The following is a 57,671-nucleotide window of genomic DNA, read 5'->3' as shown; positions in this document are numbered from 1 at the left end:
CGTCCTCTTTCTCGATGACTGGCATCTGATCACCAACGAAGCCGTCCACAGCGCGCTCGACCTGCTGATAACGCGCAGTTCGCCCAACGTGCATATCGTCGTCATCAGCCGGACCCGGCTCAACCTGCCCTCGACCCGTCTGCGCGTGCAAGGCGAGCTCGTCGAAATCGATACCTCCCTGTTGCGATTCGACCTGGAGGAATCCAAGGCGTATCTGACCGTCGCCAAGGGCCTCAAATTGCGCGACGACGATTTGAGGGCGCTCTGGCAAAGCACCGAAGGCTGGGCCGCGGCGTTGCAGTTGACCTCGCTGTCGCTGCTCGGCTCGAGCCTGCAGGACCGGATCGTCAGCTGGACCTCCGGGTCGGCGACCGACATCGGCGAGTACCTCTCCGAGAACGTCGTGAGCAAACTGCCTGCCGACCAGGTCGACTTCATGGTCAAGACATCGATCCTCGAACGGCTTTCCGACGAATTGTGCGAGGCCGTCACCGGCCGCAAGAACAGCGCCGCGATGCTCGATGCGCTGGAGCATCAGGAATTGTTCCTGCTGCCGCTGGACGAGGACCGCCAGTGGTTCCGCTACCACCACATGTTCGCGCGATTCCTGCAACGCCGCCTGCGCCAGTTCCACGGGGATTCGATCCACGATCTGCACGTGAAAGCCTCGGAATGGTTCGGCGCGCACGGGCAGACGCTGGAAGCGGTCGAGCACGCCCTGCTCGCCGACGACACGAAGCGCGCCGCCGACCTGGTCGAACGCGATGCCATGCCGCTGGTCGAGCACAGCTACATGTCGTCCCTGCTCAACCTCGTCGGCAAATTGCCGCGCACGATATTGTTCGACCGGCCGCGCCTGCAGATGGCGATCGCCTGGGCGAATTGCCTGACGCACCGGCCGCAGGAGGCTTCCGAAGCGCTATGGCACGTCGAGCGCGTGGCGGCGACGATGGAGGAGCTGGAACGCAACGAGTTGCTCGGTGAAGCCGACGTGGTCCGCGCCTGCACCGCGGTCTATGCCGACCAGATCGAAACGGTCGAAAAGCTCGTGACGCCGTGTCTGGGCAATGTCGCGGACTATCAGCCCTGGTCGGTCGGCGTCGCGGCGAACATCCTCGCCTACCGCTACATCCACACTTGCCAGTTCTCCAAGGTGGCAAGCCTGCTGCAATGGGCACGCAACTACCAGGACAGCGCGCACGGGCTTTTCAGCGGCGTTTACGGACGCTGTTTCCAGGGTATCGCCCATTACCGGTCGGGGGATTTCGACCTTGCCAAGCATCAGTTCGCCGATGCCCTGAAGGTGGCCGAGGACACGGCCGGCCGCCAGTCCAACGCAGCCAAACTGGCCTCCGCCCTGCTCGGCCAGCTGTATTACGACGAGAACAATCTGGTCGACGCCGAACGTCTGCTCAACGAGAGCCGATTTCTCGGATTCGAAGGCGGCGTGGTGGATTTCTATCTCGCCACCTACCTGTCCAGCTGCCGTCTGATGCTGCAGAAAGGCCGGGACGCGGAAGCCCTGGCGCTGCTGGAGGAAGGCGAAGAGACTGCGCAGGCCCTGTCGCTCGACAGGCTCACCGTCGCCGTCGTCTGCGAACGCGTTCGAGTCAAGCTCCTCGACGGCGACATCCGCGGCGCCGAACAGATGCTCGGCGAAGTCGAGGCGCGCTGCGCTCCTCCCGACGGCTCGCCCGGCACGAGCGACGAAATCCAGGCGTACATCCGCTTCGCCAAGGCCCGCCTGCTGTGCGCGAGAGGCAGTCCGGCGCTGGCCATCCGCATCCTGCGCGAGCAAATCGCCATCTGCAGCCAGTCGGGCTGGCGGCAACAACAGTGGCTGGCGCAGATCCTCCTGGCGATCACATTGGACCAGCACCGCCAGGCCTTCGATGCGGAGCAGCTCCTTCTTTCCACGCTGACCGAAGCGGTGCCGCGCGGCATGGTGCGGCCGTTCCTGGACGAAGGCTATCGCCTGATCGCAATTCTGGACCGTGTCCGCGACAAGGCGCGGCGGAAAATCGAAGGCGACGTCGGCCAGCTGAGATTCAATACCGTCGCGCAAAAGCTGTTGACCATCAGCCGGCATCCGGAGTTGGGCATACCGGGCAGGGAACGGCGTCACGCGCACGCCATGGAACTCACCACGCGCGAGACGGAGGTGCTGAGACTCGTGGACCAGGGACGCGCGAACAAGGAAATCGCGCGCGTGATGTCGATCAGTCTGGATACGGTGAAATGGTATCTCAAGAATATTTTCGTCAAGCTCGGCGTATCCACGCGCACCCAGGCGATCAACGAAGCGCGCCGCATGAACCTGTTCGGGATGCCGAAGTCGGGGACGCACGACTGAATGCCCGAACTTGAAGTCGGCCTCGATGCTGCCGCGCGAAGCGAGAAACGGCTGCGGGCGGCGAGCCCGGCTCATTTTGTCTTCTTCTTCAGCTCCGCGATTTCCGCCTGCAGGGCCGCGATCTTGCGGTCCTTCGGATTGGAGATCATCACCCCGCGGCACTCCTCGCCTTTCAGCTTGATCCGCGTGCCGCCCGGCGGCGTGGCATAGAGTTCCTCGTCGTCGTCCCAGCTGCCGAAGTAGGGAAGATCGGCGGGCGGTTCCTTCGTCACCCATTGGGCGACGAATTCGTCGTACGGGATGCCACGCGCCTTTCTCGCGGCTTTTTCCGCGGCCCTGGCCTTGCGGGTGGCTTCCATATCGATGCCGAACGTGCGCGCATCGAGAATGACCTTGTAGATGCGCTCGGCACACTCGATCGACACGAGGTTGGACTGCACGTCCTTGACCACTAGCGCCGGATCGCGGTCGAGCACGTCGCCATAGCCGCCGCCGGCGCCCTGGCAGATCATGTAGACCTCGCCCTCCAGGCACTGTTCGAAGTTCATGCCGCCGTCCTGCATGATGTACGTCGCACCCGGAATTGCCTGCTCGTTCATCAGCTCGACCATGCCGAACTTGACCTTCGCGGGGTCGTTCTTGAGCGTGTCGAACACGTTGATGTTCTTGATCTTGCCGAGTGGGTAGGCCGGGCAGGCGTAGCCGCCGAACAGTCCCAGGGCCGAGTTGTGCTTGCCGCCGCACTGGCCGGTCATGAAGCCGAAGAAGTCCGTGCCGCGTACGGTCATGATCTGTTCGTAGCCCATGCCGCCGCGGTACTTGCCCCAGCCGCAGCGATCCTTCGCGAACTGCTGCGCGACGAGGCGGACGTAAGGCAGCTCTTCCTCGGCGATCTCGAATTCGCCCGTATCGGAGAAATAGCCGAATACCGGCGAAAGCGAGTGTTCGCCGTCCATGTTCTCGCGCGCGCCGCCGCCGTTGCCGTTGATGTCGGCGCAGAAGTTGCCGGTGACTTCCAGGTGCTGGGTCATGCCGCCGTAGACGAACGTGGCGGGCTGGTTGTAGTGCGCCGCGACGATCGCCGTGTAGCGCTTGGGCAGACAGTAGGAGAACTTGGCCATGACGAGGTTCGGCACCGACAAGGCGCGGAAGATCGGGATCAGGCTCATCGCGTTGGGCGCATCGAGCGAGCTGTCGCTCAGGGTGTTGCGGTGGGTCAGGATGTCGACCGGATCGAGTATCGCCTGGTTGGCCGGCAGGTCGGGCCACACGTAGAGCACCAGATTCGACAGCATGCAGGACTTCTGCGAAGCCAGGGCGGAGTTGATCGAACGATTGAGCAGCTCCGGGCTGGTGCCGCGAAGGTCCCAGGTCATCTTGTCGCCCTTGATGATGACCTTGAGCGGGTACTTGCACAGCACGTGCTCGCGCAGGTCGCCGTCGATGAACGTGTTGATGCGGCAGATGCCGTCCGGCAATTCTTCGATGCGGCGCCGCACCTCGGCCGAGGTGTCCTCGAGCGTCTTGCGCAGCGTGGCGATGAGGTATTCCTTGCCGAACTCCTCGATGATCGCGATCATGCGTTCGCGCAGGCGGATGACCGCATGCAGCTTGACCTTCATGTCCGCCAGCTGCAGCTTCGGATCGCGCACCGAATTCTGCAGGAAGTTGACGAGGTCGCGCTTGAGCTCGTTGTTCTCGACGACCTTGAACGGGCACATCTTGAGCCCTTCGTCGAACTTGCTCTCCGCGATCGACGGCATGCCGCCCGGTTCGATGGCGCCGTTCTCGCCTTCGTGAATCGTCGAGCCGATCCAGCAGACCAGTTCGCCCTTGTAGTACAGGGGCATGATCATGCTCTGGTCGGTGTTGTGGATGTTGCCGTAGCGCGAATCGTTGTGGATGAAGCCGTCGCCGTCGCGCACGCCGACGCTCTTGTCCTTCATCCAGTACTTGCGGATGAACTTCACCGGATACTGGCACACCGATGCGAACGGCGCGATGCCGTAGGGGCCGATCTGCGACAGGTCGCCGTTCTCGGTGAAGACCGCGGAGACGAGGTCGCCCCATTTGGCGCCGGGCGCGACGCCCATCTGCTCCACCATGTTGAAGCTCTCCTGCAGCGCGGAACCCAGACGGTCGCGCACGAGGGCGATCTTGTTCGAATCGAGGTCGGACCTGCTCAGCACTTCCTCCTCGGCCTTCGAACGCGGCGCGAGCTTGTGATCGCGCATGATCTCCTCGTCCGGGGCGTAGAAGAGCTGGTTTTCGATGAGAAACTGGTCGATCAGCTTCTGGTCTTCGGCAGACAAGGGAACTCCCAGGCCCGTAGTCATATCGTTCATAGCGGTTTCCTTTTCGGGATTTCAGGCGTAAGGGTCACTGGGCATCGGTGCGCGTGAACCAGACCGCGCCATAGTTGGACGCATGGAACGTCCAGTTCGGCTCGACCAGGTAGGTCGTCGCGCGCGTGGTCACCACCGCCGGCCCCTCGATGAACGATCCCGGCTTCAGAGCAGCTTCGTCATAGATCTTGGTAGCGAGCGGTCCCGCCTGGCCGACGAAATGGCACTTGCGCTCGCCGACAGGCTCGACCGGCAACCGCTTCGACAACGGCTTGATGCCGTGGAACTTGACCTTTTCCAGCTTGACGTAGCTGGTCACGCGGATCGTGTTGATGCGCACGCCCGACTCGGTGGCCTGGCTGCCTTCGCCGAAACGCTCGCCGTAGCGCTGATGGAATTCGCGGATCAAGGTCAGCACGTCCTGCGGCGAATTGATGCGCGCCAAGTTCGTGGCGACGGCCGTTTCCACGCGCTGGTTGCCGTAGCGCATGTCGAATTCCAGACGATGCGCCACGTGTTCGGGCGCGACGCCCTGACGGATCAGGTCCTGCTTGCCGCGGCGCTCCAGTTCCTCGATCGTCTCGTTGAGACGCTGGTAGTCGGTCAGCAGCTTCTTCAGGCCGGTATGGAAGAGCACCGTGTAGGTGGACGATTCGTGGATGTGCAACTGGTCGACGTTGCCGGCGCCGAGCGCGGAGAACACCGAACTGAACGGCGGCGCGAGAATGCGCGGCACGCCCAGGGCATTGGCGATGCCGCAGGAATGCAGCGGGCCGTTGCCGCCGTAGGCGAGAATGGTGAATTGTTCGGGCGCGTAGCCGCGGGAGCGCAGTTCGGTGGCGATGCCGTTGGCCATGTTGTGGTCGACGGTCTGCTTGATCACCTTGCAGATCTCGATCACCTCCAAGTCGAGATCGTCGGCCAGATGCTCCTCGATCGCCATCTTCGAACGGGCCGGATTGAGCTTGATGCGGCCGTTCGCGTAATTCTTCGGATCGAGATAGCCGAGCAGGAGATCGGCATCGGTGACGGTGGGCTTGAGGCCGCCCTGGTCGTAGCAAGCCGGCCCCGGATCGGAACCCGCGCTCTGCGGACCGATCTTGACCGAGTTGTACAGGCGGTCGAACGAGGCGATCGAGCCGCCGCCGGCGCCGAGCGTGACCAGATGCACCATCGGCACGCTGACCAGCCAGCGGTCGATGACGGGATGGAAGTCGTAGTGCTTCTCGCCGCCCGCGGTCACGATGCCGATGTCGAAGCTCGTGCCGCCCATGTCGGTGGCGACCACGTTGCCGAGACCGCCCTCCTCGGAAAGCAGCTCCGAAGCGGCGATGCCCGCCACCGGGCCGGAGTGCACCGTCTGCAACGCATCCGTCGAGTTGAGCTGGGCCAGGCCGCCCGAATTGTGGTTGATCAGCATCGGTTTGTGGTAGCCGTTGGCGCGCAGGTTCAATTCCAGCGTCGACAGGCCGTGGTACATGACGTTGTGCAGGTAGCCGTCGATGATCGTCGAGGTCGCGCGCGTGTATTCGCCCTTGCGGCCGGCCACCTGATGCGAGAGCAGCATCGGGATGGCGCCGAGCATGTAGTCCGGGTATTCGCTGCGGAACACCGCCTGCACCGCGAATTCGTGCGCGGGATTGACCACGCTGTTGGTCAGCATGACGACGATGGTTTCCGCGCCCTCGTCGACGAGCTCGCGCAGGGCCTCGCGCACGCCCTCCTCGTCCAGTTCGAGCAGGACTTCGCCCGCATAGCCGACGCGTTCGCGGATGGTGCGGATCATCGGAATAGGGACGAGCGGCTCCGGCCGCTTGGCGCGAGGCAGATCGCGTTGCCGTTCGTAGGCAAGTCCTTCGCCGTAGCCGCGCGCACGCGAGATCGGCACGACGCTGCCGTAGCCGGCGGTGCAGATGAGGCCGATGCGCGGACCCTTGCGCTCGATCAGCGCGTTGGTGCCGAGCGTGGTGGAATAGCGCACCGACTCCGCCGACCGCAACAGGTCGGACACATTGATGCTCAGGTCCGTGCACGCCACGTCCAGGGCCTCGTTGAAACCGAGCGCAAGGTTGTGGTGCGTGGTCAGCGCCTTGGCCTGGACGTACTTTCCTTCATGTGAAACGAAGCAGTCGGTGAACGTGCCGCCGATGTCGACAGAAATTCGATTAGCACTCATTGCAGAGTCTCCACGTTTGCACGTTCTTCAGTGCTTGTGTTTGTGGTCATGCCCGGGGATGTGCGACGGGTGGGCATGCTTGGGCGGATGAGTCGGGATGGCCTTCCGGCTGGCGTCCGGCGCGCCCCAGCTTTCCGCCTTCTTGCGCAACGAATCGATGTCGAGTTCGATGTCGTGCACCGGCGGATGACCGGGGATGGTGTATTCCGTCTCGACCATGGTTCCGCAATGCGGGCAGTAGAACTCGAGGAGAGCGGTATAGGCCGGATCGGGCGAGAAGGTATATTCGTACTTGTCGGCGTCGATGAGCGGCGGATGCACTTCGCGCGGATCGCGGTCGTGGACTAGCAGGCCGCGCTTGTAGTTGTCCCGCGCGGAAATGAGCTGGTTGTCGCACGAGCGGCAGAACCACATTTCGTCGTCGAGGTCGATGCCCAGGTATTCGGTGATGTGCACTTTCATTTTTATGTCTCCTCCCTATCCGATCCGGGTCAGCAGGATGTCGTCGCCTGCGGTGATCTCGAACGACCACCCTGCGTCCACCTTTCCGGTGAAATACGCTTCTTCGATGATGGCCGGCCCTTCCGCGGCGGCTCCCGGCGGCAGCGCCTCGACCTTGTAGACGGGCACGTCGACGCGCTTGCCGTTCGCCATGAGGACGTTGCGGACGCCGCTGCTCTTCGCCTTCTGTTTCTTCGCGGACGCCGCGGAATGGATCCTGGCGCAGCGCACCGGCTTGACCGTGCGTACCTGCAGGCTGACCACGTCGCCGTTCTTCACGTCGCACGGCAGCGCGAACGTCTTCGCGTCAAGCGCGAACTCTTCCGCGTTGCCGTCGCGTTCGCGCACCAGGGCCGCGGTCGTCTGGCAGTCCTCGAGCAGCGCCTTTTCCGCGTACATGTCGCGGCGCGCGCGCACCAGCACGTCGCCGTAGGCTTTCTTGATCGCATCCGCGGTCGCGGCGGGCAGCGCCACGCGGTATTCCTGCGACACGTTGGAGAAATTGATTCCGTAGGCGCTGAACACCGCGGCCAGCCGCGGAATGAGAACCCGCTTTGCGCCGACGCTGTCCGCGATCGCCGTGGCCGCCAGGGCGCCGGCGCCGCCGAACCCGGCCAGCACCGCATCGCCGCAATTGCCGGCGAAGTCCGTTATCGAATGGGCGATCTTGCCCACCCAGGCGGCTTCCATGTCGCGCAGCGCGTCATCCAGCGAGCGCTTGAGCGGACCGCATATCTTGGCCTCGATGCACGCCTTGGAACGGCTTTCGTCGAGGACGAAATCACCGCCGAAGAAGCTGTTCTTGTCCAACAGTCCCTCTAGCAGGAAGACGTCGGTGATCGTGGCTTCCTCACCGCCGCGACCGAAACAGGCCGGCCCCGGCAGCGCACCGACCGACTTCGGCCCGACCGTGATCTTGCCGTCCGCGACACCGATGATCGAGCTGCCGCCCACGCCCGAGCTGATCACGTCGGCGAGCGGGAAGGCCACTTCGACGCCTTCGCATTTGCCGTTGCGCGACGCGCGGATGACGCCGTTCTCCACGATGCCGATATCGGTGGTCGTGCCGCCGACGTCGTAGGAAACGATCTTCGGTAAGTTGTAGTGGGCGGCCAGCGCCCGCGTGCCCTCCATGCCGCCGCGCGGACCGGAGCTGTAGGTCTTCACCGCCGTCGTCTTGGCCACGCGTGCCGAGCCGCCGTCGTTGCGGAAGATCAGCAGCGGGTTCGCCGTGTTCTGCTGCTTGAGGCGATAGTCGGCCGAATAAAGGAACCGCTCCATCGCCGGATGCAGGAACGAGTTGAGGATCGCGGTCCAGGTACGGCGGCCGAACTGCGGATCGTCCGTCAGGTCGCCGGCGCTGAGCATCGGCAGCGCGCCGAGCAGATGCGAAGGGAACTTGCGCTGGACGATGTCCTTGATGCGCGCTTCCGTCGACTTGAAGTCCGCGCCGTCGACCGCGATCACCAGTCGGGCGGCGCCGATGTTGGCGAGTTCGTTGACCGCCTTGATGACGGCGGTCTCGAACGCGGTGGCGTCGGTCGTCGCGGAATCGACCGAGCGCACGCGCTCGCCGACCAGGCCTTCGAACAAGGAAGCCAGGTGCTCCTTGTCGGTCAGGCGCGACACGTCGGTCTTCGTCGTGGTGAGGACTCCGATGCGCGGACCCTTGCGCTCGACCAGGGCATTCGTGCCGACGGTCGTCGAATACCGTATGTACTCGGCGTCGGCAAGCAGGCGCCCCACGTCGGGCTTGCCGTAGACGACGCCGGAAACCTTCTGCAGGCCTTCGAAGAAGCACTTGCTCAAGTCGTAAGGAGTGGTCAGCGTTTTTGCGTGATGCACCGCGTCATCGGTGACGACGCAGAAATCCGTCAATGTTCCGCCGTTGTCGACGCTAACTAGCATCCCCATGGGGGCCTCCTCCCGTTTCCAATTGAAGTTCTTGGCTTTGCGTATTCCGGCCGTAGCGCACAGGACGTCGGCGGCAAGATCGAACACGGTCTCTGGAGGTTAGAGAAGGTGTCCATGACCGGAACCTCCCCTGAAGGGTGGAGGCATCCCACGCCGATGGGTAGGTATCGACCCGAAGGCGAATACGCCAGAATGTGCGATAAGCGGAGAAGACTCGTGATCGCCATTTACACGAGCGAGCCCCGAAACGGATTACCACGACCGTTTCCCTGTTCGAACTGGCGCAACGGTTACCGCAGGAACCATGCGACGAGCGCCGGTTCGTTCAAGATTCCGATCAAGTCCTTCAATACGCATCCACAGCCGGCTGCATAGGCTGCCTCACACAGGAACTGGAACTCGAGAATCGCCATGAGCTATCGCGCCCCCGTCAAAGAGCTGCTTTTCTGCATGCGCCACCATGCCGGCCTCGAGGAGGTCGTCGCATTGCCCGGCTTCGAGCATGCCGACGCCGACATGGCGCAGGCCGTCGTCGAGGAGGCCGCGCGTTTTTCCGAATCGGTGCTCGCACCGATGAACCAGCCGGGCGACGTCGCCGCCGCGAGCTGGCACGACCACGCCGTCACCACGGCGCCCGGCTTCAAGGACGCCTACCGCCAGTACGTCGAGGGCGGCTGGCAGGGATTGCAGCATCCGGTCGACCACGGCGGGCAGGGATTGCCCAAGACCTTCTTCGCCGCCGCGCTCGAAATCGTCAACAGCGCGAATCTTTCGTTCGCGCTCTGCCCCCTGCTGACCGACGGCGCGATCGAGGCGCTGCTGACCGCCGGCAGCGACGACCTCAAAGCAACCTGGCTGCCGAAGATGATCGAAGGCACCTGGACCGGCACGATGAACCTGACCGAGCCGCAGGCCGGCTCCGATCTCGCCCTCGTGCGTTCGCGCGCCGAGCCGCAGGGCGACGGCACCTACAAGGTCTTCGGCACCAAGATCTTCATCACCTACGGCGAGCACGACCTGGCCGAGAACATCGTCCATCTCGTGCTCGCGCGCGTTGCGGGCGCGCCCGAAGGCGTGAAGGGGATTTCGCTGTTCGTCGTGCCGAAGTTCCTGCTCGACGCCGACGGCAGCCTCGGCGCGCGCAACGACGTCTACTGCACGAGCATCGAACACAAGCTCGGCATCAAGGCCAGTCCGACCGCGGTGCTGCAGTTCGGCGACCACGGCGGCGCGGTCGGCTACCTCGTCGGCGAGGAGAACCGCGGCCTCGAATACATGTTCGTCATGATGAACGCGGCGCGCTACGCGGTCGGCATGCAGGGCATCGCCGTGGCGGAGCGCGCCTACCAGAAGGCCGTCGCCTACGCGCGCGAGCGCGTGCAATCGCGGCCGGTCGACGGTTCCGCGCCGAACAGCGTCACGATCGTACACCACCCCGACGTGCGCCGCATGCTGATGACGATGCGCGCCCACATCGAAGGCGCTCGCTCGCTCGGTTACCTCACCGCGGGCGCGCACGACCGCGCGCATGCGCATCCCGACGCGGCCGTGCGCCAGCAGAACCAGGCGCTCTACGAATTCCTCGTGCCGCTGTTCAAGGGCTACGCCACGGAAATGAGCCTGCTCGCCACGAGCCTCGGCGTGCAGGTGCACGGCGGCATGGGCTTCATCGAGGAGACCGGTGCAGCGCAGCACTATCGCGACTCGCGCATCCTCACGATCTACGAAGGCACGACCGCGATCCAGGCCAACGACCTCGTCGGCCGCAAGACGCTGCGCGACGGCGGCCGCACGGCCAAGGCCATCGCGGCGCAGATCGCGGCGACCGAAGCCGAGCTTGGCAAATCCGGCAGCGCCGAGGCGAAAGCCGTGCTCAAGTATCTCAAGCCTGCGCGTGAAGCATTCGAGCAGGTCGTCGACTACGTGGTCGCCCACGCGAAGCCGCAGGTCAACGCCGTGTTCGCCGGTTCCGTGCCCTATCTGATGCTGGCCGCGACGACCGTGGCCGGCTGGCAGCTCGCGCGCGCGCTGCTCGTCGCCCAAGGTTCGTCCGGCGACGCCACGTTCGACGCGGCCAAGATCGCCACGGCGCGGTTCCACGCCGAACATCTGCTCAGCCAGGTGCCGGCCCAGCGCGACGTGATCGTCGACGGCGGCGGCAGCGTGCTCGCGATGCCGATCGAGGCGTTCTGATCCGCGGCCCGCGCGACGATTCCCGGATCACGTTCGAATGCAAAGCCACGCTCGGCTGGACATGATTCAAGCGCACGCTGCTGGCCGCCCCCTCTCCCCCACTCCGTCTTCGATTCGAGGTCATTCATGGATAACTTTCCCCTCCGCATCCGCCAAGTGGCCGTGCTCGGTGCCGGCGTGATGGGTGCGCAGATTGCCGCGCACCTGGTCAATGCCGGGGTCGACACGCTGCTGTTCGACCTGCCGGCGAAGGACGGCAATCCCAATGGCGTCGTGCTCAAGGCGATCGAGAACCTCAAGAAAATCTCGCCCGCCCCGCTCGCCGACGCCTCGCGTGCGGGCGCGATCGTGCCGGCCAACTACGACCAGCACCTGGCGTTGCTGCGCGGCTGCGACCTGATCATCGAGGCGATCGCCGAAAAGCTCGACTGGAAGCGCGACCTCTACGCCAAGATCGCTCCTTTCGTGAGCGAGAACGCCATTCTCGCCAGCAATACATCCGGCTTGAGTATCAATAGCTTGGCCGATGTTCTTAGCGCTCACTTGCATGAGCGTTTCTGCGGCGTGCATTTCTTCAATCCGCCGCGCTACATGCACTTGGCCGAGCTGATTCCCTGCGCGAAGACGATGCCCGAAGTGCTCGCCGGTCTCGAAACCTTCCTGACCACGACACTCGGCAAGGGCGTGGTCTACGCCAAGGACACGCCGAACTTCATCGGCAACCGCATCGGCGTGTTCTCGATCCTCTCGACGATCCATCACACCGAGCAGTTCAAGCTGAGTTACGACGTGGTCGACGCGCTGACCGGCCCGGCGATCGGCCATCCCAAGAGCGCCACCTACCGCACCGCCGACGTGGTCGGCCTCGACACGATGGGCCATGTCATCCAGACGATGGAGGACACGCTGCCGAACGATCCGTGGCACGGCTATTTCGGCATGCCGCCCGTGCTCGCCGCGCTCGTCGCGAAGGGTGCGCTCGGCCAGAAAAGCGGCGCGGGATTCTTCCGCAAGGTCGGCAAGGACATTCTCGTGCTCGACCCGGCCAAGGGCGACTACGTGGCGCAGACCGGCCAGGTCAGCGACGAGGTCGCCGCGATCCTCAAGATCAAGAATCCGGCGGAGCAGTTCGCCAAGCTGCGCGCGTCCAGCGACCCGCAGGCGCAGTTCCTCTGGGCGGTCCACCGCGACCTGTTCCACTACGCCGCCTATCACCTGGCCGCCATCGCCGACAGCGCGCGCGACGTCGACTTCGCGATGCGCTGGGGCTACGGCTGGAAGCTCGGCCCGTTCGAGACCTGGCAGGCCGCCGGCTGGGCGCAGGTGGCGCAGTGGATCAGCGAGGACATCGCCGCCGGCAAGACGATGAGCAACGTGCCGCTGCCGGCCTGGGCGCTGGATCCCAGCCGCATCGGCGTGCACCAGCCGGACGGCAGCTCGTGGAGCGCCGCGCAGAACACGGTCCTGCCGCGCTCGAACGCCCCGGTGTACGCGCGCCAGTTGTTCCCGCAGACGACGATCGGCGCCCAGGTCGACCGCGGCACGACCGTTTTCGAAACCGACGAGGCGCGCCTGTGGACGCTCGGCGGCGACGACATCGCCATCCTTTCGTTCAAGACCAAGATGCACACGCTCGGTGCCGGCGTGATCGATGCGGTCCATCGCGCGATCGACGAGGCCGAGAGGAACTTCCAGGGCCTGGTGATCTGGCAGGACGCCGAGCCGTTCAGCGCCGGCGCCGATCTCGCCGGCGCGGGCGCCCTGCTGCAGGCCGGCAAGGTCGCCGAGTTCGAGGCGTTCGTGAACCGCTTCCAGCAGACCAGCCTGCGCATCAAGCACGCGCTCGTGCCCGTGGTCGCCGCGGTGCGCGGCATGGCGCTCGGCGGCGGTTGCGAATTCCAGATGCACTGCGCGCGCACGGTCGCCGCGCTGGAAAGCTACATCGGCCTCGTCGAAGCCGGCGTCGGCCTGCTGCCGGCCGGCGGTGGTCTCAAGGAACTCGCGCTGCGCGCCTCCGCGCGCGCGATCGAAGGCGACGTGTTCACGCAGTTGAAGAGCACCTTCCAGACCGTGGCGATGGCGAAGGTGTCCGGTTCCGCGCTCGAAGCGAAGGAACTCGGCCTGCTGCGTCAAAGCGACGTCGTGGTCTTCCACGCCGAGGAGTTGCTGTACGTCGCCAAGAACGAAGCGCGCGCGCTGTACGAATCGGGTTATCGACCGCCCCTGTACGACCGCCAGATCACCGTCGCCGGCGACGTCGGCACGGCCACGTTCAAGGCCTCCCTGGTCAACCTGCTCGAAGGCCGCTTCCTCTCCGAACACGACTTCGACATCGCCAGCCGCATCGCCGACACCTTGTGCGGCGGCCCGATCGAACGCGGCTCGCCGGTCGACGAGCAATGGCTGCTCGACCTCGAACGCCGGCACTTCGTCGCCCTCGCGCAGACGCCGAAGACCCAGGAGCGCATCGTGCATACGCTCAAGACCGGCAAGCCGCTGCGCAACTAGTCATGCGACAGATTGGGCATCCTGCCGCAACTGTCGCGAACACGGCGCGGGCCAAGCGCGCGCACGTGTTCCGTCGCCGGATACAGCCTCCGGCGACGACGACGCATCCGTGCGTCGCATGCACATTATTTTCTTCGGAGATACCGAAATGACCAAACAAATCCAAGACGCCTACCTCGTCGCCGCCCAGCGCACCCCGGTCGGCAAGGCCCCGCGCGGCGTGTTCCGCCACACGCGCCCGGACGACCTGCTCGCCTTCGCGATCAACGCGACGCTGGCCAAGTTTCCGCAGATCGACAAGTCGCGCATCGACGATGCGATCATCGGCTGCGCCATGCCCGAGGCCGAGCAGGGCATGAACGTCGCCCGCATCGGCGTGCTGCTCGCCGGCCTGCCGAACGTCGTCTCCGCCGTCACTGTCAACCGCTTCTGCTCCTCCGGTCTGCAGGCCGTGGCGATGGCCGCCGACCGCATCCGCACGGGCGAGGCCGACCTGATGCTCGCCGGCGGCACCGAGTCGATGAGCATGGTGCCGATGATGGGCTACCACCCGGTGTTCAACCCGGGCATCTTCTCGAACGAGCACATCGGCATCGCCTACGGCATGGGCCTCACGGCCGAGAAGGTCGCCGAACAGTGGAAAGTCACGCGCGAGGAACAGGACGCGTTCGCCGCCGCCAGCCACGCCAAGGCGCTCGCGGCCCAGGCCGCAGGCGAGTTCAACGACGAGATCGCGCCGTTTACCCTCGCCGACCATTACCCCGATTTATCCGCGCGAGTTACCACCGACGACACGCGCACGATCCAGAACGACGAAGGCCCGCGCCCCGGCACCACGGTCGACGTGCTCGCCAAGCTCAAGACCGTGTTCCGCGCCAATGGCAGCGTCACCGCGGGCAATGCCTCGCAGATGTCCGACGGCGCCGGCGCCGTGCTGCTCGCCAGCGAACAGGCGATCAAGGACTATGCCCTCATCCCGCTCGCCCGCTTCGTCGGCTTCGCCGTCGCCGGCGTGCCACCCGAGGTCATGGGCATCGGCCCGAAGGCGGCGATTCCGAAAGTGCTCAAGCAGGCCGGCATCAAGCAGGACGACCTCGACTGGATCGAACTCAACGAAGCCTTCGCCGCGCAGGCGCTCGCGGTGACGAAAGACCTCGGCCTCAATCCCGACAGGATCAACCCGCTCGGCGGCGCCATCGCCCTGGGCCATCCGCTCGGCGCCACCGGCGCGATCCGCGTCGCCACCCTCCTCCACGGCCTCAAGCGCCGCAAACAAAAATACGGCATGGTGACGATGTGCATCGGCACCGGCATGGGCGCCGCGGGGGTTTTCGAGGCCTTGTAGCGAAAGACGAACGCTATTGGTTCTTGTGACGAACGATTTACCGAGAGGACGCTTGCGATCGGCACCTCCTTTCATCGGCGTCAATCCTCGTCTCCGCGAAACGGAATTCAGGGAGCATCTCGCGTTGTTCACATGGATTTCCTCTCCGTTTCCGGCAGATCGGAGCGGCATGCGAAACGAGCTCCTGCCGCCGCCGTTGGCATGCTGCACCGCACATTGCTTGCGGAGACGGCGCGGGCCAGACTTGCGTAATCTTTCATCGCGAAGGACCGGTGCAGCGCGATATGGTCGATCTGGTCACCCCGGAACAAGTCCCTACCTACGTCCCAGGCGAAATCCTTCTCGATAGCGAAGCGGTGGGCTGGAACGACGGCATGACGGCGCGCGCTTATCGCTATGGCGCCTCCGAGGTGACGGCGCCTCCGCTGCGCGATTTCCTGGTCATCGCCTACCGCCAGGGCTTCACCCGGATGCGCCGGCGCATCGATGGCGGCCCGTGGCGCCTGGAACGCATGGCGCCCGGCAAAATCTCCATTCTTACGCGCGCCGAGCCGTCCTGCTGGTACTGGGATGCGCCGATCGATGTGATCCACGTCTATCTGACCAGGAATCAACTCGCCAAGATCTCCGCGGAGACGTTCGACCGCGACATCGCCGACGTCCACTTGAACGACGTGCTCAGCGCGCAGGACGACGTCGTCAGCCACGGTCTGAACGCCATCGCCAACGAAGTGCAGACGAGCAACATCGGCGGCAAGCTTTACGCCGATGCCGTCGCCACCCAGCTCAGCGTGCATCTGCTGCGCCATTACGCGAACGTTTCGCTGTGCGAACCGCGATCGGTGCACGGCCTGTCGCACGTGCAGGCCCGCATTCTCGACTCCTACATCGAATCCAATTTCGACCGCCAGCTCTCGCTCGAGGAACTGGCCTCGGTGACGCGCACCAGCGCTTCGCACTTCCTGCGCCAGTTCAAGACGCGCTACGGCATGCCTCCGCACGCCTACGTGCTGAAGAGGCGGCTGGAGCATGCGCAGAACCTGCTTCGGCGCACGCGGTTGCCGATCAAGGACATCTCCGCACGCGCGGGTTTCTCCGACCAAAGCCACATGACGCGCGTATTCCAGCGCTTTCTCGGCACGACGCCGCACCAATACCGCCAGACGACCACGCGCGCCTGAGCGAGGAGGAAGCCGGCGGCCGGCCGCATTCGCAGGAATCGATGGCATCGGCTGCTTGCCCAGGCCGCCTACGCGGCGCTGAACGCATTCACTTTCAACTCCGGCCGGCCGACGAGACCGAAGCTTTGCAGCACGCCGAGCAGTTCGCGGTGACCGAATGCCTGGCAGGCGGAAACGAAGCCATGGCGCCGCGGCGATGCCTGCAGCAGATGGTAGGCGGAATACGCCTGCAGCAGGCCGGTCTGCTTGTAGTTGCAATTGCCGTGGATCACGCAGTGCGCGCGGCCGAGCGGGCCGCTCGCGTGCACCGAATCGACCGAGACGTTGATGCGCGGGTTCTCGCGCGGCGGCATGCCACCCTGCACGCTTGCGGCCAGCTTGGAGAGCTCCTCCTGCTGCTGCGCGGGCGGCAGCGGCTTGATCTTCTCGTCGATCACCTGATCGAGCGCGACCACGTTGTCCATCACCGCGCGTTCGAACACGCCGCCCATGACCTTGCAGTTGGCCACGCGCGGATCGTTCTTGAACCAGACCGGATGCGCGGTGCCGCCCCACGGCAGCGCGAGCGCGGTCCGATGCTGCCCCGGCACGACGACTTCGCACCGAGCGCCGGGCGCCCACTTCACGTACTCGTTCTGTTCGAGGTAGTAGAAGTCCGCGGTCAGGATGCTGAAGATCGTCTGCGTCGACGCGTAGGTCGGGAAGCCCTTCCACAGAACCAGGATGTCGAGCGTGTCGAGTCCCGGCGTCTCCAGGCAGAGGTTCGCCGCGATCTCGCCGGTCGTATACATTTGCGCGACGCCCGGCGCGAGCGCGAGATTGCGTGCGGCGAAGGCATCGCCCCAGCGCGCCTGCGCGGCCAGCATCCAGTTCTGCTCGCCGTTCGTGTCGGTGTAATGCGCGCCGGCGGCGAGGCAGGCCTCGACGACCTCGGCGCCGTATTTCATGAACGGCCCGACCATGTTGCAGACCACCTTGGCGCCCTTGAACAGCGCGGTCAGCGCCGGCGTGTCGTGCGCGACTTCGGCGATTTCGCAGTCGGCGTTCTCGATGCCGGGCACCTTGTCGAGCACTTCGCGGATGCGCTTGCCGTCGCGGCCCGCGGCGACGAACGGAACCTGGTATTCGCGCAGGTATTCGGCGACGAGGCGGCCGGTATAACCGGTGACGCCGTAGACGACGACGGGTTTCTTGCCGGTCATGACTGCCTCGCCTCCCATTCGCCCGTCTGGATTCCGGGCGGCGATCCGCAACGCCTGCCGGATTCGTCCCGGCCGCCGCCCGCGCCTAGCGGGTTTTCTTCGCGGCTTTCTTCGCGACGGTCTTCTTCGCCGCCGAGCGCGAGGGTTTTTGCAGCGCGGCGACCTGCGCCTCGAGTTCGGCGATGCGCAAGTCCTTCGGATTCAGCATGAACGCGCCCTGCAGCGCGTCGGCAGGCATCGTGACACGCTGGCCGTAGGTCGTCGCGTAGATCACTTTCGGGTCGTCCCAGGAACCGAAGTAGGGAATGTTCTTCGGCGGCTCGGGCGTGATCCACTTCCTGCAGAATTCGTCGAACGGCTTGCCGCGCTTGATGCGCTCCTGGCGCGCCTTGGCGCGCAGCGCCTGCGTCGCGGCCTCGTCGACGACCAGGGTCTTTTCGTCGTAGACGACCTTGTAGATGTCGCGCGCGTTCTCGTGCGACATCAGGTCTTCAGCGAGATCCTTCATTACCAATTTCGGATCGCGCTCGAGCACGTCGCCGTAGCCGCCGCCCGAACCCTGGCAGATCATGTAGATCTCGCCGTCGTTGCAGACCTCGAAGGTCATGCCCATGTCGTTGCTCGAGTACTTGCCGCCCTTGATCGGCTGCTTGTTCATCAGTTCGACGATGTCAAACACCTCGACTACCTTCGGGTTCTTCTCGAGTTCCTCGAAGATGTTGATGCCCTTGATCTTCATGAGCTGGTACGACGGGCACGAATAGCCGCCGAACAGGCCCTGCGCCGATGGGAATTTGGAGCCCTCGCAGCCGGTCATGAAACCCCACATCGGCGTGCCGCGCGCGGTGGCGATCTGCTCGTAGCCCATGCCGGCGCGGTACTTGCCCCAGCCGATGCGGTCCTTGGCCAGGCGCTGCGCGCCGAGGCGGATGATCGGTGTGTCCTCCTCGTTGATTTCGTGCTCGCCCGAGTCGGCCATGAAGCCGAACACCGGCGAGATGCTGTGCTCGCCGTCGGCGTGCGAGCGCGCGCCCTGGCCGTTGCCGTTGATGTCGGCGCAGAAGTTGCCGGTGATCTCGCCGTGCTGGGTCAGGCCGCCGTAGATGAACGTGGCGGCCTGGTCGTACTGCGAGGCGACGATGGCGGAATAGCGGTGCGGCAGGCTGTAGTTGAACTTGGCCATCGGGATCGTCCACACCACGCAGCCTTTGAACAACGGCATCAGACTCATCGCCTGCGGCATCTCGCCCTCGGCGTCGAGGATCGAGTTGCGGTCGGTGAGGATCTCGATCGGCGACAGCACCGCCATCGTGTGCGGCAGGTCGGGCCAGATGTTCTGCAACAGGCCCGTGCACAGCGCGGCCTTGAAGCTGGCGATGTTGGTGTTGACGCTGCGATTGAGGAACTGCGGCGCGCTGCCGCGGAAGTCGAGCGTCATCCGGTCGCCCTTGACCGTGATCGCGCACGCGATCTTCTGCATTGCGTTCTCGCGCAGGCTCGAATCCATGAACTGCAGCACGCGCGTCGTGCCGTCGGGCAGCTCGCGGATGCGCCGGCGCATCTCGGCTTCGGTGTCCTCGAGATGCTGGCGCAGCGTGCCGACCACGAGATCGCGGCCGAACTGGTCGAGGATCGCGAGCATGCGCTCGCGCAGGCGCATGACCGCGTGCAGCTTGACCTTCATGTCTTCGAGTTGCAGTTTCGGATCGCGCACCGAGTTCTGCAGGAAGGTGACGAGGTCGCGCTTGAGCTCGAAGTTCTCCACGACCTTGAACGGCGACATCTTGATGCCTTCGTCGTACTTGCTCTCGGCCGCCGCCGGCAGGCCGCCCGGCTCGCAGGCGCCGTTCTCGCCCTCGTGGATCGTCGACGACAGCCAGCACACGAGCTCGCCCTGGTAGTACAGCGGCATCATCATCGACTGGTCGGTGTTGTGGATGCCGCCGTAGCGCGCGTCGTTGTGGATGAAGCCGTCGCCGTCCCTCACGCCGACGCTCTTGTCGTGGGTGAAATACTTGATGATGAAACGGATCGGATAGAAGCAGCACGCGGCGAACGCGATGATGCCGTAGGGCGCGATCATCGCGAGGTCGCCCTGCGCGGTGTAGACGCCGGTGACGAGGTCGCCCCACTTCGCGCCCGGCGCCGCGCCCATCTGGTTGACCATCTCATAGGCTTCCGACAACGCCGAGTTGATCAGTCCGCGCACGTGGTGAATCTGGTGCGGATCCAGGCCCTTGGCGATCGCCGCGTCTTCCATCGCCGAACGCGGCGACAGGCCGTGATTGCGCATGATTTCGGGATCGGGCCCGAGGAACAGCGTGTTGTCGGCGAGGAATTTCTCGCGCAGCGCGCGTTCTTCGTCTTTGCTGTGCACGTTCATGCCTTGCCTCCCGCGTCTTTGATGAACCACACGCCGCCCTGCGGCACGGAGTGATACGTCCAGCCCGGCTCGACCAGATACGTCGTCGCGCGCGTGACGACGATGGCCGGCCCCACGATCTTCGTGCCCGGCTCGCGCGCCGCCTCGTCGTAGACCGGCGTGTCGAACGGCGTGTCGTGGCCGACGAAATGCACCTTGCGCGTGCTGGCCGGCGCGGGCGCCGGTTTCTCGTTGCCGTCGAGCTTGAGCTTGGCGAACTTCACCGTCGGCTGCTCGACGTAGGAACAGACGCGGATCGTGTTGATGCGCACGCCGGTTTCCGGCGACTGGCTGCCACGGCCGAAACGTGCGCCGTAGCTCTCGTGGAACTGGTCCATCAGCGCAAGCACGTCGCGCTGCGAGTTCAGCCGCGAGAGGTTGCTCACCACCGCGGTCTGCACGCGCTGGTTGCCGTAGCGCATGTCGAGCTCGAGGCGGTACCTGATGTCTTTTTCCGCCATGCCCTGGCGCGTCAGGTCCTCGCGGCCGCGCCGCTCGAGATCCTCGACGCTGCGGTTGAACTTGTCGTAGTCGGAGAAGAACGACTTCGTCGACGGATTGAACAGCACCGTCCACGTGCTCATCTCGTGGATGTGCATCTGGTTGACGTTGCCCGCGCCGCAGGCCGAGAACGTCGACGAGAACGGCGGCGCGAGGATCTGCCTGACGCCGAGCGCGTTGGCGATGCCGCACGCATGCAGCGGGCCGTTGCCGCCGTAGGCGAGGATCGTGAAGTCCTTCGGCTCGTAGCCGCGCGTGCGCAGTTCGGTCGCGATGCCGTTGGCCATCTGCGAATCGACGGTCTTTTTCATCAGCTTCGCCGTCGCCACGACGTCGAGATCGAGTTCGTCGCAGAGCACGTCCTCGATCGCCTGGCGCGCGCGCTTCGGATTGAGCGGGATGCGGCCGTTGGCGTAGTTGGCCGGATCGAGATAGCCGAGGATCAGGTCGGCGTCGGTCACGGTCGGCTTGCTGCCGCCGCGGTCGTAGCACGCCGGGCCCGGATCGGAGCCGGCCGACTGCGGGCCGAGCTCGATCGTGTTGAACAGGCGCTCGTAGCGCGCGATCGAACCGCCGCCGGCGCCGAGCGTGACCAGATGCACCATCGGCACCGACACGAGCCAGCGGTCGATCACCGGATTGAAGTCGTAGTGCTTGACGCCGCCCTGGTCGACGATGCCGATGTCGAAGCTCGTGCCGCCCATGTCGGTGGCGACGACGTTGCCGAGTTCCGCGGCGGCGGCGAGGCATTCGCTCGCGGCGATGCCGGACACCGGGCCGGAGTGCACGGTCTGCAACGCGTCGGTCGAGTTGAGCTGCGCCATGCCGCCCGAGTTGTGGCTGACCAGCATCGGCTTCTTGTAGCCCTGCGCGCGCAGATTCAGTTCAAGCGTGCCGAGGCCGTGGTACATGGTCTGGTGCAGGAACGCATCCATGATCGTCGAGGTACCGCGCGCGTACTCTCCCTTTCTTCCTGCCACTTGATGCGACAACAAAATCGGAATCGCGCCGAGCAGGTGCGCCGGAAATTCGTCGCGGAAGATCTCGCGCACGCGCAGCTCGTGCGCGGGATTGATGACACTGTTGGTGAACAGCACGACGAGCGCCTCGGCGCCGGCGTCGACGAGTTCGCGGATGCGCAGACGCACGTCGTCCTCGTCGAGCTTCCAGAACACGTTGCCGGCGTAGTCGACGCGCTCGCGCACCTCGCGGATCATCGGGATCGGCACGATCGGCGGCGGCCGCTGCGCGTTCGGGATGTCCATCTGCTCGGGTTCGGTCAGGCCCTCGCCGTAGCCGCGCGCACGCGACAGCGGGATCGTGCTCTTGAAACCGGTCGTGACCAGCGCGCCGATGCGCGGTCCCTTGCGCTCGATCAGCGCGTTGGTGCCGAGCGTGGTCGCGTAGCGCACCGAATCGACCTCGGACAGCAGGGTCGTCGGCTCCACCTCGAGCTGCTTGCACGCGTCGGCCAGCGCTTCGTTGAAGCCGAGCGCGAGGTTGTGGTGCGTGGTCAGCGCCTTGGCTTCGATATAGGTGTGGTTCCAGACCACGAAACAGTCGGTGAAGGTGCCGCCGATATCGACAGAGACGCGCTTCATGATGGACTCCGCGAAGGGTTGGGGGCAATGAACGAAGAATGGGAGGCGAAGGCCCCCTTCCGGCTGTCGCCACCTTCCCCCGCTGCGCGGAGGAAGGATTCCCTCACGAAGGGTCGTCGCTTTTCCCCTCCCCTGCGCAGCGGGGGAAGGTGCCCGAAGGGCGGAAGGAGGCGCTTTTCGTTCTCCGCAGAAGAATCAATGCGCATGCCCGTGCTCCTTGTGCAACGCACGCTGCTTCTTGACCTTTTCCAGCGCCAGGTCGGGGCCCGGCTCGGGCTCGGCGACTTGCTTGCGGTCCTTCCATTGCAGCTTGAGCGCATCGATGTCGAACTCGATGTCGTGCAGCGGCGGATGGCCCGGCGGCAGGTATTCGGCCTCGACCAGCGTGCCGCATTGCGGACAGTAGTATTCGAGGATGCGGCACCAGGTCGGATCGGGCGAATAGGTGCGCTCGTATTTTTGCGGATCGAGCAACGGCTTGTGGATTTCGCGCGGATCGCGGTCGTGGACGAGCAGGCCGTGTTTGTAGTTGTCGCGCGCGCTGCCATGGACATGGCCGCAGCGCCGGCACTCCCACTTCTCGGTATCGAGATTGATGCGCAGGTATTCGGTAACGAGGACTTTCATGTCATGCCACCTCGCGGCTCAGGAGAATGTCGCCGGCTTCGTTGATCTCGAAGCGCCACCCGGCATCGATGCGCGCCGTGAAGAACGCTTCTTCGAGCACGGCCGGCCCCGCCGCGCCGGCACCGGCCTTCTGCTCCTCGACGCGGTACAGCGGAACGTCCACCGGCTTGCCGGCGATGTGCAACTGGCGCTTCGCGTTCGACTTCGCCGCCGTCGCCTTCGCGCCGAACTTGCCCGACATCGATGCGTGCTGGATCGGCTTGACCGCATGCAGCACCAGGATCGCGTCCTTGCCGACCCCCTTCGGCAGCTTCGTGTCATTGGCGCCGAGCGGCACTTCGCTGCCGTCCGCGCCCTGAACGGCCCAGCGCAGCTTGCAGGTCTTGATATCGACGCCTTCGGCGAACATGCCGTTCTTGGCGCGCTCCGCCAGATGCGCGCGCGCCTTGGCGAGATCGCCCGCGCCCGACAGCGGCAGCGCGTATTCGTGGCCGATGTCGGAGAAGCCGATGCCGAACGCGGAGAAGACCGCGGCCAGGCCCGGGATCAGCACGCGCCCGACGCCGACCGCATCTGCCACCTTGCACGCGACGAACGGCCCCGCGCCGCCGAACGCGGTCAGCGTGGTCTTCGCGTCGATCTTCGTATAGCCCTTGAGCGCGATCGCGATCTTGTCGACCCAGGCCTTTTCCATCGCCTGCGCCGCATCCGTGACCGACAGGCCGAGCGGCCTGGCCACGCGCTCCTCGATCGCGGCGCGCGCGCGCGCCGCGTCGATCTTCAGTTCGCCGCCGAAATACGAGGCCGGATCGAGCAGGCCCTGGATGAGGAAGGCGTCCGTGATCGTCGCCTCCTTGCCGCCGAAACCGAAGCAGGCCGGGCCGGGCGCGCTGCCGACGCTTTCGGGGCCGACCCGAATCTTCTTTCCCTCGGCGCGGATGATCGACGAACCGCCGACGCCGTGGCTTTGCACGTCGCACAACGCGAACGACGTCTCGACGTTCTCGACCTTGCCGTAGCGGTGCGCGCGCACTTCGTTGTTGCGCACCTCGCCGATGTCCGTCGTCGTGCCGCCGACGTCGAACATGACCAGATGCGGGAACCTGTAGTGCTTCGCCAGCGCCTTCGTGCCCTCGGCGCCGCCGCGCGGGCCGGAGCTGTAGGTCTTCACCGCGATCGTCTTGGCGATGCGCGCCGAATGGCCGTCGTTGCGGAAGATCAGCAGCGGATTGCGCGTCTTGTGCTCGCGCAGCCGGTGCTCGGCGTTGTAGAGAAAGCGCTCCATCGCCGGATGCAGGAACGCGTTGAACAAGGCCGTCCACGTGCGCCGCGCATCGTCGGCGTCCTCGACGACTTCGTGCGTGTAGAGCAACGGCACCGCGCCGAGCAGGTGCTGCGGAAACTTGTTGAGCAGGATCGTGCGGATGCGGCGCTCGACGTCGATGCGCCCCGGGCCGCCGATCGCGACGACGATGCGGTTCGCACCGCCCGAGGCGAGCCGGGTGACCGCGCGCGTCGCCGCCTGCTCGAACTCGGCGTCGCCGAGCGCGAGGTCGAGCCGCGCATGGCGGTCGCCGACGAGTCCGGCGAACAGCGACTTCGCATGCGCGCCGCCCTGCAGGTCGGCCGGCTTCAGCGTGCCGCCGTGGATCAGGCCGAGTTGCGGCCCCTTGCGCTCGACCAGCGCGTTGGTGCCCTGCGTCGTCGAGTAGCGGATGTAGTCGGTCGCCAGCAGCAGGCGCTGCAGGTCTTCCGCGCCGTAAAGCTCGCGCGAAGCCTTCTTCAACCCCTCGAAAAGGCATTTCGAGAGATCGTACGGCGTAGTCACCGTCTTAGTGCGATGCACGCGTACGCCATCGATGACGCAGATGTCGGTCAGCGTGCCGCCATTGTCGATATTGATCAGCATCTCTCGTCAGCTCCCTCCCGCTTCTTGTTCCGATCATGCATTCTTGTGCCGTGTGTGTTCTTGTATTTCTCCACCATCCGTTTTGCACAATCTCCGTGATGCGTGCACACGGCACGCGATGCCATTCACGTATTGCCCAGATGGATCCTCGATTTCTCCGCGCTGCTGCCGGCACCGTTCGCGATACAAGTCCTCGCCGATCTGGCGCCAAGGTGCTGCGCATCGAAGCGCCAGGCCACCCGTACTTGGAGCGCTCGATGACGCCGCAGATCGGTGCCGATTCGGCCACGCATGCCATTCTTCATCGCGGCAAGAGTTCATTCGCTCTCGACCTGAAGCGGCCAGAGTCGATTGCGATCGTGCGTCGATTGCTGCGTTCGGGTCGAATCAGAAGAACTGCCTCCTGGACGATCTAACGTATTTTTATGTTTACGTTAGATTTCGGATTCCGAAGCTGCTCTTGACCACCATCTGCACAAGGCGAACTGGCTGCGCATCGGTTGCGTCGATTGCCCGTCGACCGGCGGCCGACCGCCGCATGACGAAGCAATGTACGGCTATTTCAGGTAGTCGCATCCTGGCTGGCCGGGTAGCCGCCGCGACCCGCCCGGCGCTTCGATCGAGACAGGGCGAGATCGACGAGGTGACGCAGTAGTCTCTTGGCGCAGACAATGGCCGGCAATGGGTCGCGCAGGTCCAGATAAGCCCAGCTCCGGCAACGCAAGGTGGAAACGATCCACTGCCGGAAGCCCAATCGCCCCGCCTCGCGGAGCTGGCGAAAAGTCTGCAAGTCGCGATAGATGTCGATCCACCACAAGTGCCGCAACGGTGGACGCAACGGCAAACCGGGCGGCAAGCAGCCGGCGAGTTCCCGGTACGCCAGCGCGGGCAGGTTGAGGCCGCAATCGACGAGGTGCCCCACGCTCGAGAACGGCCTGGCGTTGAAGTCGATCAGATAGAAACGGCCGGTATCGCGTTCCAGCAGCCATTCGACGCCGAAGATCCCGTGATAGCGCAAGCCGCCGAGCAGTGTCTGCGTTTGCGTGATCAGAAGGTCGTCCCGTTCCGGTGGCAAACCCGAGGGGATTTCCCCGAACGAAGTCGCGCCGCAGTCCGGCTCGTTTTGCCGCCAACGTCGATGCGTCGCCATCTGGACCACGTGCCCTGCGGAATCACAAAGGCCATAGCAGTCGAAGACATAGCCGTCGCCGCCGTTTATCCAACGCTGCACGATCACCGCTTGCGCACCATTGCGATGCACATAATCGAGCAGCGCTTCGCGCGTGTCGAAATACTGGTTCTTTTGCTGCAACGAGGATCGCGGCACGCCGACGTAGAACGGCTTGAGCAGATACGGGGCCGCATGCACCGCGGACCACGCCTGAAGCTGTTCCGGCGTAGGCTCGACTATACCCGGCACGGTCGGCAATCCCAGACCTTCGGCGATCGCATACAGATGCTCTTTCGATACGATATGCGACAGGTCCGCGAAGCGGTTGTTCCAGATGCGAAAATGCGGGTCGAGCGTGGCCGCGAACTCGGACAGCAGCAACGCGTGCTCATCGCTGGTCGGAACCAGCATGGGCCGGTCGCCGTCGGCGCGCGGCGCGAGTCGCAGCAGGAATTCGATCAACGCCTCGCCATGCCGCGCCTCGGGAGGCACTTCCACGATCCGCGCGAGCCGCGTGTAGCGGACCAGATCGCGATCGGCCAACACGAGGGCCTGAACCGACAACCCGACACGGCGCAGTGCGCGCACCGTCGCCAAGCCGGTCAGCGTTCGGCAAAGTACGATAGCGTGGGGAATGGGTGAAATGGGGGAATTCCGATTTGCGAATGCCATTGCGTTACGATCCGACCCGGCCGCGGAGACCGCCACTTGCGCGACGGCAAACGGCGCGCCACAACGCCCTGACCCGGCGGGGTCAAACCAGAACATCACGCTCAAGCTCCCCAGCTTTTTCAGCGCACCCCCATACGACCAGCGACTGAATTGCGTCTTCGAGTTTGCCCGACTATAGCATTGCCGTTCACGCAAACACCACCAGCGCCGCTCGACCGGGCTCCTGCGCACGGCGAACGTGCCGGTCCGGAACTATCCGCCTACCGCCGAGTCTGTCGACGGAATACGCAAGGAGTCTTCGCATGAAACTGCCACGCCGCCTGCTCGCCGAGATCGCCGCGAACAAATCCCTGCTGCTGTTCCTCGCGCTGATGCTGATGTTCCGCTCCGCGGTCGCGGACTGGATGGTCGTACCGACAGGCTCGATGAATCCGACCATCGTCGAAGGCGATCGCATCCTCGTCGACAAGGCGGCTTACGGCCTGCGCGTGCCGTTCACGAACGTGCGCCTGACCCACGGCGGCGATCCGCAGCGCGGCGACATCGTGATCTTCCCTTCGCCGAAGGACGGCATCTCCCTGGTGAAGCGCGTGGTCGGCCTGCCAGGCGACACGATCGCGATGCGCGGCGAGCGTTTGTACATCAACGGCTTGCCGCTCGATTACGCGCCGACGCAGGAGGTTGCCGCCGACGGCGAACTGCCGGTCGCCACCCGCGGCCAGCAACGCGAATATTTCAGCGAAGTCCTCGGCGATGCGACGCATCCGATCATGTTGCTGCCGCAGCGTGACGCGATGCGTTCGTTCGGCCCGCTCACCGTGCCACAGGGGCACTACTTCATGATGGGCGACAGCCGCGACAACAGCGAGGATTCGCGCTACTTCGGCTCCGTGCCGCGCGACACCATCGTCGGCCGCGCGTATCGCGTGGCCTATTCGCTCGACGCGGACCGTGGGTACCGGCCACGCGGCGATCGCTTCTTCAGTCCGTTGAACTGAAGCGCCGCCCCAACCGGCAACGGTCAGACGATGCTGATTTTGACGTCGATGTTGCCGCGCGTCGCGTTCGAGTACGGGCACACCTCGTTGTGCGCGCGTTCGACCAGCTTCTGCGCGATTGCGCGGTCGACGCCGGGCATGGAGATTTTCAATTCCACCGCAATGCCGAAACCTTTCGGGATCGGACCGATGCTGACCGCGCTTTCGATCGTCGTGTCGGCCGGCACCTGCACCTTCTCCTGGCCGGCGACGAATTTCACCGCGCCGATGAAGCAGGCGGCATAACCCACCGCGAACAATTGCTCGGGATTGACGCCCTCGCCCGTGCCGCCCATTTCCTTCGGCGGCTTGAGCACGACATCGATGCATCCGTCGGACGAACGGCCGTGGCCATCGCGTCCGCCGGTCGCGGTGGCATGGGCGGTGTAGACGACTTTTTCGAGTTGGGTGGTCATGTGCGATCTCCTGCGGAATACGAATTGCCTGTTTTACCTTCGCCCGCCGGGAGAAGGTGGCGCGAAGCGCCGGATGAGGGAAGAGCGCTCAAAACTTGCGGACGTAGGGCGTAGAACATTATTGCAAGGCTTTTCCCTCATCCGCCCCTGCGAGGCACCTTCTCCCGAGGGGAGAAGGCAAGAAAAACTACTGCACCACGTCGACGCGCAGCTTCCGCGAATCGGCGCGGCCGCGGTCGTCGACCGCACGCAGAGTGTACTCGCCTGCCGCTGCGGGTTGCCAGAACAGCGTCTCGCCGGGTTTCGCCGCGCCGACGAAATCCTCGTCGACGAACCAATACAGTTCGCGCACACCCGCATCGACCGTCGCGTTGAAGGCGATGCGCTCCTCGCCTTCGCGGCTCGCGCGGCGCGTATACGTCGCGCCGCGCACTGGCGAGGTGATCTGCGGCGCCTGGCCGTCGTCGGCCGCGGCGGTGCAGTCGGGAATCGCCGGCGGCGCGCGCCGCGGCACGCCGGCTTGGCGGAACACCTTCGCGAGATCGGTCGACCAGAACTCGAACACTTCGGTCCGCGTTTTCGCGGGATCGTAAGGCGGACACGCGGCCTGGCCGGTCGCCGTGTCGATCACGACCGGCCGGTGCACCGTGCTGACCCGGATCGGCGACTTGCCCGGGATGAACCACGTCATGCCGCGCTGCGGGCACCAGGCATTCGGCAGGTCGCCGCTGGCCAGGCAGATTTCCACGCGCTTGAGGTTCTTCGGCATCGCATGCGCCGGCTCGCGCATCTGCGCATCGCGCGCGCGCAGGGCGTCGACGATGTGGAAGAACAGCGGCGCCGCGGTCTCGACGCCGACGAAGGCCGGATTGCCGCTGCCGTCGAAGTTGCCGACCCAGACGACGAGCACGTAGGGCCCGACGATGCCCGCAGTCCAAGCGTCGCGGAAACCCCAGGACGTGCCCGTCTTCCAATACACCGGCAATCCGCCGGGCTGCGAGATCAGCGTGTCGTCGGGACGCGGATTCTGGCGCAGCATGTCGAGGACCATGAAGCTGGCTTCTTCGCTCAGCATGCGCGCGCCCTGCGCGCGCGGTTCGTCGCCGCGGCGGCGCAGCGGCTGCAGGGAACCGCGGTTGGCGAGCATCGCGTAGAGCCGCGCGAGTTCCTCCATCGTCACCTCGCCGCCGCCGAGCACGAGCGCGAGACCATAGAAATCCTCGTTCGCCATGCGGCTGATGCCGGCGTCCTTTAGGAACTGGTAGAAATCGGGATTCTTCAATTTCGACGCAATGTATACCGCCGGGATGTTGCGGCTGCGCACGAGCGCCTCGGTTGCCGTGACCGGCCCGAGGAAGCGCCCATCGAAATTCTCCGGCGCGAACGGGCCGAACGCGGTCGGTACGTCGCGCAGCACGGTCTGCGGGTGCAGCACGCCCTGGTCGAAGCCGAGCGCGTAGATGAACGGTTTGAGCGCGGAGCCCGGCGAACGCTTGGCCAGCGCGCCATCGACCTGGCCCGCGATCGCGTCGTCAAAATAATTCGCCGATCCGACCAGCGCCTTGATGCCGAGATCGCGCGTGTCGACGAGCAGCGCGACCGCATTGCGCACACCTCGCGCGTCGTTCTGAACGACGTGATTTTTCACCTGGCGTTCGAGCACGCGCTGCAGGTCGAGGTCGAGCGTGGTGTTCAGAACGGGCGTCGTCCTGCCGTTGAGCCGCGCATCGGCCAGCGCTTCCTCGACGAAGTGCGGCGCGAGGAACGGCAGGTTGGCCGGCGCGCGCAGGCGCAGCGGCAGCTGCATCAGCGCTGCGGCATCTTTGTCTTCCGGATGCTTTGCGAGCCAGCGCTTGAACAGGCGCGCACGGGCGGCGAACAGGCGCGAGTTGATGACGTCCGGTTCGCCGTTGCTCTTTTGCTCGTCGCCCGCTGCCCGTCGATTCGGCTCCTGCGGAATCACCGCGAGCGTCAGCGCCTCCGGCAACGTCAGCGCGGACACCGGCTTGTCGAAATAGATCAAACTCGCCGCGCCCGCGCCTTCGATATTGCGTCCGTACGGCGCATAGTTGAGATACGCCTCGAGGATCGCGTCCTTCGAATAGCACAGTTCCATCTCGACCGCGCGCAGCACCTGGCGCAGCTTGCCGCCCGGCGTGCGCGTATTGAGCCGGTAGACGAGCCGCGCGAGCTGCATCGTCAGCGTCGAGCCGCCCTGGCGATTGCCGCCGCGCACGTAGCTCACCCACGCGCCACGCGCGAGGCTGAGCGGATTGAAGCCCGGATGCCAGCGGAACCACGCGTCCTCGTGCAGCATCACGCCCTGCACGAGCGCGGCCGGCATCTGCGCGAGCGGCACCCACTGCCGGTAGTGATCGTCGCTGGCCAGGGTCAGGCGCAGCAGACGGCCGTGGTCGTCGTACACGGCCGTCGAACCCGGCGCGAGCTGCGACAGCGGCGCGTGCGGCCAGAGACGGATGCCGGCCAGCGCGAGCGCGATCAGCAGTGCGGCCATCAGCCAGTTTTGCCGGCGCTGGACGAAATGGATTGCAATCTTCCACATGCGTCTTTCCGACATGAAATGGCAGTCTATTTCTTCTTCACCTCGATCTTTGCTCCCAGCGAACGTGCCTGCACCGTGTGGTCGTACATGGCTTCGCCGTAAGCGGGCGGTACGACGAAGCTGCCGGCGTTGGTCGCGCGGATGCGATAGACGAATTCGTTGACCGAGCGCGAGGCGGTGCCGTAGAGAACGACGCGGTCTTCGCGCACGTCGGCGTATTCGAGCGACCAATTCGATCCGCTCACGCCGATCGGCGAATGCCACGCAGGCTGCTGTGCGGCGGCGTTGTCGGCGTTCGCGCCGCCGGCGCCGACGTCCTCCGCCGGTGCCGGCGGCGGGTTCTGCACGACTTCGAAGCCGCCGGGCAGCAGGTCGACGATGGCGACGTTGCCGATCGTGTCGACTTCGGTTGCGCGGATCTTCAGGTGCACGTCGATTTCCTGGCCGAGCGTCGCGGAGGCGATCACCTTGCCGTCGGTGTCGGTGAATTCGCGGATGATTTCGAGGCCCTGCTTCAATTCGGTCTGCGGCGGCGCGCGGTCGTAGCCGGCGACGGTGACGGCGTACCAGGCGTGCGCGTCGGCGCCATTGTCGATACGCAGGCCGGTCGCGGCGGCGTCGAATGCCGCGCGCACGAGCGCGCCCGGCTGCTGGGTCAGCGGCTTCGCCGTGCCGTCCTTGAGCAGCGCCTCGAGCGCGAGCTTGTCGGCGCCGGCCTGCGCGCCGTAGGCGTCGAGCGCGAGGATGGTCTGCGCCGACGACAGCGTGTTGTACCAGCCGCGCTGCACCGGCCGCAACAGGTTGGCGACGGCCGCGGGCGACAGCGCCTTCGCGCGCTCGGGGAAGTGTTTGGCGATCAGGTAGAGGATGCCGGCGTCGCGCACGAGCGGGCCGTAGTACGAGTACGGCTGGAAGCGATAGGCGTTTTCGATCGTCGAACGCGTGAGCTGGGCCTGCGGACCGGCGATCAGCGCGTCCGCCTCGCGGTCCTGCTTGAGCAGCTTGAGCGAGGCGGCGAGGTAGCCCGCGGCGAGGTCGTCGCGCCAGACCTTGGTATGGCGGTCGTCGAGGCGCTTCTGCACGGCAGCGAGATAGTTCGTCGTCACCGTGCCCTGGCGCGTGAGCAGGTACACGGCGAACGCGCGCTCGCGCAGGCCGTCGAGCGAGCCGTCGCTTTCGTCCGCGGCGAGCTGCATCAGGTAGCGCTCGCCCGAGTCGAGCATGTCGCCGGGCAGGCGCTGGCCGCGCTCCTTCGCTTCGATCAGGAACTGCATCGCATAGACCGAGGCGAAGCGATGCGACTGCGGCGTCGAGGTCCACAGGCCGAACCCGCCTTCGTTGTTCTGGCGCGAGTGCATCACCGCGAACAGGCCCTGCAGCGGATCGCCCGCCGGCTTCACCGGCTTGCCGTTCGCGTCGACGGCGAGGCTGCCGTACTCGGGGTGCGCGGCGAACACCAGCGACGGCACGCCCTGGCTGATCAACTGCTCGGTGCAGCGGTGCGGGAAATCGGCGAGATACGCGGACAATCCCTGCGCGAGCACGAGCGGCGTGTACGCAGCGGAAATATTGCGCTTGGCGAACGCGTCGAACACCTGGCGCAAATCCTTGACCTCGGCCGAGCCCTTGTCGAGATCGCCGACGGCGAGGTCGCTGCGGTAGGCCGACGCCGGCCGCACCGACACTTCGGTGCCGATCTTCGCGAACTTGTCGTTGTAGCTCGCGCGGAAGTCGAGCTTGGCCGAGCCGAGCGTGTCCTTCGCGCGCAGCCTGTAGACGACGACGCCTTCCTTCATCTCGCCGAGCGTCACGGTCTGTTCGGCCGCGCCGACGACTTCGAGCCCGGCCGACGGCGCGAACGCGAGCTTGACCGGCACCTCTTTGCCGCCGAGACCGGTCAGGTTGTTGGCGACGCCGACGCTGACCTCGAACTCGTCGCCCGGCGCGACCATGTTCGGCACGTTCGGCGAGAGCACGAAGTCGCCGCGCACGGTCGCGGTGTTCTGCGCGATGCCGATCTTGTCCACGCGCACGGCCACGGCCATCACGCGCAGCTTGCCGTTGAAGTCGTCGGGCACGGTCCAGGTGAATTCACGGCTGTCCTTGATGTCGACGATGCCGCTCCACCACGCCACCGGTTCCTTGCGCTTCTTCTTGAACGGATTCAAATGGCGCGCGAGCAATTCGTCGGCGTCGCCGCCCGGCGCGGCCATGCCGACGAGTTTGGAGAACTCGGGCAGGATCAGATCGAGGATCTGGCTCGTCTTCACATCAAGCATGCGCTTGCGGAAGAAGAAGTCCAGCGGGTCGCCGAGCTTGTAGCGCGCGACCTGCAGGATGCCTTCGTCGACCGCGAACACCGCGACGCGCGAAGACTGCACGACATCGACCTTCATCCTGAGCACGTCGCCCGGCTTGACCAGACTCGGCACGTCGATCCGGGTCACGTCGCGACGCGCGTCGCGGTTCACCGAAAACGGCACGACGCCGTAGCTCAGCGGACTCATGAAGATTTCGTCGGACGATGGATCGCGCACGAACTGCACGTTGACGTAGCCATTGCCCTCGAAGTCCTTCGGCACGCCGATCTTCTGCACCGAGCCCGAGGTCGCCGCCTTGAACCACGCGTGCGCATAGACCTTGTCGCGCTCGATCGTGATCAGGCCGTTGCCCGCGTACGGCGCGCGGATCGCGATTTCGATCTCCTCGCCCGGCGCGTAATCGTGCTTGTTCAGCGCGAGCTGCAATTCGGCGTTGCGTTCGAGCGAGCGCGTCAGGTTCGCCTCGCCGGCGACGCTGTAATCGACGCGGTTCAATTCCTCGCCTTTGGCGTTGCGCACGACGAGGGCGAAGCTGCCCGGCTTGTCGGTCGGCAACGCGAAATCGCTGCCGTTTGCCGCGATCGACAAGGACACTTCGCTTACGGCCACGTCCTTGGCTTTGGATTCGTATTTGTATACTCCGGAATCCTGCTTGGTCAGGATCGACACGTAGCGGCGTTCGATGATCGCGGCTTTCAAACCGCCGACGGCGATCCTCGATGCACCAGGATCGATCGCGATCAGGTTGACGCTGCGCTTCGCATCGCGCTGGACGAAGCCGAGATCGCCGTCGGTCTTCGCGCCGACGAGATAGTCGAGCGAGGACACGAGTTGGCTCGCCTGCGCGGCGACGTTGCGCCCGCCTTCGGCCTCGTAGCCCTTGGCGAAGAAGCGCAACTGATACGTCGCGTTCGCGTACTTCGACAGATCGAGCGGGAACTCGGCCTCGCCTTTCTCGTCCGTCGTGCGTTCGCCGAGCGGGTCGGAATAACCTTCCTTCGCGCGCTGCGGATCGAAGAACTTGTAGTCGGGATAGCCGCGGAAACCGGGGATCGACGGCGTCAGCGTCAGCGTCGCCTCGACGCGGCGGTTCTGCGCCGGCGTGCCGAACAGGTTCTGCAGCGAGAACAGCGCCTTCAGTCCGTCCGGCTTCACCCAGCCGTCGGGCGAGTTCGCCGACAACCGCGCTTCGGCCTTCATGCGGTCGGGCAGGAATTCCTTGATCTGCACGCCGACCGAGCCGATCTGCGCATCGGCTTTTCCGTCCTTGGAAATGTAGACGTTGACGTTCCAGGTGCCGGTCGGCGAGCTCTCCTGGGTCGTGTAGTCGACACCGAGGAAACCGGCCGTGTCGACGCGCAGCCGGCGCGTGTCGACGACGGTACCGCGCGCATCGGTGATCTCGGCGATCAGCGGAATGCCGTCGAGCGGTTTGGTCCAGTCCGCCGCGCGCACGATGACACCGACATGGAACGTGTCGCCGGGACGATAGATACCGCGGTCGGAAAAAAGATAGGCGCCCAGACGCCCCGCGTTCTTCGCGTTGCGTTCGCCGCCGATGTCGAAGCGCGAGAAGTCGAGCGAGCGGTCGCGCTCGCCGACCGGCAGGAACGAAAAATCGTCGGCCTTGCGCACGACGAACATCGCCGGCGCTTTCTCGCGCGTCATGCCGTCGAGCGCATCGACGTGTACGTGGCCGCTCGCGTCGGTCGCATGCGAAACCAGCGTCTGCCCGTTCTTGCCGACCACGTCGACGCCGGCGCCTTCGACAGGGGCACCCGTGCGGATCGATTGCACGAAAACGTCGTAGCTGCCGTCGAGCGACTTCTTCGCGATCATGCCGAGGTCGGTGACGACGACCAGACGCTCGTCGCCTTCGTACGCATAGGGACCATCGCCCACACCCTCACCATCCGAAGCGGTGTCCTCGTCGCCCTGCTCGGATTCGTCCGCATTCGCGTCTGATTCTGCTTTCTTTTCTTCCGGCTTTAATTCGCCGAGCTTGAGCAGGAACACGCCATGCTTCGCATTTGCGCCGCTGCCGAAGTATTTGCCGAGATCGAGGCCCTCGAAATGCGCCTTGGTGGGATCGCCTTCGCCGAACGGCACTTTCTGCACGAAGCGCTCGGTGATTTCATCGGCGTTGAGCGAATACAACTGCGGCTTGGCGTAGGTGCCCTGATTGAAGCCGACCAGATGCTGCAACTGATCGGGCAGCACGCGCGCGACCTCGACCTGCATGCCGGGCATGTTGCGCGCAACCACGGCCACGCGCTTGTCGCCGGTGAGCGACAACAACGCGCCGTCGGCCATGAAGCGCAGCATGCGCGGATACTCTGGCACCGCGATGACGTTGGCCACACTCTTGCCGAGGACATAGCCGCCGAACGACTTCAGGCCTTTGTCCACTTTTACATAAATATACCGGCCCGGATCGACGTGGTACTTGAAACTGGCGAGTTCGGCGTAATCGTGTTCGGCCGGCATCGCGTCGAGCTTCAGCTTTTCCGACGCCTTGAGCGTGTCCTCGCCGACTTCGCTTTCGTTCCACGCATACGGCTGCTCGCCGCGCTCAGCCTCGGGCGTCCCCGGGTTGTACTTCGGCAGCAGCCATACGGTCACCGCCCTGGCTACGTCGCGCTCGCCGACAGGTTGGGAAGCGCTGACCACGAGCACCTGCTCCGGTTCGAATTTGGCGTTGTCGACCAGGGTCGCCTCGACGTTCTCGATGCGCAGGCTGTACAGACCCGGCACGGCGACCGTGCCGTCGAGAGTCTTGTCGGTCGCCGGCCCGCCTCGCGCGGCTTTGACGCCCGCGGCGACCGCATATGTCAACGTCGCATCGTCGGACGGAATCGTCAGCGGTTCGGAGTGGACGAAGGCGTTGACCTTGCGCTCGTCGTAGGTGACGGAAAACTTCTTCGGCATCGACGCCGACCTGGCGCCCGACAAGGTCAGCGTCACTGCCTTTTCGAAACTCGCGGGATCGACCGGATGGGTGAAGCGTGCGTGGATCACGGCCTTCTTCGCCGTCGCGTCCTGCGGATCCTGGTAGAACTCGCCCTGGACGATGCTCGCCTCAAACGACGCACTGGCGAATTCGAGGCTATCCTTGCCGACTTTGACGTGCTCGGCGAACGCGAGCTTCGGATCGAAATCCACGGTGTATTTCTGCCCTACCGGCCAGTCGTCCTTCGGCAGGAAATCCAGTTCGCGATCGTTGAGCCAAGTCCAGGTGCCGGCGAGTCCGGGCTGCATCGCGATGCCAGTGGTCGGCGACTTGCCGACCAGCGCCAGCGGTGCCGCCGATTTGCTGAAGACGATGTGCAGCGGATGTACGACGAGCTTGCGCGCTTCCTCGTCGTAGCCGGTCAGCAGCGGTGCCTGCACGCTGAACGTCGCCGGCACCTCGGCCACGGGCCGGGGACGGTCGCGCCACGTGCGATAGCCGACCGCACCGCCGACGCCAAGCATGAGCAGCGCAGCGAGGATGCCCGCCGAGCGCACCGGCCGCGCCTGCACACCACCGCCAAGTCGGCTCCATCCCGCGCCGACCGCGCGCGCCCATGGCGGCGCGTCCCAGCCGATGCGACCAATGAAGAACGACAGCACCGTGCCGACGAGCCGCAACAGCATCAGCGGCAGGTTCCAGATGAAATTCAGCAGCCCCATGATCCATTTCGTCCTTTTTGCGTTTCGTGCGCTTGCGCGCGTGAATTCGTCGCGTCCACCGGACGCAATTCCGTCCAAAAACAGATCAGCCCGGTGGGATTCTACGAGTTACTCCGCTGCATCCATAGCCTTGCAGGTCACGCTGGCAAATTGATGACGAAATATGACTGGCGCGGAGCGATTTGCGGCGCGCGCACGGATTCGATTTGCCCAACACCCGCAGGGGCGCGATTCATCGCACCCGACTTTTGCTCGTCATTCCCGCGAAAGCGGGAATCCAGCTTTTGATTCTTTGCGATCAGCGCTTCATGGCGCGGCCGCGGGGATCGGCAAAATGCTCATCACGCGCCAGGTGCCGTGCGATTTGACCCACTCCTGGTTGAACAGGAATCGGGTAGTCTGCGCCGGTTGATTCGGCGCGCCGATCGTGAACTTCACTTCGGCGTACAACCGGGCAGCGTCTTTCGAGAGGTCGACCACACGCACGCTGGCGAGGTCGGGTTCGAGTTGCCAGGTGCCTTGGTAGAGTCCCGCGAAGCGTTGCAGCGCGGCTTCACGGCCCCAGATGGCGGTGCCGCGCGTGATCCAGAGGAACTGCGGCGAATCGCTGAGCAGACCGGATAGCGCTGTCGCGTCATGCGCATTCTGGACCTGCACGAAACGATCGAACGCGGCCCTGATCTCGGTTTCCGTGGATGCCTGAGCGCGACCCGAAGCACAGGCAAGACCGATTGCGACGACCAGTGAGGATGCGATGCAGCGGACGGTAGCGGACATGATGGTCTCCTTCGACATGATGAACCGGCCGATTGCCGGTCTGCTAGAGTTCGCGCGCAGGCATGGGGAAAGTCCTTGTGAAATTGCTGTTTTTCGCCTGCGTTTCGCCTGGGGTGATCCGTGAAGGAGCATAAAAGCGCCGTTTACCGATTCGAACGGTTTCTGCTGATGCCTAGCGAGCGCTTGCTGCTGCATGACGAGGAAACGGTCGGCCTGGCCGGCAAGGCCTTCGATCTGCTCGTGGCGCTGGTGAGCCAGGCCGGTCATTTGATGACCAAGGATGCGTTGCTCGGCATCGTCTGGCCCGGTCTCGTGGTCGAAGAGGTCAATCTCAGCGTCAACATTTCGGCTATTCGCAAGGCGCTGGGCCGCGCGCCGAATGCGGCGGAGTGGATCGAAACCGTGCCGCGCCAAGGCTATCGGTTCAAGGCGCCGGTGACCGTCGACGATCTCGCCGTGTCCGATCCCGCCCGGCTGCAGGCCATCGCCTGGCCCAAACCGATCGAAGCGCTTCCGCCGGTGGCGGCGAAGATGCCGAGGCGTGGTCTGACCTGGCTCGCATTCGGCGCGCTGGCGCTCGTGCTTGCCGCATGGCTGGGCTCGCTCGCGTTGCGATCCAGGCAACCCTATGCCGCGGTAGCGGTCCTCCCCTTTGCGGCAGACACGCCGGCGAATGCCTACCTTGCCGACGGCATCGCCGATGAAACGATCGGCGCCCTGACGCGCTTGCCCGACGTGCGTGTCGTGCCGCGCGCCTCGGTGTCCCGCTTGCGCAACGCCGACCCGATCGAAGCCGGCCGACGTCTCGACGTACCGGCTGTCGTTACCGGATCGTTCGCGCGTACCGGGGAGCGGGTGACGTTGCAAGTCGAACTGGTCGATATCACGCGCGCGGCGCAGACCTGGAGTACGCGCTACGAGATCGATCTTGCCGAGTTGCCGCACCTGCAAGGTCGCCTCATCGAAGATCTGGAGCATTCGTTGCGATTGCGTGCCGGCGCCGGCGAACAAACCCGGCACCTCGCACGGGACCCGACCCGCAACGCCGAGGCTTATCAGGCATACCTGCAAGGGCGCTTTCTATGGAACCAGCGCTCGGAGCCGGCGCTGCGGAGCGCGGTCGAGCGCTTTCGTCATGCCATCGACCTCGATCCTTCCTTTGCGCTGGCCTACGCCGCGCTTGCCGACGCGTACACGGCGCTGGGTTACCTGAGCGCGGAGCCGCCCTCTGCCACGTTCCCGGTCGCGCGCTCGTATGCGTTGAAGGCGATCGAACTCGATCCGGAGTTGTCGCAGGCGCATGCCTCGCTCGCCTACGTGCGCTTCTACTTCGATTGGGACTGGGCCGGCGCGAACGATGCCTTCCACCGCGCCATCGATCTCAATCCGAACGAACCCGTCGCGCACCAGTGGTATGCCACCTACCTGATCGCGGCCGGGCGGGCGGACGAGGCGATGAACGAGATTCGCACCGCACAGCGGCTCGATCCGCTGTCGTTGGCGATCAATACCGACGTCGGCTTCCAGCATTACTACGCCGGCCGCTACGCGGAAGCGGTCGCGCAGTTGCGATCGGTGCTGGCAATGAAGAACGACTTCGGGCTCGCCCATCTCTGGCTCGCGCGCGCGTTGCTCGAACTCGGTCGCCTCGACGAGTCCCTCGCCGCGACCCGAAGCGCCGAAGCCGTCGCGCCGGAATGGCCCGTACTGATCGCCGCCCGCGGCTACACGCTCGGCGTCATGGGGCGTAACGATGAAGCGCGTGGCGTGCGCGAGGAAATGGAGCGACTGTCGGCGCGGCGCTTCGTCACCGCATACGGCATGGGCTTGGTGTACGCCGGACTCGGCGAAAAGGACCAGGCGTTCGCCAGGCTCGACGAGGCGTTCGCCGAGCGCTCGCACTGGCTGGTCTGGCTGCGTCTGGATCCACGTTGGAAGACCTTGCGTGGCGATCCCCGCTTTGCCGATCTCGTCGGGCGTATCAAGTACCCCGAGTGATCCGTCTCATATCGTCGCAAGCGCGTTGCGCAAATCGGCGATCAGCACTTCCGGTTCCTCGAGCCCGACCGACAGACGCACGTAGTTGAGCCCCGCGCCGCCGCCCGCCGGCGCCAGCGGCGCATCGCGCGGATACACCGCGCAGACCGGAAACTGGAGCGATTCATAGCCGCCCCATGACACTGTCATGAGAAAACGCGACAGGGAATTGCAGAAGCGTTCGACGGCGGCCACCTCGCCCACGCGCAGCGCGATCGTCAGCAAGCCGCTCGCGCCGCGCATCTGGCGTTGCGTCAGGCCGAACTGCGGATTGGCCGCGTCGTGCGGGTAGAACACCTTCTCCACTTTTTCGTGGCCTTGCAGGAACGCGAGCACCTCGCGCGTCGTGCGCGCGATGCGCTCCATGCGCACCGCCAGCGTGCGCAGGCCGCGGATCATCAGCCAGGCGTCGTGCGGCGACAGGATCGCGCCGCACACCATGTAGCTCTTCTTGAACACCTCGCGGAGGATCGCCTCGCTCGCGCACAGCGCGCCGGCGACGACGTCGCTGTGGCCGTTCAGATACTTCGTCGCCGAGTGCGCGACCATGTCGATGCCGAGCGCGAGCGGCGACTGGTTGAGCGGCGTCGCGTAGCTGTTGTCGCACAGCGTGCGGATACCTCGTGCGCGGGCGATGCGTGCCACCGAAGCCAAATCCTGCTGCTCATACGTCATCGAGTTCGGACTTTCGAGCACGATCAGCCGGGTCTGCGGCGTGATCGCGCCGGCGAAATTCGCCGTGTCGGTGCCGTCGACGAAGCTCGTCGTCACGCCGAAGCGGCCGAGCAGATCGCGCAGCACGGCGCGTGTCCACGAGTACGGCCGCACGACGCAAATCACGTGGTCGCCCGCGGCCACGCTCGCGATCACGGCGGCGGAGATCGCGCCCGCGCCGCTGGAGAACATCAGGCAGTCCTCGGCGCCTTCGAGCGCCGCGACTTTCTTGCGCAGCACCTCGACGGTCGGATTGTTGCCGCGCGTGTAAGTCGTGCGCCGGAATTCATCGCGGAAGCCTTCGCGGAACGCATCCACCGTCGGAAACGCGAAGATCGAACTCTGGTAGATCGGCGGCGACACTGCGCCGCGATGCGCTGCGCGGTCTTCGCCGAGGTGATTGAGGATGTAGCTCAGATCCATGCAGGCATGCCGTTCCGACAGACCTGCGCAGGATAATGCAACCCACGCCGCGGCGGCGCAGGAAAACGCGCAAGGCGGATTGAAACCCGCCCTACCGATCTCAAAACAGTCCGCGCGCACGCCGGTATGCGAATGCTGCCACCAGCGCCGCAAGCAGCAGCAGCGTCCAGCGGTTCAGCAGCGGTGCCGGCACCGCCGGCGCATTGACCGCGGTCACCAATACCTGCGCTGTCGCCGTCGCAACGAAGTTGTCGTCGCCCGCGTAGTACGCGCTCAGCGTGTGCGTGCCGATCGTGGTGAACGTCGCCGTGCACACCGCCATCGAACTCGTCGCGCCCACGCTCAACGGCACCGCCGCGCACAGCGTCGTGCCCGGACAACTCGCCCCGCTCGTCGCCGCGCCGTCGCAGAACGTCACCGCGCCGGTCGGCGGATCGCCCGCCACCGTCGCCGTGATCGTCACCGCCGCCCCCACCATGCTCGGGCTCGGCGTCGCGCTCAGCGTCAGCGTCGTCGTGTCCTTGCCGACCGCGATCGTCTGCTGTGCCGAGGCCGTCGCGTAGTTCGCATCGCCCGCCTGATCCGCATCGATGAGACAGGTGCCCGCGCCGGTGAACGTGACGGTCGATCCCGCGATCGAACACGCGCCCGCGGTCGAGGCCGGGTCGATCGAGAACGTCACCGGATGGCCCGACGCGCCGCCCGTCGCGCTGACCGTGTACGTGCCGCCGACCACGGGCGATACCGGCGGCGTCGAAGTGAACGTGATAGTCTGCGATGCTATGCCGACCGCCACGCTCACGTTCGCCGTCGCGGCACCGTAGTTTGCATCGGCCGCCTTCGTCGCGAGGACGACGCAGGTGCCCACTCCCGTGCCGGTCAGCGTGCTGCCGCTCAGGCTGCATGGGCCGCTCGTCAACTGGTAGCTCACCGCGCCAGTGCCCGAACCGCCCGTGGTGGAGAGCGTACTCGTGCCGTTGTACGCGATCGACGGCGGCGTGGCCGAGGCGGTCAGCGCGGCTTGATCGGCCAGTTGCACGGTCAGCGAGGTTGTCGAACCGCTGCTGAGAAAATCGTCATTGCCGGAATAGTTTGCTGTGACGGTCTTGCCGCCGGGGCTGGCCAGCGTCAAGTTGCATCCTGCTGCAGCGGCAGGTACGGAGTAGCTGCACGAGACCGCGCCGTCGCTTATCGTCAGCGTGCCGGCGGGCGTGCCCGCACCCGGCAATCTCGCCGCTACGGTTGCGCCGATCCAGACCGCCTGGCCGACCGTCGCCGATGCGGGCGCAGACAACGTCACCACCGTACCCGCCTGATCGACGGCATAGTCGACCGTAGCGGACGTCGATCCTTCGACATGACTCGATGCATCTCCCGCATATTCGGCGGTGATCCCATTTACGCCCGTAGCCAAATTGGAAAGCGTCAGCGACACATTTCCCGCCCAGGTCGTCGCCGTGCCGAGCACGACCGTTCCCAGTCGGAACGTGACTGTCCCGCCATCGGGGACCGCCACGCCGTTGTTGTAGGTCACGCTCGCGGACAAGGTGGACGGCTGGCCATGCACGGGAATGGACCCTTGCGCCGCAAGCAGCGTCTGCGACTGCGCGGTGACGGTCACATCGAGCGTTGTGACGATCGAGCCGTCGCCTATGCTGGTCACGGTCAGCGTACGCGGGCCGACCGATGCGAACGTCATCGCGAAATTCACGGCGCCGTCGGTCTGCGTGATCGTGCCGGGAACGGTATCCGATGCGACGCTGCTGGCGATCTTCCATTTCGTGGTGTCGTCGATGTTCGCATCGACCACCGCATCGTCGACGTGCAGCGTGAACGGCGCGGCGGCGCCCGCGGCGACCGTGACCGTCGTCGCCCCGACGCCCATGCTGACGGTGGCTGGACCGGACAGGGAGGGAACGGGAAGCGGCAGGTTCTCGAAGGGAATGTCCGCGCGCAAGTTATGGCCGGGGGTGCTGCCTTTGACCACGTAGGAGCCGACCGTGCGGTTTGCCTTCACCGGATAGAGCCAGTAGCCGCCCTGTACGTCGAAATCGCCGAGCTCGAAATCGAGTGTGGGAAACGAAGCGCTCGCCCCGCTGTCGGGAGCTACCAGGCTGATCGGCACGCCGAACGGATTCGCGTTGTCGGTGCCCGGCGGATAATAGACGGCGCGAACGTAGCGAAAAGGAAAAGTTTGGCCGATGCGGGCGCGCATGGCGCCGCCGGCCCCACCGATGGCTCCCGTGGAAATATCCAGTACCCACGGGAAATAGTCGTCGTCGCTGTCGTAGATCGTGTTCCCGCGCGGTTGCGTCAACGGCCCGTAGGCGCCGAGGATCCGCGGTTTGTGACCGGTCGTCGCATTGGCCGCGGAATCGAGTCGCTGCGTCGCCGCGAGATTCGTGGCGAAGGCGACGTAATAGTTCGGTACGGCCGCGTCGCTGCCGTTGCCGTTGTAGGCGTCGGCGCACAATTGCGCATAGTCCGCGCTGGCGTTGCTGAGCAGGGTCTGGCGGCTTTTCGCGACGAACGCATTCGTCGCCGCCGGCGAGCCGGCGGGAGGCGTCCACGTGTTCCAGGTGATTTGCGTCGCATCGAACGCATTCGTGCGGAATACGTCGAACGCGGACGCTGCGTCGGCGCCCGGCGCGTCCGCCGCGGAATTCAGGTACGAAACGATCGTCGTTTTCTGATAGGCGCCCTCGACCGCGAAGGTGCCGACCTTGTTAAGAAGGCCCGCACTCAACGGGTTCTTGAAATACGCCAGGCCGAAGCGGCGTGCGCCGGCGGTCCCGTCCACGGCCAGGTCGGGGGATGCGGAAAAATTCGTCGCGGGCGCGGACTCGCTCACCGTCGCGGTGGCTTCGCCGCGCACGGAAAAGCCGATGGCGTCGCTCAGGGTCACGAACAACTGCGCGTCCTTGCGAACTTTGTTCTGGTCGGTGGCGGTCTCCTTGCTGACGAAGGTGAAATCGCCGTAGCTGCCGTCGTCGTTGGCCAATGCGCGAATCCGCAGTCCGTTGTTGGCAAGCGGGGCAGCCGAGGACGAACCGATCCAGCTTTTCACCATCGAGGTCACGTCGAAGGAATAGAATCCCGGCTCGGCGACGACCACGTCCTTGCCGGCGTCGTCGGGATCTTCGCCGGCACCCGTCGAAACCTCGCTGGTACACGTGGGCGCGGAATCTTCGTCCGTCCAGCAGAGGCTGTTCGTCGAATTCGACAACGCGGACAAACGCAGGCGTCCGGCCCGGCGCACGTTGCTCGCGTACAGCACCAGGCGCGCATGCACGACCTTCGACGCGTCGAGCACGTAACCGGAAGCCCCCACCGACAGTGCGCTGCCCGAAGTAGAGAATTGCACCGCATCCGCTCCGGGCAGCGTGGCGAGCGAAAGGCGCACATAGGCTTCATCGGACTGGTCGACGGGCAGCCCCGCGGAGGCATTGTTTCCCGCATAGGCGGACACGGGACCGTTGAAATTGGCCGTCGCGCCGTCGGCCACGACCGGCGCTTCCACCCATTGCGGCAGAGTGGCGTAATGGCAAGCGCCCAGACAAAGCGCAAACAGTGCCACCGCCGTGCGGCACAGCTGTCGCGCCGAGATCCAGAAACCGATCATGGTGCCGCCATTGCAATGTCGCATAGTCCCCCCCAGGTGTTTTTCCGCAATCGTTAGTCACAAGCGCACAACGGAACCCGAATCTGTCACGCCGGGAAAACTTTTCCCTGTCCGTGACGCAGAAGCGAATACCGCTGCGGAATTCCCGTATTCAATCCATACAAGCGAACTACAAGGGGGCCGACTGTCACGCCCGGAAAAATATTTTTCCGCAGGCGCCGCGGCTCGAGTGCCGGGCGGTAGTGGTCTCGTTTGAAATCCGATGGAACCGTTCGCGCTGGGCGTAGCGGCCGTCGGCCGCGAAGTCGAAGCGCCGTGCCAGCACCCTTCGACTCCGGCGCTGCGCGCCTACGCTCAGGGCGAACGGAGTTTCAAACCGGACCACTACCCGCCGGGTTGGAATTTTTGCAAAGCCAAATGCTTTGCCGCATCATCGCGGCCATTCGCGGAAATGGATGCGACGTTTTGACTTCCGACATCACCGTTCGCCTGGCCGCCTGGCGCGGCGGCGATCCGGCCGCCCTCGAACCGGTCATGCCCGAGCTTTACGACCTGTTGCGTCAGATCGCCGTGCAGCGGCTGCGCGGCGAGTCGGATTCGGCGACGCTCGATCCGACCGACCTCGTCCACGAAGCGATGGTGCGTCTGCTCGGCGCCGGCAAGGCCTTCGCCAATCGCGCGCACTTCCTCGCCGTCAGCGCGCTGTACATGCGTTCGATCCTGGTCGATCGCGCGCGTGCGATCCTCGCCGGGCGCCGGCCCGGCTCGCATGCGACGGTCACGCTCGGCGCCGCCGACGATCTGCCCGGCGACGCCGGCGCGATGGACGTAGTCGTGCTCGACGACGCCCTGCACAAGCTGGAGGCGCTCGATGCGCGCGCCGCGCGCGCGATGGAATTGTCCGTCTTCGCCAGCATGCAGCGCGAGGAGATCGCGCAAGCGCTGGACGTGTCCGTGCCGACCGTGGACCGCGACCTGCGCTTCGCCCGTGCCTTCGTCAACCGCGCGCTGGCCTGAGCGCATGAGCGACCTGCGCCGCCTGTTCGACCTCGTCTGCGACCTGCCCGCGACGCAGCGCATCGACGCATTGCGCGCGGGCGGTGCGGACGATGCGATGGTGCGCGAGGTACTCGGCCTCATCGAGGCCGATTCGCTCACGCGTACCCGCGCGCGGACGGGCATCGGCGCGATGATCGCCGACTTCGGCGCCACCGAGTTGCATGCGGGCGACGTGCTCGGCGCCTGGCGCCTCGTGCGCGAGATCGGCCACGGCGGCATGGGCGCGGTCTACCTCGCCGAGCGCGCGGACGGGCATTTCGACCAGCAGGCCGCGGTCAAGCTGATCCGCGGTCTCGGCGACGACGGCATGGCGCAGCGGTTCGCGCGGGAACGCCAGTTGCTGGCCAACCTGCAGCATCCGCAGATCGCACGCCTGCTCGACGGCGGTGCGACGCCGGGCGGCGCGCCGTATCTGGTCATGGAGTACGTCGAAGGCGTTTCGCTCGGCACCTGGTGCGAAGAGAACAACCCGAACCTCGACGAACGCCTGGGTATATTCGTATCCATTTGCAAAACGTTGCAATTTGCTCATCAGCGCTTGGTCGTGCACTGCGACCTCAAGCCATCGAACGTGTTGGTACGCGAGGACGGTGTGCCGGTGCTGCTCGACTTCGGCATCGCTCAGGCGCTCGACCGCAGCGGCGAAAGCGCGGGCGACGGCTGCCACTTCCATACGCCGCGCTATGCCAGCCCGGAACAGGCGCGTGGCGAAGCGCCGACGATCCAGTCCGACGTGTTCGCGCTCGGCGCCCTGCTCTACGAGATGGTCAGCGGACGGGCACCGCCGCCGCGCGATCCAGCGCGCACGACCTTGCCGGCGCCGAGCACGGTTGCGGCAGCGGAGCTGCCGTGGCGCAAGCGCCTCGGCGGCGACATCGATGCAATCCTCGCACGTGCCTGCGCGGCGGACCCGGCGCAACGCTATACCTCCGCGCTGGCGCTGGCCGAAGACGTGGAGCGCCATTTGCGCGGATTTCCGATCCGCGCGCGCGAAACCTCGCGCGCCTACCGCTGGCGCAAGTTCGCAGAGCGCAATAAACTCGGCGTCGCCCTGGCCTGCGGCGCGCTCGCCGTGCTGATCGGATTCACGGTTGCGCTTGCGGTGCAAGTACGCCAGGTGCGCCAGGAACGCGATGCGGCGCAGCGCCTCGCCGATTTCCTCGCCAGGGTGTTTTCCGCATCCGATCCCGCGCAGGCACGCGGCAAGGAGATTTCCGCACGCGCCCTGCTCGACCAGGGCGCGGCCAACATCGACAAGCAGGCGATCGACGATCCCAAGGTCAGGGATCGCCTGCTGGTGACCTTGGCAAATGCGTACCGCAGCCTGAGCCTCAACGACCGCGCGACGCCGATGTACGAGCAGTCGCTGCAGATCCGCGAGCGCGCCTACGGCGCCGATTCGCGGGAAACGCTCGACGCGCTCGACAATCTCGCCGGCGCCTACCTGCGCGACGAGCAGTACGACAAGATGGAGGCGATCCTGCCGCGCTGGCGCGAACTGGCGGCGAAACTGACCGGCGCGGAAAGCCGCGAAAGCAGCGCGGCGCTCAGCATGGCTGCGGCGAACGACGTGCGCAAAGGCAATCTGGTCGCCGCCGAAACGGCGCAACTGCAGGTCATCGAGATCGCGAAAAAACTGTTCGGCGCAATCAGCCGCGAGGCGTTTGCCGGCTACGGATTTCTCGGCTACATCCAGTTCTACCGCGGCAAGGATGCGGCGGCGGAGCGTGCGTTCCGCACCATCCTCGGCATGCTCCAGCAAGGCGACTGGCAGAATTCGACCCAGGTCGTGCGCGTGCTGGATACCCAGGGCAAGCTCGGCTATACGCTGACCTCGCAGGGGCGCTACGCCGAAGCCGAGCCGCTGCTGCGCGATTCGCTCGCGCTATGCCGCAAGATTCTCGGCCCCAAGCATACGCTCGTGGCCTATGCGCTGGTCGACATGGGTTTTCTCAATGTATCGCTCGGTCGCTACGACGAGGCCGGGCGCGAGTTCAAGGAAGCCCTCGACATCCAGATCGAACTGCAAGGCTCCGACAGCCTGTTCGTCGGCGGCACACGGGACGAACTGGCGCGCCTGTATCTGTATAAAGGCCGCTACGAGGAGGCGGAGCGCTTGGCGCGTGCGGCGCTGCCGAATTTCACCCTGCGCGCCGACATGCACAGGCCCGGCGAGCACGGCGAGAGCGCGTACATGGCGCGCGTGCTCAATCACCTCGGCCTCGCCCAACTCGGCTTGAATCAGCTCGACGCGGCCTCGGCGACGCTCGAGCAGGCGCTGGCAAACGAAATCCGCTTCAATAGCGAGACGTCGTTCTACGTCGCCGACGATCATCTCGCGATCGGCCGCGTGCAGCAGGCACAGGGCAAACTGAGCGAGGCGGAACGTTCGATGCGCAAGGCGCTCGCGATCTACCGAGAACACAATGAAGTGAATCTCGCCGGCCGCGCCGAAGTGCTGGAAAAACTCGGCGCGCTATTGCAGATGCAGCAGCGCGACGAAGCCAAGTCCGTGCTCGGCGAATCGGCGTCGATCCGCGCCAGGATCCTGCCGCCCGACGCGCCGCAGCGGCGCCGCGTCGAAGCGTTGATCGCCGCGCTCTAGGTTCCGCGCGGCGGCCAGGCCGGATTCAGCCGGCGTCGTCGAGGCGATGCCTCAACCGGCCAGTCCCGAGCTGCGGATGAAGTCTTTGGTCGCCGCGGCGAGCTTCGCATCCTGCATCGCCATGTGCAGCGTCGCCTGGACGAGGCCGAGCTTGTTGCCGCAGTCGAAACGCGTGCCCTCGAAGCGGTAGGCCAGCACCGAACGCTCGCCGAGCAACGCCTCGATCGCGTCGGTGAGTTGGATCTCTCCGCCCGCGCCGGGCTGGGTGTTCTCGAGCAGTTCGAAGATGCGCGCCGGCAGCACGTAGCGGCCGACGATGGCGAGGTTCGACGGCGCGACGTCGGGCTTGGGCTTCTCGACGACGAGGTTGATCTTCGCCGCGCGATCGGTGACCTTCGTCGCGTCGACGATGCCGTACTTGTCGGTCTGGTCGTGCGGCACTTCCTCGACCGCGATCACGCCCGCGCCATTCTCGCGCATCGACAGTTCGGACATCTGGCGCAGGCAGCTCTTGCCGGCGTTCCAGATGAGATCGTCGGCGAGAATCACGCCGAACGGCTCGTCGCCGACGACCTGCTTGGCGCAGAGCACGGCGTGGCCGAGGCCGAGCGCTTCGGGCTGGGTGACGAAGATGCAGCGCACGTTCTTCGGCAGCGTGCCCTGCACGAGCGCGAGCAGTTCCTTCTTGCCCGACTGCGAAAGCTTGGATTCGAGTTCGTAGGCCTTGTCGAAGTAGTCCGCGATCGCATGCTTGTAGCGGTTGGTGACGAAGATCAGCGTGTCCGCGCCGGCGTCGACGGCCTCGTCGACCGCGTACTGGATCAGCGGCCGGTCGAGCACGGGCAGCATTTCCTTGGCGACGGTTTTCGTCGCCGGCAGGAAGCGCGTGCCGAGGCCGGCCACGGGGAATACCACTTTGCGCATCGGTTTCGCCATACGTCTCCTTTCGAATCAATTCTCGTGGCGCAATTGCCTCACGCGCACCCTGACCGCGGCGATGAGCGCGTCGAGCGTCTCGTATCGCGGCACATGATAGCGGTCGGCGGTGATGTCGATATTGCCTTTGCGCCAAAAACCTTCCGGACAAGCCAGCAGCACTTTTCCCGATCGCGCATGCAAGCCGAGTTCGAGCAGTGTGACCGGACTCTGCGACGCCGGCGCGAAGTACATCAATACGATGTCCGCGCGTTCGAGCGCCGCCAATTCCCATTCTACCTGCGCCTTGAATTCCGGCTGCGCGGCCGTGGGTTTCCACGCCGGATTCCAATCGTCGCGACGCGGATTCAACAGGACGACGTTTTCGTCGGCCAGCTCGCGCTCGACCCTCGCCTGCCAATTTTCGGAGCCGCCCATGTCGATGGTGCCGGCGAGGAAAACACTCAGGCGCTTGTCGTTTTCCGGAACCACGGCCGGCGACTTGATCACGGTCGAGGTGTGCGAAGCAGCAGAGGCGGATTCCACGGCGACCGAACTGCCGATCGACATCGCAAAAAACAGCAATGCAAAACGTCCGTGACGGGCAAACGATCCGAAAAATTTACGAACCATATTGACGCCATGCCACGTCTTTCGCGATGAATCCACCGAGCATTTCCAGCTGCGAATGAAATACATATCGTTGCCTAATTCTGCATTTGACCGCGCGCGATCGGCACCACCTCCGCCTCGCCCTCGTCGCGCCAGGCGAACTCGGGCAACAGGTTCGTCAGGCAGCGGCGCAGCGTTTCCTCGTCGTAATCGCGCACGGCCTGCGCGGCGCGCGCGAGCTGGGCGCTAAGCAGGTCCCACGACATGCTGCGCGGCTGCGCGAGGAAAATCTTCGCGTGACTCGTGTCGACGTAGTTTTCCTGCGAATGAAACAACTCCTCGAACAACTTTTCCCCCGGGCGCAAGCCGGTGTAGACGATATGCACGTCGCGACCGGGTACCTTGTTGGCGAGGCGGATCATCTGCTCGGCGAGATAGCCGATCTTGACCGGCTCGCCCATGTCGAGCGCGAAGATCTCGCCGCCGGCACCCAACACGCTGGCTTGCAGGATGAGCTGGCAGGCTTCGGGGATCGTCATGAAGTAGCGTGTGATCTCCGGATGCGTCACCGTGACCGGGCCGCCGTTGCGGATCTGCTCGCGGAACAGCGGCACGACGCTGCCGGCCGAATCGAGCACGTTGCCGAACCGCACCGTGATGAAGCGCGTGCGCGAACGCGCGGCGAAGTTCTGGCAGAAGATTTCCGCGGCGCGTTTGCACGCGCCCATGACGCTGGTCGGGTTGACCGCCTTGTCGGTCGAGATCATCACGAAGCTGCCGACGCCGAAGCGGTCGGCCGCCTGCGCGACGGTCTGAGTACCGAGCACGTTGTTGCGGAACGCTTCGCGCACCTGTGTCTGCAACAGCGGTACGTGCTTGAACGCGGCGGCGTGGAAGACGATCTGCGTTCGCGCATGCGCGAACGCGCGCTCGCACACAGCTGCGTCGCCGCAGTCGCCCAGTACCGCGTTGAAGACGAGTTCGGGGAATTCCTGCCGCAATTCCTGCTCGATGCGGTAGAGGTTGTATTCGGACAATTCGAGCACGGTAAGCGATTCGACGCCGAGCCTCGCAACCTGCCGGCACAGTTCCGAGCCGATCGATCCGCCGCCGCCGGTCACGAGCACGCGCGCGCCCGACAGGCCGGTGCGGATCGCGGTCCAGTCGAGTTGCACCGGATCGCGGCCGAGCAGGTCTTCGATCGCGACTTCCTTCAATTCGTTGAAGCCCATGCGTCCGGCAACGACGTCCTGCAATCGCGGCACGGTGCGGAACGCGATACCGGTCGCCTCGCACAGTTCGACGATGCGGCGCATTTGTGCGTTGCTCGCCGAGGGCATCGCGATCAGCAGCATTTCCGCGGCGACTTCGCCGGCGAGGTCGGGCAGTTGTTCGATCGTACCGAGCACGGGCACGCCGTGCACCTTGGCGCCGCGCAGTTGCGCGTTATCATCGAGGATGCCGACCGGACGATAGCGGCGTTCCTGCGACAATTCACGGATCAGCGTCTCGCCCGCGCGCCCCGCGCCGAGCACGAGCACGCGCTTGGCCGGCATGCCTCGCGCGAAATCCAGCCGGCTGTCTTTCCAGTACCGATACGCCAGCCGCGGCAGGCCGAGGAAGATCACCAGCACAGCGGGATACACCACGAGCACCGCACGCGGCACCGTGGCGAGACGGTTGTAGAGGAACAGCGCCACGGCGATGCCGAGCGCGCCGAGCACGCCGGCGCGCAGGATGTTCCACAGGTCGGGCAGGCTGGCGAAACGCCACAGGCCCTTGTACAGGCCGGTCCACCACAGCACGAGGCCCTGCACGAACACGACGATCGCCGCCTCGGGCGCGAACGCCACGTGCGGCACTGCACCGGGTTCGAAGCTGTAGCGCAGCCAGATGGTCGCGACCCAGGCGAGCCAGACCATCGCCAGGTCGTGCAGCACCACGGCGAGGCGCGGGTGAATCGCGGCGATCAGTTTGCGCGGGCGCATCGTCGGAAAAATCCCATCCTATACTTTTCGCTGCTTCGCGTTCCGCGCCTGGCGCAGGCACCGGCGCTTGCCCGCGATCCAGACGGCCGGCCCGAAGGCGTAGATCGCACATGCCCAGGCGAATCCGCTCGCCGCAGCGCCGCGATTGGCCGCATATAGGACCGGCACGACGACGAACAAGTTCCAGCCCATGTAGAAGGCGACCACGCGCGCATGCGACGAGCCGCTGCGCACGAGCCATTGGTACAGATGCTCGCGGTGCGCACTATACCAGCGCCGGTGTGCGCACATGCGCGAGAGCAAGGTGAAGGTGGCGTCGACGACGAAGGCGGAACAGGCGATCAAGCCGCTGAAGGGCGAACCACGGAACGACAAGACCTGCAGCATCACCGCAACCGCTATCAACAGCCCGAGCGGGCCGCTGCCGACATCGCCCATGAAAGTTCGAGCCCGCGGGAAATTGAACGGCAGGAATCCGACAACTGCCGCCGCACACAACCACAGCACCGTTTGGCTGTCGCCGGAAACCGTCCACGCCAACGCCAGAAAGACGAAGACGGCCTGGCTCGCCAACAAGCCGTCGATGCCGTCCATGAAGTTGTGCAGATTGATGAACCACGCGTTGGCGAGGAGGAACACGGCAACCGCGATGAAAACAACGGCATCTTTCGTCAACGATGTTTCGGCAGCGGCGGCTTCGGCGCTTCCGGCCAAAGCGATATTCGATGTCGTCAATGTCGCGAGAAAGCGAAACAGCGGAAAGTACAACACCACAACCGAGAGCAGATGCGTGAACAGGCGCAGGCGCGCACTCAATGGTCGATGATCGTCGGCCCATCCAACCGCGGCAACCAGGACGATCGCCGCAGCAAGCCAGCCGCCGAAAATCGTTTGCTGCCCGCGAACCGCGAGGATCGCAAGCCCGGCCAGCAACGCCGCGACGATGCCGATGCCGCCGCCGCGCGGTGTCGGCACCGAATGCGAGCGCCGTTGTCCAGGCAGGTCGAGCAGCGCGCGACGATGGGCATATCGAATCGAGAGCCAGGTGACGAGCGCGGAAAAAAGCGCGCAAGCGAACAGGAGCGAAACAGTGGCCGGTTCAAACGTCATCGGCACAGGCTCTTTCCGCCCCGGCGCGAGCGCATTCCGCCATGCACCTACTCGCCCGCCACGCCATGCAGCGGCCGCACCGAGCCCCAGGTCTTGCAGCTCGGGCACTGCCAATGGTGCGACTTGGCGCCGAAGCCGCAACGCGTGCAGCGATACGCGGCCTGCCCTTCGAGCAGACGACGAGTCAAGTCCTGCAGCACCAGCAGGTTGTCGCGTGCGGGGCCTTCCGAGCGGTGCAGGTCGGTGACGATCAATGTCATCAGACCCCGGATCGACGGGCGCTGGCGCAACTGGCGGGTGAGGAATTCGATCGCGATCGGTTCGCCACGCGTACTCGCGAACAATTTGGCCAGCGCAATCACCGGGGCGACGCCGTGCGAGCGATCGATGTTGTCGAGCAGGAATTTCTCCGCGCGCTGCATCTGGCCGAGGCGCGCATAGCAGTCGAGCAGTTGCGGCAGGATCTCGGGCACGAAATCGACGTCGAGCGTGGCGACGCGCTCGAACGCGGCAACCGCGGCCTTGACGTCGCCTTCCTGCAATTCGAGATGGCCGAGCACGATCTGCGCACGCACGCTTTCGGGCTGGCTGCGCAGCGCCTGGTCGATCCACTTGCGCGCATCGGTGAACTGCTTCGCCGCACGCGCCTGCTCGGCGAGCTCGCAATAGAACTGCGCGATCGTCGCGCCCTGCGATTCGCCGGTGATCTTTTCCATGCGCCGCGCGTGCTCGATCGCCTTCTCCCAGTCCTTCTCGTGCTGATAGATGCCGACGAGGTGCCTGAGCGCGGACGGCGCCTGCGCATCCATCGCGACAAGGTCGGTGAACAGCGTTTCGGCGCGATCCAGAAGACCCGCACGCATGTAGTCTTCGCCGAGTTCGAGCAAGGCGATGGTTTTTTCTTCTTCCGACAGGTTCGGCCGCGCGATCAAGTGCTGGTGGACGCGGATCGCGCGATCGACCTCGCCGCGGCGGCGAAACAGGTTGCCCAGCGCCAGATGCGTCTCGACCGTGTCGCGGTTGTACTCGGCGAGTTGGAGGAACACCTCGATCGCCTTGTCGGGCTGCTCGTTGAGCAGGTAGTTCAGGCCGCGAAAGTAGCTAGACGACAATTCGGATACGCGCGCATGGCGGCGGCGCTCGCTGCTGCGCTTGCCGAGGAACCAGCCCGAGGCGGCCGCGACCGGAAGCAGTGCAGCGCAGACCAGGGCAAGAATCTGTGCGGTTTGCATCAGCGGCCGGACTCAACGGGCGTTCGGGATTGTGGCGACGCGGGCTGGCTCGCATCCGCATCGCGATCGATGCGGCTGGATCCGCGCGCCTGCACCCGTAAACGCCGGCGCAGGCGCAACACGAGCCCGAAATAGACGAACGCGCCGCCGAGAAGCCAGCCGATCAGCAGTGCAGCAATCAGGATCGCGCCCTTGGGCGCGCGCCATGTCGCAATATAGAAATCGTAGTCCACCGCATCGAAGTTGAGCGCGCCGAAAACGGCGCCGGCTGCGGCGAAAACGAGTATCAGGAGAATCCAAACCAGGCGCATGCGTGAGCCAAGAGTCGCTACGCCTGCGATTATCGCAGATCGAACGAATTCAGGGCTTGTCGCCGGCGATGCCGTTCACGCGTTCGCGCAATTCCTTGCCGGGCTTGAAATGCGGCACGTGCTTGCCGGGCAGCGCCACGGGCTCGCCGGTCTTGGGATTGCGCCCCATGCGCGGTGGGCGAAAATGCAGCGAAAAACTGCCGAAGCCGCGGATTTCGATGCGCTCGCCGTGAGCGAGCGCCTGACTCGCCTGTTCGAGCACGTTCTTCACCGCAAGCTCGACGTCGTTGAAAGCGAGATGACTTTGCCGCGAGGCCAGGGCCTCGATCAATTCCGACTTGGTCATGTTAGGCCGTTCCCCCCAGGAGCATTCGACCACGGACATCCTCGCAATCCGCGATCAATATCTTTTTTGATCTGCCCGGAGCAAACCGCTCCGGGCAGACTTCGCAACGTGATCAGCCCTTGTTGCCGAGCTGTTCCTTGAGCAACGCGCCGAGCTTGGTCGTGCCGCCGGCGGCCGACTGGTACTCCTCGAGCGCCGATTGCAGTTCCGCCTCGTCCTTCGCGCGGATCGACAGCTGCAGCATGCGGCCCTTGCGGTCCATGCCGGTGTACTTGGCTTCGACCTTGTCGCCGACCTTGAGGTGCTGGGTCGCGTCCTCGATGCGCTCCTTGGCGATGTCGTTCGCGCGCAGGTAGCCCTCGACGCCTTCGGCGAGTTCGATCGTGGCGCCCTTGGCGTCGACGGCCGATACCGTGCCGGTGACGATGCTGCCGCGCGGATTGGCCGCCATGAACTGGCCGAACGGATCCTGCTCGAGCTGCTTGATGCCGAGCGAAATGCGCTCGCGCTCCGGATCGACCGCGAGCACGACCGCCTCGACCGTGTCGCCCTTCTTGAACTGGCGCACGAGGTCTTCGCCCGTCGCCTGCCAGGAGATGTCAGAGAGGTGGACGAGACCGTCGATGCCGCCATCGAGGCCGATGAAGATGCCGAAGTCGGTGATCGACTTGATCTGGCCGGACACCTTGTCGTTCTTCTTGTGGATCGCGGCGAACGCTTCCCACGGGTTCGACTGGGTCTGCTTCATGCCGAGCGAGATGCGGCGGCGCTCCTCGTCGACGTCGAGCACCATGACCTCGACTTCATCGCCGACCTGGACCAGCTTGGCCGGATTGACGTTCTTGTTGGTCCAGTCCATTTCCGAAACGTGCACGAGGCCTTCGACGCCCGGCTCCAGTTCGACGAAGCAACCGTAATCGGTGACGTTCGAGACCTTGCCGAACAGGCGCGTGCCGGTCGGATAGCGGCGGCTGATCGCGACCCACGGATCCTCGCCGAGCTGCTTCAAGCCGAGCGAGACGCGGTTGCGCTCGCGGTCGAAGCGCAGCACGCGCACTTCGAGCTCGTCGCCGACGTTGACGACTTCGCTCGGATGACGCACGCGCTTCCACGCCATGTCGGTGATGTGGAGCAGGCCGTCGATGCCGCCCAGGTCGACGAACGCGCCGTAGTCGGTGAGGTTCTTGACCACGCCCTTGACGACGGCATTTTCCTGCAGGCGCTCGAGCATCTGCTCGCGCTCCTCGGAATGCTCGCTCTCGACGACCGCGCGGCGCGAGACGACCACGTTGTTGCGCTTGCGGTCGAGCTTGATGATCTTGAATTCGAGATCCTTGCCTTCGATGAAGACCGGATCGCGCACCGGACGCACGTCGACGAGCGAACCGGGCAGGAACGCGCGCACGTCCTTGATGTCCACGGTGAAGCCGCCCTTGACCTTGCCCGACACGCGGCCGGTCACGGTGGCATTGGCCTGCTGCGCGGCCTCGAGTTCGTCCCACACCATGGAACGCTTGGCCTTTTCGCGCGACAGGCGGGTTTCGCCGAAGCCGTCTTCGATGGCGTCGAGGGCTACCTTCACCTCGTCGCCGACCTTCACTTCCAATTCGCCCTGCTCGTTGCGGAACTGCTCGATCGGCACGATGCCTTCCGACTTCAAGCCCGCGTTGACGACGACGACGTCGTTGCGGATGTCCACCACGATGCCGGAAACGATCGCTCCGGGCTTCAATTTGGCGAGGGTCTGGCTCTGTTCAAACAGTTCGGCAAAACTTTCGGTCATGTTGATTCTCTAGTTGAGGAACGGATCGCCTGGGGTTGGCTAGTCAGCGCGATCCACCGGTTGCGGCACGTCGATCCTGCGACCTTCGTACCCGTTGCAATTCCTCGCTTTCGCGAGGGCCCAAAAAAGCGATTTCACCACGGATTACGCGGCTCGACACGAAATGCCGGCATGGGAGCCCGGCTCGCCGAACCCGGCTCCGTTCCGACGAAGCCGGACGCGACGAACCGCGCCTGCGCCCTACGATATCCGTGCCATCCGTGTAATCCGTGGTCAAAAAGCTCTGTCAATTGTCTTGAGAGCGGACCAACTCCAGCACCTTGGCGACGACCGCATCGATCGGCATGCCCGTCGAATCGATGAGGATCGCGTCCGTCGCCGGCTTCAGCGGCGCCACCGCGCGCTCGGCATCGCGTACGTCGCGTGCCTCGATTTCGCGCAAAAGGGTTGCTAGTGTAACGTTCAACCCCTTTTCTTTCAACTGTTTATATCGCCTTTTCGCGCGCTCTTCGGCGCTAGCCGTCAGGAAGACCTTGTGCCGGGCATCCGGGAAGATCACCGTGCCCATGTCGCGCCCGTCGGCAACCAGGCCGGGATTCCTGCGGAAATTGCGCTGTTTTTCGAACAAGGCCGTTCGCACCGACGGGATTGCCGCGATTGCCGAGGCCGCCGCGCCACAAGTTTCCGTGCGGATCTCGGCTGTCGCGTAGAGGCCGTTGACGATCACGCGGGTCTCGCCTCCGTCCTTGGGGTCGCGAAAGGAAATCTTCGTGGTCTCGGCGCAACGCGTGACCGCTTCGGCATCGGACAGATCCAGGCCCGCCATGCTTGCGGCAAAGCCGACCGCACGATAGAGCGCGCCGGAATCGAGCAGGTGCCAGCCGAGCGCATCGGCGACACGCGCACTGATCGTACCTTTGCCCGAACCCGAAGGACCGTCGATCGTGAGGACAGGAATGGATTTTTCCGGATTCGCGGAAGGCATGCGGTTCGCGGGGAGCCTGGACGCGCAATTCTAGCCCGGCGTCATTGCCGCATGCGAATGCGGGCAACTGCGGCGAACCGCAGCCTGCTCATGGGCCGTGCGCGTTACTCCACCGCCAGCGCATAGTTCGCGTGCATCAGCCCGTCATGCGTCAGCAGCCGTGCCTTGAGCATGGCTGCGTGTGCGAGGATGAGCCGATCAAACGGGTCCCGCGTGAAGCCGAAATCGAGCGCATGATCGACAACTTCGCTGAAGCGTTCGCCGGCGACGGCGATGTCCAGATGCTCGGCGAGATAACGGGCGATGGTCCTGCCGCCATGCCGAATGCGCCCGATCTCGTGCAGCAACTCGAGCTCCAGCACGACGGCGGGCGACAGCAATACCGAGCCCGAATCGAACAAGCGCGCGGCCTGCGCGCTCCAACGTCCGCCGCGGCCTTCGAATGCGGCCACTGCGACATGCGTGTCAAGCATCATCATTTTTTCGCGCGTCGACGTTTCGCCTGACCGGAGGTGGGCATCG

At 65.1% G+C, this 57,671-nt stretch carries 37 protein-coding genes (2 of these 37 only partly in view); 10 read left to right on the top strand and 27 right to left on the bottom strand.

What is annotated here, in order from left to right:
• Positions 1-2,353 carry the 3' portion of a LuxR C-terminal-related transcriptional regulator gene (locus QM741_RS12540; RefSeq protein ID WP_415208022.1) on the top strand. 419 nt of this gene lie to the left of the window's left edge, so the window shows 2,353 of its 2,772 coding nt (coding positions 420-2,772); the start codon falls outside the window, past its left edge; its stop codon occupies positions 2,351-2,353.
• A 71-nt stretch (positions 2,354-2,424) separates the two neighbouring features.
• Here the strand turns inward: QM741_RS12540 and QM741_RS12535 are convergent, their stop codons facing one another.
• The 4 genes from QM741_RS12535 to QM741_RS12520 are packed head-to-tail and all read right to left on the bottom strand — an operon-like array spanning position 2,425 to position 9,289.
• Complete coding sequence (locus tag QM741_RS12535; protein ID WP_415208021.1) at positions 2,425-4,698, bottom strand: hydantoinase B/oxoprolinase family protein; 2,274 nt, start codon at positions 4,696-4,698, stop codon at positions 2,425-2,427.
• A 34-nt stretch (positions 4,699-4,732) separates the two neighbouring features.
• On the bottom strand, positions 4,733-6,874 hold the full coding sequence (locus QM741_RS12530) for a hydantoinase/oxoprolinase family protein (RefSeq protein WP_415208020.1): 2,142 nt from the start codon (positions 6,872-6,874) through the stop codon (positions 4,733-4,735).
• Between the two features lie 27 nt (positions 6,875-6,901).
• Complete coding sequence (locus QM741_RS12525; protein ID WP_415208019.1) at positions 6,902-7,330, bottom strand: acetone carboxylase subunit gamma; 429 nt, start codon at positions 7,328-7,330, stop codon at positions 6,902-6,904.
• 21 nt (positions 7,331-7,351) lie between these two features.
• The gene (locus QM741_RS12520; protein WP_415208018.1) at positions 7,352-9,289 is read right to left on the bottom strand and encodes a hydantoinase/oxoprolinase family protein; all 1,938 of its coding nucleotides are present in this window, start codon (positions 9,287-9,289) and stop codon (positions 7,352-7,354) included.
• Positions 9,290-9,700: 411 nt separating this feature from the next.
• On the opposite strand from QM741_RS12520, the gene QM741_RS12515 reads away from it, so the two are divergent.
• The 4 genes from QM741_RS12515 to QM741_RS12500 all read left to right on the top strand — a co-directional run bounded on the left by QM741_RS12515 (position 9,701) and on the right by QM741_RS12500 (position 16,516).
• Positions 9,701-11,482, top strand: a complete 1,782-nt coding sequence (locus QM741_RS12515; RefSeq protein WP_415208017.1) for an acyl-CoA dehydrogenase — start codon at positions 9,701-9,703, stop codon at positions 11,480-11,482.
• Positions 11,483-11,608: 126 nt separating this feature from the next.
• On the top strand, positions 11,609-13,990 hold the full coding sequence (locus QM741_RS12510) for a 3-hydroxyacyl-CoA dehydrogenase/enoyl-CoA hydratase family protein (protein WP_415208016.1): 2,382 nt from the start codon (positions 11,609-11,611) through the stop codon (positions 13,988-13,990).
• Between the two features lie 148 nt (positions 13,991-14,138).
• Entirely contained in the window at positions 14,139-15,335 is a 1,197-nt protein-coding gene (locus QM741_RS12505) for an acetyl-CoA C-acyltransferase (RefSeq protein WP_415208015.1), read from the top strand.
• Between the two features lie 272 nt (positions 15,336-15,607).
• Positions 15,608-16,516 (top strand): helix-turn-helix domain-containing protein, encoded by a 909-nt coding sequence (locus tag QM741_RS12500; protein WP_415208014.1) that lies wholly within the window; start codon positions 15,608-15,610, stop codon positions 16,514-16,516.
• 68 nt (positions 16,517-16,584) lie between these two features.
• Here the strand turns inward: QM741_RS12500 and QM741_RS12495 are convergent, their stop codons facing one another.
• The 5 genes from QM741_RS12495 to QM741_RS12475 form a co-directional block, all read right to left on the bottom strand.
• The gene (locus tag QM741_RS12495) at positions 16,585-17,718 is read right to left on the bottom strand and encodes a DUF5938 domain-containing protein (RefSeq protein WP_415208013.1); all 1,134 of its coding nucleotides are present in this window, start codon (positions 17,716-17,718) and stop codon (positions 16,585-16,587) included.
• 85 nt (positions 17,719-17,803) lie between these two features.
• Entirely contained in the window at positions 17,804-20,101 is a 2,298-nt protein-coding gene (locus QM741_RS12490) for a hydantoinase B/oxoprolinase family protein (protein WP_415208012.1), read from the bottom strand.
• Positions 20,098-22,242 (bottom strand): hydantoinase/oxoprolinase family protein, encoded by a 2,145-nt coding sequence (locus QM741_RS12485; protein ID WP_415208011.1) that lies wholly within the window; start codon positions 22,240-22,242, stop codon positions 20,098-20,100. Before QM741_RS12485 ends, QM741_RS12490 begins: the two co-directional genes overlap by 4 nt.
• A gap of 195 nt (positions 22,243-22,437) precedes the next feature.
• Entirely contained in the window at positions 22,438-22,869 is a 432-nt protein-coding gene (locus tag QM741_RS12480; protein ID WP_415208010.1) for an acetone carboxylase subunit gamma, read from the bottom strand.
• A 1-nt stretch (position 22,870) separates the two neighbouring features.
• Positions 22,871-24,778 (bottom strand): hydantoinase/oxoprolinase family protein, encoded by a 1,908-nt coding sequence (locus QM741_RS12475; RefSeq protein WP_415208009.1) that lies wholly within the window; start codon positions 24,776-24,778, stop codon positions 22,871-22,873.
• Between the two features lie 212 nt (positions 24,779-24,990).
• Between QM741_RS12475 and QM741_RS12470 the strand changes: the two genes are divergently transcribed.
• Positions 24,991-25,194: a CoA transferase gene (locus QM741_RS12470; RefSeq protein ID WP_415208008.1), complete on the top strand. Its 204-nt coding sequence runs from the start codon at positions 24,991-24,993 to the stop codon at positions 25,192-25,194.
• Positions 25,195-25,340: 146 nt separating this feature from the next.
• Here QM741_RS12470 and QM741_RS12465 read toward each other — a convergent pair whose 3' ends face one another.
• Positions 25,341-26,726: a hypothetical protein gene (locus QM741_RS12465; protein ID WP_415208007.1), complete on the bottom strand. Its 1,386-nt coding sequence runs from the start codon at positions 26,724-26,726 to the stop codon at positions 25,341-25,343.
• A 197-nt stretch (positions 26,727-26,923) separates the two neighbouring features.
• On the opposite strand from QM741_RS12465, the gene lepB reads away from it, so the two are divergent.
• Positions 26,924-27,619, top strand: a complete 696-nt coding sequence (gene lepB, locus QM741_RS12460; protein ID WP_415208006.1) for a signal peptidase I — start codon at positions 26,924-26,926, stop codon at positions 27,617-27,619.
• Between the two features lie 23 nt (positions 27,620-27,642).
• Here the strand turns inward: lepB and QM741_RS12455 are convergent, their stop codons facing one another.
• The 4 genes from QM741_RS12455 to QM741_RS12440 form a co-directional block, all read right to left on the bottom strand.
• Complete coding sequence (locus tag QM741_RS12455) at positions 27,643-28,074, bottom strand: organic hydroperoxide resistance protein (RefSeq protein WP_415208005.1); 432 nt, start codon at positions 28,072-28,074, stop codon at positions 27,643-27,645.
• Between the two features lie 187 nt (positions 28,075-28,261).
• Positions 28,262-30,637 carry a penicillin-binding protein 1C gene (gene pbpC, locus QM741_RS12450; protein ID WP_415208004.1) on the bottom strand — a complete coding sequence of 792 codons (2,376 nt, stop codon included), beginning with the start codon at positions 30,635-30,637 and terminating at the stop codon, positions 28,262-28,264.
• A gap of 26 nt (positions 30,638-30,663) precedes the next feature.
• Positions 30,664-36,630 (bottom strand): MG2 domain-containing protein, encoded by a 5,967-nt coding sequence (locus QM741_RS12445; RefSeq protein WP_415208003.1) that lies wholly within the window; start codon positions 36,628-36,630, stop codon positions 30,664-30,666.
• Between the two features lie 306 nt (positions 36,631-36,936).
• A complete protein-coding gene (locus tag QM741_RS12440; RefSeq protein ID WP_415208002.1) occupies positions 36,937-37,602 on the bottom strand; it encodes a nuclear transport factor 2 family protein in 666 nt (221 codons plus the stop codon).
• On the opposite strand from QM741_RS12440, the gene QM741_RS12435 reads away from it, so the two are divergent.
• Positions 37,576-39,405 carry a winged helix-turn-helix domain-containing tetratricopeptide repeat protein gene (locus QM741_RS12435; RefSeq protein ID WP_415208001.1) on the top strand — a complete coding sequence of 610 codons (1,830 nt, stop codon included), beginning with the start codon at positions 37,576-37,578 and terminating at the stop codon, positions 39,403-39,405. The two genes, QM741_RS12440 and QM741_RS12435, sit on opposite strands and share 27 nt — an antisense overlap.
• A gap of 6 nt (positions 39,406-39,411) precedes the next feature.
• Here QM741_RS12435 and QM741_RS12430 read toward each other — a convergent pair whose 3' ends face one another.
• Together QM741_RS12430 and QM741_RS12425 are read right to left on the bottom strand one after the other, a co-directional pair.
• Positions 39,412-40,581 (bottom strand): trans-sulfuration enzyme family protein, encoded by a 1,170-nt coding sequence (locus QM741_RS12430; protein WP_415208000.1) that lies wholly within the window; start codon positions 40,579-40,581, stop codon positions 39,412-39,414.
• Positions 40,582-40,681: 100 nt separating this feature from the next.
• Positions 40,682-44,203, bottom strand: coding sequence for an Ig-like domain repeat protein (locus tag QM741_RS12425; RefSeq protein WP_415207999.1), 3,522 nt, complete (start codon positions 44,201-44,203; stop codon positions 40,682-40,684).
• Positions 44,204-44,668: 465 nt separating this feature from the next.
• Between QM741_RS12425 and QM741_RS12420 the strand changes: the two genes are divergently transcribed.
• Positions 44,669-45,220 carry an ECF-type sigma factor gene (locus QM741_RS12420; RefSeq protein WP_415207998.1) on the top strand — a complete coding sequence of 184 codons (552 nt, stop codon included), beginning with the start codon at positions 44,669-44,671 and terminating at the stop codon, positions 45,218-45,220.
• Positions 45,221-45,224: 4 nt separating this feature from the next.
• Positions 45,225-47,867, top strand: a complete 2,643-nt coding sequence (locus QM741_RS12415) for a tetratricopeptide repeat protein (RefSeq protein ID WP_415207997.1) — start codon at positions 45,225-45,227, stop codon at positions 47,865-47,867.
• Between the two features lie 51 nt (positions 47,868-47,918).
• On the opposite strand, the gene galU is transcribed toward QM741_RS12415, so the two are convergent.
• The 11 genes from galU to QM741_RS12360 form a co-directional block, all read right to left on the bottom strand.
• Positions 47,919-48,803 carry a UTP--glucose-1-phosphate uridylyltransferase GalU gene (galU, locus tag QM741_RS12410; protein ID WP_415207996.1) on the bottom strand — a complete coding sequence of 295 codons (885 nt, stop codon included), beginning with the start codon at positions 48,801-48,803 and terminating at the stop codon, positions 47,919-47,921.
• Between the two features lie 15 nt (positions 48,804-48,818).
• Positions 48,819-49,352 carry a nucleoside 2-deoxyribosyltransferase domain-containing protein gene (locus QM741_RS12405; RefSeq protein WP_415207995.1) on the bottom strand — a complete coding sequence of 178 codons (534 nt, stop codon included), beginning with the start codon at positions 49,350-49,352 and terminating at the stop codon, positions 48,819-48,821.
• Positions 49,353-49,489: 137 nt separating this feature from the next.
• A complete protein-coding gene (locus tag QM741_RS12400) occupies positions 49,490-51,382 on the bottom strand; it encodes a polysaccharide biosynthesis protein (RefSeq protein ID WP_415207994.1) in 1,893 nt (630 codons plus the stop codon).
• Positions 51,383-51,400: 18 nt separating this feature from the next.
• Entirely contained in the window at positions 51,401-52,600 is a 1,200-nt protein-coding gene (locus QM741_RS12395; RefSeq protein ID WP_415207993.1) for an MraY family glycosyltransferase, read from the bottom strand.
• Positions 52,540-53,724: a lipopolysaccharide assembly protein LapB gene (gene lapB, locus QM741_RS12390; RefSeq protein WP_415207992.1), complete on the bottom strand. Its 1,185-nt coding sequence runs from the start codon at positions 53,722-53,724 to the stop codon at positions 52,540-52,542. The genes QM741_RS12395 and lapB overlap by 61 nt, the downstream gene beginning before the upstream one ends.
• Positions 53,724-53,957: a hypothetical protein gene (locus QM741_RS12385; protein ID WP_415207991.1), complete on the bottom strand. Its 234-nt coding sequence runs from the start codon at positions 53,955-53,957 to the stop codon at positions 53,724-53,726. The genes lapB and QM741_RS12385 overlap by 1 nt, the downstream gene beginning before the upstream one ends.
• Before the next feature lie 127 nt (positions 53,958-54,084).
• On the bottom strand, positions 54,085-54,381 hold the full coding sequence (locus tag QM741_RS12380) for an integration host factor subunit beta (RefSeq protein WP_415207990.1): 297 nt from the start codon (positions 54,379-54,381) through the stop codon (positions 54,085-54,087).
• A gap of 112 nt (positions 54,382-54,493) precedes the next feature.
• Positions 54,494-56,164: a 30S ribosomal protein S1 gene (rpsA, locus tag QM741_RS12375; protein WP_415207989.1), complete on the bottom strand. Its 1,671-nt coding sequence runs from the start codon at positions 56,162-56,164 to the stop codon at positions 54,494-54,496.
• 286 nt (positions 56,165-56,450) lie between these two features.
• Entirely contained in the window at positions 56,451-57,149 is a 699-nt protein-coding gene (cmk, locus tag QM741_RS12370) for a (d)CMP kinase (RefSeq protein ID WP_415207988.1), read from the bottom strand.
• Between the two features lie 104 nt (positions 57,150-57,253).
• Complete coding sequence (locus QM741_RS12365) at positions 57,254-57,622, bottom strand: type II toxin-antitoxin system VapC family toxin (protein WP_415207987.1); 369 nt, start codon at positions 57,620-57,622, stop codon at positions 57,254-57,256.
• Positions 57,623-57,624: 2 nt separating this feature from the next.
• Positions 57,625-57,671 carry the final stretch of a type II toxin-antitoxin system prevent-host-death family antitoxin gene (locus QM741_RS12360; protein WP_415207986.1) on the bottom strand. 271 nt of this gene lie beyond the right edge of the window, so the window shows 47 of its 318 coding nt (coding positions 272-318); its start codon lies off the right edge, out of view; the stop codon is at positions 57,625-57,627.

The organism is Rudaea sp. (assembly GCF_047601565.1).
Lineage (GTDB): Bacteria > Pseudomonadota > Gammaproteobacteria > Xanthomonadales > Rhodanobacteraceae > Rudaea.
The sequence above is the reverse complement of the archived record's forward strand: the minus strand, read 5'-3'. Positions and strand labels throughout refer to the sequence as shown.

Bases quoted from the DNA above. Each gene is read 5' to 3' on its own strand.
- QM741_RS12490 (WP_415208012.1), bottom strand. From the start codon at position 20,101: ATGAACGTGCACAGCAAAGACGAAGAACGCGCGCTGCGCGAGAAATTC.
- QM741_RS12480 (WP_415208010.1), bottom strand. From the start codon at position 22,869: ATGAAAGTCCTCGTTACCGAATACCTGCGCATCAATCTCGATACCGAG.
- QM741_RS12430 (WP_415208000.1), bottom strand. From the start codon at position 40,581: ATGGATCTGAGCTACATCCTCAATCACCTCGGCGAAGACCGCGCAGCG.
- QM741_RS12505 (WP_415208015.1), top strand. From the start codon at position 14,139: ATGACCAAACAAATCCAAGACGCCTACCTCGTCGCCGCCCAGCGCACC.
- galU (WP_415207996.1), bottom strand. From the start codon at position 48,803: ATGGCGAAACCGATGCGCAAAGTGGTATTCCCCGTGGCCGGCCTCGGC.
- QM741_RS12485 (WP_415208011.1), bottom strand. From the start codon at position 22,242: ATGAAGCGCGTCTCTGTCGATATCGGCGGCACCTTCACCGACTGTTTC.
- QM741_RS12535 (WP_415208021.1), bottom strand. From the start codon at position 4,698: ATGAACGATATGACTACGGGCCTGGGAGTTCCCTTGTCTGCCGAAGAC.
- QM741_RS12520 (WP_415208018.1), bottom strand. From the start codon at position 9,289: ATGGGGATGCTAGTTAGCGTCGACAACGGCGGAACATTGACGGATTTC.
- QM741_RS12455 (WP_415208005.1), bottom strand. From the start codon at position 28,074: ATGACCACCCAACTCGAAAAAGTCGTCTACACCGCCCATGCCACCGCG.
- QM741_RS12510 (WP_415208016.1), top strand. From the start codon at position 11,609: ATGGATAACTTTCCCCTCCGCATCCGCCAAGTGGCCGTGCTCGGTGCC.
- QM741_RS12440 (WP_415208002.1), bottom strand. From the start codon at position 37,602: ATGCAGCAGCAAGCGCTCGCTAGGCATCAGCAGAAACCGTTCGAATCG.
- QM741_RS12530 (WP_415208020.1), bottom strand. From the start codon at position 6,874: ATGAGTGCTAATCGAATTTCTGTCGACATCGGCGGCACGTTCACCGAC.
- lapB (WP_415207992.1), bottom strand. From the start codon at position 53,724: ATGCAAACCGCACAGATTCTTGCCCTGGTCTGCGCTGCACTGCTTCCG.
- QM741_RS12415 (WP_415207997.1), top strand. From the start codon at position 45,225: ATGAGCGACCTGCGCCGCCTGTTCGACCTCGTCTGCGACCTGCCCGCG.
- rpsA (WP_415207989.1), bottom strand. From the start codon at position 56,164: ATGACCGAAAGTTTTGCCGAACTGTTTGAACAGAGCCAGACCCTCGCC.
- QM741_RS12445 (WP_415208003.1), bottom strand. From the start codon at position 36,630: ATGGGGCTGCTGAATTTCATCTGGAACCTGCCGCTGATGCTGTTGCGG.
- QM741_RS12495 (WP_415208013.1), bottom strand. From the start codon at position 17,718: ATGACCGGCAAGAAACCCGTCGTCGTCTACGGCGTCACCGGTTATACC.
- QM741_RS12405 (WP_415207995.1), bottom strand. From the start codon at position 49,352: ATGTCGATCGGCAGTTCGGTCGCCGTGGAATCCGCCTCTGCTGCTTCG.
- QM741_RS12425 (WP_415207999.1), bottom strand. From the start codon at position 44,203: ATGATCGGTTTCTGGATCTCGGCGCGACAGCTGTGCCGCACGGCGGTG.
- QM741_RS12435 (WP_415208001.1), top strand. From the start codon at position 37,576: ATGCCTAGCGAGCGCTTGCTGCTGCATGACGAGGAAACGGTCGGCCTG.
- cmk (WP_415207988.1), bottom strand. From the start codon at position 57,149: ATGCCTTCCGCGAATCCGGAAAAATCCATTCCTGTCCTCACGATCGAC.
- QM741_RS12380 (WP_415207990.1), bottom strand. From the start codon at position 54,381: ATGACCAAGTCGGAATTGATCGAGGCCCTGGCCTCGCGGCAAAGTCAT.
- QM741_RS12365 (WP_415207987.1), bottom strand. From the start codon at position 57,622: ATGCTTGACACGCATGTCGCAGTGGCCGCATTCGAAGGCCGCGGCGGA.
- QM741_RS12475 (WP_415208009.1), bottom strand. From the start codon at position 24,778: ATGCTGATCAATATCGACAATGGCGGCACGCTGACCGACATCTGCGTC.
- QM741_RS12515 (WP_415208017.1), top strand. From the start codon at position 9,701: ATGAGCTATCGCGCCCCCGTCAAAGAGCTGCTTTTCTGCATGCGCCAC.
- QM741_RS12400 (WP_415207994.1), bottom strand. From the start codon at position 51,382: ATGCGCCCGCGCAAACTGATCGCCGCGATTCACCCGCGCCTCGCCGTG.
- lepB (WP_415208006.1), top strand. From the start codon at position 26,924: ATGAAACTGCCACGCCGCCTGCTCGCCGAGATCGCCGCGAACAAATCC.
- pbpC (WP_415208004.1), bottom strand. From the start codon at position 30,637: ATGTGGAAGATTGCAATCCATTTCGTCCAGCGCCGGCAAAACTGGCTG.